Origin of the sequence: Olivibacter domesticus (genome assembly GCF_900109575.1) — a bacterium.
Taxonomy (GTDB): domain Bacteria; phylum Bacteroidota; class Bacteroidia; order Sphingobacteriales; family Sphingobacteriaceae; genus Olivibacter; species Olivibacter domesticus.
The window spans coordinates 115343-173013 of record NZ_FOAF01000010.1 but is presented as its reverse complement, the minus strand read 5'-3'; the positions used below and the strand labels follow the sequence as shown (position 1 = coordinate 173013).

50 protein-coding genes and 1 tRNA gene (2 of these 51 running past the window's edge) are annotated in these 57671 nt (G+C 37.8%); 25 read left to right on the top strand and 26 right to left on the bottom strand.

Going from position 1 to position 57671, the window contains the following annotated elements:
- The 4 genes from BMY50_RS24250 to BMY50_RS24235 all read left to right on the top strand — a co-directional run.
- On the top strand, positions 1-1043 hold the 3' portion of the coding sequence (locus BMY50_RS24250; protein WP_093330602.1) for a RagB/SusD family nutrient uptake outer membrane protein. 475 nt of this gene lie to the left of the window's left edge; only the last 1043 of its 1518 coding nucleotides appear in the window; its start codon lies beyond the left edge, outside the window; its stop codon occupies positions 1041-1043.
- Between the two features lie 365 nt (positions 1044-1408).
- Positions 1409-4483: a SusC/RagA family TonB-linked outer membrane protein gene (locus tag BMY50_RS24245; protein WP_093330599.1), complete on the top strand. Its 3075-nt coding sequence runs from the start codon at positions 1409-1411 to the stop codon at positions 4481-4483.
- Between the two features lie 15 nt (positions 4484-4498).
- The gene (locus BMY50_RS24240) at positions 4499-6127 is read left to right on the top strand and encodes a RagB/SusD family nutrient uptake outer membrane protein (RefSeq protein WP_093330595.1); all 1629 of its coding nucleotides are present in this window, start codon (positions 4499-4501) and stop codon (positions 6125-6127) included.
- A 110-nt stretch (positions 6128-6237) separates the two neighbouring features.
- Positions 6238-7551: a gluconate:H+ symporter gene (locus BMY50_RS24235; protein ID WP_093330592.1), complete on the top strand. Its 1314-nt coding sequence runs from the start codon at positions 6238-6240 to the stop codon at positions 7549-7551.
- A 6-nt stretch (positions 7552-7557) separates the two neighbouring features.
- Here the strand turns inward: BMY50_RS24235 and BMY50_RS24230 are convergent, their stop codons facing one another.
- The 4 genes from BMY50_RS24230 to BMY50_RS24215 all read right to left on the bottom strand — a co-directional run bounded on the left by BMY50_RS24230 (position 7558) and on the right by BMY50_RS24215 (position 10499).
- Positions 7558-9015, bottom strand: coding sequence for a DUF294 nucleotidyltransferase-like domain-containing protein (locus tag BMY50_RS24230; RefSeq protein ID WP_238383875.1), 1458 nt, complete (start codon positions 9013-9015; stop codon positions 7558-7560).
- 46 nt (positions 9016-9061) lie between these two features.
- Positions 9062-9769 carry a 3'-5' exonuclease gene (locus tag BMY50_RS24225; protein WP_093330585.1) on the bottom strand — a complete coding sequence of 236 codons (708 nt, stop codon included), beginning with the start codon at positions 9767-9769 and terminating at the stop codon, positions 9062-9064.
- Between the two features lie 122 nt (positions 9770-9891).
- Positions 9892-10092 (bottom strand): YwbE family protein, encoded by a 201-nt coding sequence (locus tag BMY50_RS24220; protein ID WP_093330582.1) that lies wholly within the window; start codon positions 10090-10092, stop codon positions 9892-9894.
- A 35-nt stretch (positions 10093-10127) separates the two neighbouring features.
- Positions 10128-10499, bottom strand: coding sequence for a response regulator transcription factor (locus BMY50_RS24215; protein WP_093330578.1), 372 nt, complete (start codon positions 10497-10499; stop codon positions 10128-10130).
- A gap of 528 nt (positions 10500-11027) precedes the next feature.
- On the opposite strand from BMY50_RS24215, the gene BMY50_RS24210 reads away from it, so the two are divergent.
- Together BMY50_RS24210 and BMY50_RS24205 are read left to right on the top strand one after the other, a co-directional pair.
- Positions 11028-12575, top strand: a complete 1548-nt coding sequence (locus BMY50_RS24210; protein WP_093330574.1) for a PAS domain-containing sensor histidine kinase — start codon at positions 11028-11030, stop codon at positions 12573-12575.
- Positions 12550-12906, top strand: coding sequence for a response regulator (locus BMY50_RS24205; protein ID WP_093330571.1), 357 nt, complete (start codon positions 12550-12552; stop codon positions 12904-12906). Before BMY50_RS24210 ends, BMY50_RS24205 begins: the two co-directional genes overlap by 26 nt.
- 7 nt (positions 12907-12913) lie before the next feature.
- On the opposite strand, the gene BMY50_RS24200 is transcribed toward BMY50_RS24205, so the two are convergent.
- The 9 genes from BMY50_RS24200 to BMY50_RS24160 all read right to left on the bottom strand — a co-directional run bounded on the left by BMY50_RS24200 (position 12914) and on the right by BMY50_RS24160 (position 24939).
- Complete coding sequence (locus BMY50_RS24200; RefSeq protein ID WP_093330568.1) at positions 12914-13897, bottom strand: glycosyltransferase; 984 nt, start codon at positions 13895-13897, stop codon at positions 12914-12916.
- 31 nt (positions 13898-13928) lie between these two features.
- Positions 13929-14879, bottom strand: coding sequence for a glycosyltransferase family 2 protein (locus BMY50_RS24195; RefSeq protein ID WP_093330565.1), 951 nt, complete (start codon positions 14877-14879; stop codon positions 13929-13931).
- A gap of 34 nt (positions 14880-14913) precedes the next feature.
- Positions 14914-15489, bottom strand: a complete 576-nt coding sequence (locus tag BMY50_RS24190; protein WP_093330561.1) for a DUF4199 domain-containing protein — start codon at positions 15487-15489, stop codon at positions 14914-14916.
- Positions 15490-15494: 5 nt separating this feature from the next.
- Positions 15495-16166: a hypothetical protein gene (locus BMY50_RS24185; RefSeq protein WP_093330558.1), complete on the bottom strand. Its 672-nt coding sequence runs from the start codon at positions 16164-16166 to the stop codon at positions 15495-15497.
- Between the two features lie 11 nt (positions 16167-16177).
- Positions 16178-17443: a dihydroorotase gene (locus tag BMY50_RS24180; protein ID WP_093330554.1), complete on the bottom strand. Its 1266-nt coding sequence runs from the start codon at positions 17441-17443 to the stop codon at positions 16178-16180.
- A gap of 273 nt (positions 17444-17716) precedes the next feature.
- On the bottom strand, positions 17717-18991 hold the full coding sequence (locus tag BMY50_RS24175) for a glucose-1-phosphate adenylyltransferase (RefSeq protein ID WP_093330550.1): 1275 nt from the start codon (positions 18989-18991) through the stop codon (positions 17717-17719).
- A gap of 5 nt (positions 18992-18996) precedes the next feature.
- A complete protein-coding gene (locus BMY50_RS24170; RefSeq protein WP_238383874.1) occupies positions 18997-20442 on the bottom strand; it encodes a glycogen synthase in 1446 nt (481 codons plus the stop codon).
- Positions 20443-20464: 22 nt separating this feature from the next.
- A complete protein-coding gene (gene glgB, locus BMY50_RS24165; RefSeq protein ID WP_093330546.1) occupies positions 20465-22384 on the bottom strand; it encodes a 1,4-alpha-glucan branching protein GlgB in 1920 nt (639 codons plus the stop codon).
- Positions 22385-22491: 107 nt separating this feature from the next.
- The gene (locus BMY50_RS24160) at positions 22492-24939 is read right to left on the bottom strand and encodes a glycoside hydrolase family 31 protein (RefSeq protein ID WP_093330543.1); all 2448 of its coding nucleotides are present in this window, start codon (positions 24937-24939) and stop codon (positions 22492-22494) included.
- A gap of 412 nt (positions 24940-25351) precedes the next feature.
- Between BMY50_RS24160 and hisG the strand changes: the two genes are divergently transcribed.
- From hisG to BMY50_RS24115, 9 genes are all read left to right on the top strand, one after another.
- Positions 25352-26203, top strand: a complete 852-nt coding sequence (gene hisG / locus BMY50_RS24155) for an ATP phosphoribosyltransferase (protein WP_093330539.1) — start codon at positions 25352-25354, stop codon at positions 26201-26203.
- 129 nt (positions 26204-26332) lie between these two features.
- Positions 26333-27637 carry a histidinol dehydrogenase gene (gene hisD / locus BMY50_RS24150; protein ID WP_093330536.1) on the top strand — a complete coding sequence of 435 codons (1305 nt, stop codon included), beginning with the start codon at positions 26333-26335 and terminating at the stop codon, positions 27635-27637.
- Between the two features lie 64 nt (positions 27638-27701).
- A complete protein-coding gene (hisC, locus tag BMY50_RS24145; protein WP_093330533.1) occupies positions 27702-28757 on the top strand; it encodes a histidinol-phosphate transaminase in 1056 nt (351 codons plus the stop codon).
- Positions 28758-28876: 119 nt separating this feature from the next.
- A complete protein-coding gene (gene hisB / locus BMY50_RS24140; RefSeq protein WP_093330529.1) occupies positions 28877-30022 on the top strand; it encodes a bifunctional histidinol-phosphatase/imidazoleglycerol-phosphate dehydratase HisB in 1146 nt (381 codons plus the stop codon).
- Between the two features lie 123 nt (positions 30023-30145).
- On the top strand, positions 30146-30736 hold the full coding sequence (gene hisH / locus BMY50_RS24135) for an imidazole glycerol phosphate synthase subunit HisH (RefSeq protein WP_093330526.1): 591 nt from the start codon (positions 30146-30148) through the stop codon (positions 30734-30736).
- Between the two features lie 15 nt (positions 30737-30751).
- Complete coding sequence (locus BMY50_RS24130) at positions 30752-31501, top strand: 1-(5-phosphoribosyl)-5-[(5-phosphoribosylamino)methylideneamino]imidazole-4-carboxamide isomerase (RefSeq protein ID WP_093330521.1); 750 nt, start codon at positions 30752-30754, stop codon at positions 31499-31501.
- The gene (gene hisF / locus BMY50_RS24125) at positions 31471-32271 is read left to right on the top strand and encodes an imidazole glycerol phosphate synthase subunit HisF (protein ID WP_093330518.1); all 801 of its coding nucleotides are present in this window, start codon (positions 31471-31473) and stop codon (positions 32269-32271) included. Before BMY50_RS24130 ends, hisF begins: the two co-directional genes overlap by 31 nt.
- Before the next feature lie 33 nt (positions 32272-32304).
- On the top strand, positions 32305-32892 hold the full coding sequence (gene hisIE, locus BMY50_RS24120; protein WP_093330513.1) for a bifunctional phosphoribosyl-AMP cyclohydrolase/phosphoribosyl-ATP diphosphatase HisIE: 588 nt from the start codon (positions 32305-32307) through the stop codon (positions 32890-32892).
- 6 nt (positions 32893-32898) lie between these two features.
- A complete protein-coding gene (locus BMY50_RS24115) occupies positions 32899-33816 on the top strand; it encodes a WD40 repeat domain-containing protein (protein ID WP_093330509.1) in 918 nt (305 codons plus the stop codon).
- A 60-nt stretch (positions 33817-33876) separates the two neighbouring features.
- Here BMY50_RS24115 and BMY50_RS24110 read toward each other — a convergent pair whose 3' ends face one another.
- The 7 genes from BMY50_RS24110 to BMY50_RS24080 all read right to left on the bottom strand — a co-directional run bounded on the left by BMY50_RS24110 (position 33877) and on the right by BMY50_RS24080 (position 39544).
- Positions 33877-34596, bottom strand: a complete 720-nt coding sequence (locus BMY50_RS24110) for a peptidase associated/transthyretin-like domain-containing protein (RefSeq protein WP_093330504.1) — start codon at positions 34594-34596, stop codon at positions 33877-33879.
- Positions 34597-34707: 111 nt separating this feature from the next.
- The gene (locus BMY50_RS24105; protein ID WP_093330500.1) at positions 34708-36663 is read right to left on the bottom strand and encodes a M1 family metallopeptidase; all 1956 of its coding nucleotides are present in this window, start codon (positions 36661-36663) and stop codon (positions 34708-34710) included.
- 106 nt (positions 36664-36769) lie between these two features.
- The gene (locus BMY50_RS24100) at positions 36770-37114 is read right to left on the bottom strand and encodes a Spx/MgsR family RNA polymerase-binding regulatory protein (RefSeq protein WP_093330496.1); all 345 of its coding nucleotides are present in this window, start codon (positions 37112-37114) and stop codon (positions 36770-36772) included.
- Between the two features lie 10 nt (positions 37115-37124).
- Complete coding sequence (pth, locus tag BMY50_RS24095) at positions 37125-37685, bottom strand: aminoacyl-tRNA hydrolase (protein ID WP_093330491.1); 561 nt, start codon at positions 37683-37685, stop codon at positions 37125-37127.
- Between the two features lie 128 nt (positions 37686-37813).
- Complete coding sequence (locus tag BMY50_RS24090; protein WP_093330487.1) at positions 37814-38401, bottom strand: 50S ribosomal protein L25/general stress protein Ctc; 588 nt, start codon at positions 38399-38401, stop codon at positions 37814-37816.
- A gap of 51 nt (positions 38402-38452) precedes the next feature.
- On the bottom strand, positions 38453-39409 hold the full coding sequence (locus tag BMY50_RS24085; RefSeq protein WP_093330483.1) for a ribose-phosphate pyrophosphokinase: 957 nt from the start codon (positions 39407-39409) through the stop codon (positions 38453-38455).
- Positions 39410-39473: 64 nt separating this feature from the next.
- Positions 39474-39544 (bottom strand) — tRNA-Gln (locus BMY50_RS24080).
- A 424-nt stretch (positions 39545-39968) separates the two neighbouring features.
- Between BMY50_RS24080 and BMY50_RS24075 the strand changes: the two genes are divergently transcribed.
- Entirely contained in the window at positions 39969-43004 is a 3036-nt protein-coding gene (locus BMY50_RS24075; RefSeq protein ID WP_093330478.1) for a DUF2723 domain-containing protein, read from the top strand.
- Positions 43005-43080: 76 nt separating this feature from the next.
- On the opposite strand, the gene BMY50_RS24070 is transcribed toward BMY50_RS24075, so the two are convergent.
- Both BMY50_RS24070 and BMY50_RS24065 read right to left on the bottom strand, forming a co-directional pair.
- Positions 43081-44280, bottom strand: coding sequence for a C1 family peptidase (locus BMY50_RS24070; protein WP_093330473.1), 1200 nt, complete (start codon positions 44278-44280; stop codon positions 43081-43083).
- A gap of 155 nt (positions 44281-44435) precedes the next feature.
- Positions 44436-44954, bottom strand: coding sequence for a hypothetical protein (locus tag BMY50_RS24065; RefSeq protein ID WP_093330469.1), 519 nt, complete (start codon positions 44952-44954; stop codon positions 44436-44438).
- Positions 44955-45183: 229 nt separating this feature from the next.
- Here BMY50_RS24065 and BMY50_RS24060 point away from each other — a divergent pair, with 229 nt between their 5' ends.
- The 4 genes from BMY50_RS24060 to BMY50_RS24045 all read left to right on the top strand — a co-directional run bounded on the left by BMY50_RS24060 (position 45184) and on the right by BMY50_RS24045 (position 47720).
- On the top strand, positions 45184-45519 hold the full coding sequence (locus BMY50_RS24060; RefSeq protein ID WP_238383873.1) for a hypothetical protein: 336 nt from the start codon (positions 45184-45186) through the stop codon (positions 45517-45519).
- Positions 45520-45526: 7 nt separating this feature from the next.
- Positions 45527-46429, top strand: coding sequence for a lysylphosphatidylglycerol synthase transmembrane domain-containing protein (locus BMY50_RS24055; protein ID WP_093330460.1), 903 nt, complete (start codon positions 45527-45529; stop codon positions 46427-46429).
- A gap of 63 nt (positions 46430-46492) precedes the next feature.
- The gene (locus BMY50_RS24050) at positions 46493-47197 is read left to right on the top strand and encodes an SDR family oxidoreductase (protein WP_202907932.1); all 705 of its coding nucleotides are present in this window, start codon (positions 46493-46495) and stop codon (positions 47195-47197) included.
- Between the two features lie 10 nt (positions 47198-47207).
- Positions 47208-47720 (top strand): hypothetical protein, encoded by a 513-nt coding sequence (locus BMY50_RS24045; RefSeq protein ID WP_093330453.1) that lies wholly within the window; start codon positions 47208-47210, stop codon positions 47718-47720.
- 39 nt (positions 47721-47759) lie between these two features.
- Here BMY50_RS24045 and BMY50_RS24040 read toward each other — a convergent pair whose 3' ends face one another.
- Positions 47760-48116 (bottom strand): single-stranded DNA-binding protein, encoded by a 357-nt coding sequence (locus tag BMY50_RS24040; protein ID WP_093330449.1) that lies wholly within the window; start codon positions 48114-48116, stop codon positions 47760-47762.
- A 206-nt stretch (positions 48117-48322) separates the two neighbouring features.
- Here BMY50_RS24040 and BMY50_RS24035 point away from each other — a divergent pair, with 206 nt between their 5' ends.
- The 5 genes from BMY50_RS24035 to BMY50_RS24010 all read left to right on the top strand — a co-directional run bounded on the left by BMY50_RS24035 (position 48323) and on the right by BMY50_RS24010 (position 54445).
- Positions 48323-48790 (top strand): pyrophosphohydrolase domain-containing protein, encoded by a 468-nt coding sequence (locus BMY50_RS24035; protein WP_093330446.1) that lies wholly within the window; start codon positions 48323-48325, stop codon positions 48788-48790.
- A 118-nt stretch (positions 48791-48908) separates the two neighbouring features.
- A complete protein-coding gene (locus tag BMY50_RS24030; protein ID WP_093330443.1) occupies positions 48909-49406 on the top strand; it encodes an OsmC family protein in 498 nt (165 codons plus the stop codon).
- Positions 49407-49717: 311 nt separating this feature from the next.
- Positions 49718-50092 carry a GreA/GreB family elongation factor gene (locus BMY50_RS24025; protein ID WP_093330439.1) on the top strand — a complete coding sequence of 125 codons (375 nt, stop codon included), beginning with the start codon at positions 49718-49720 and terminating at the stop codon, positions 50090-50092.
- A gap of 576 nt (positions 50093-50668) precedes the next feature.
- The gene (locus BMY50_RS24015; RefSeq protein ID WP_093330431.1) at positions 50669-52759 is read left to right on the top strand and encodes a TonB-dependent receptor; all 2091 of its coding nucleotides are present in this window, start codon (positions 50669-50671) and stop codon (positions 52757-52759) included.
- 219 nt (positions 52760-52978) lie between these two features.
- Positions 52979-54445, top strand: coding sequence for a sulfatase (locus BMY50_RS24010; RefSeq protein ID WP_093330428.1), 1467 nt, complete (start codon positions 52979-52981; stop codon positions 54443-54445).
- On the opposite strand, the gene BMY50_RS24005 is transcribed toward BMY50_RS24010, so the two are convergent.
- From BMY50_RS24005 to BMY50_RS23995, 3 genes are all read right to left on the bottom strand, one after another.
- A complete protein-coding gene (locus BMY50_RS24005) occupies positions 54440-55678 on the bottom strand; it encodes an MFS transporter (RefSeq protein WP_093330425.1) in 1239 nt (412 codons plus the stop codon). The two genes, BMY50_RS24010 and BMY50_RS24005, sit on opposite strands and share 6 nt — an antisense overlap.
- A 104-nt stretch (positions 55679-55782) precedes the next feature.
- Positions 55783-56901 carry a galactose oxidase gene (locus BMY50_RS24000; protein ID WP_139202329.1) on the bottom strand — a complete coding sequence of 373 codons (1119 nt, stop codon included), beginning with the start codon at positions 56899-56901 and terminating at the stop codon, positions 55783-55785.
- A protein-coding gene (locus BMY50_RS23995) for a dihydrodipicolinate synthase family protein (protein ID WP_093330419.1) crosses the window boundary here: on the bottom strand, positions 56898-57671 show its 3' portion. It continues 159 nt past the right edge of the window; the window shows 774 of its 933 coding nt (coding positions 160-933); its start codon lies off the right edge, out of view — the gene reads right to left on this strand; its stop codon occupies positions 56898-56900. The genes BMY50_RS24000 and BMY50_RS23995 overlap by 4 nt, the downstream gene beginning before the upstream one ends.

Sequence of the window (57671 nt, the reverse complement as noted above, 5' to 3'; positions counted from 1 at the left end):
ATATTCCTTTGCTTACCAAACCAGTTGATCCAACAAATAATGATGAATTAAGACCAACCAGAAGCAGTCAAGAAGCAATCTATGAATTAATAGTGAGCGATTTAACCACTGCAGAAAGTGCAGGCTTACCAAATGTAGATCGTACAGGAAGAGCTTCTTTAGGTGCCGTAAAGTCACTCTTGGCAAATGTATACCTCACAATGGCAGGTTATCCATTAAATAAAGGTGCTGAGTATTATCAATTAGCCGCAACTAAAGCTGCGGAAGTAACCAGCCAAGGCGATGGATGGTATCCGCTATTTGATAATTTAGAATTTCTACATGATCGGCCAAACAAAAACTTGGGCGAATTTATTTTCCAAGTGCAATTTTTGGCAGGTATATCAAATAATAGTACCACCCAAATGATCATCCCTTATAACTCATCTATCTCTAAATATGGTGATGAATATGGAGCTCTTGTGCCTTTACGAGCATTTTACAACAGCTACGAGGCTGGCGATAAACGTAAAGCGGAGAGAGGTTTCTTCTTTACTAGCTCGCCCAACGTTAAATCAGCTTCAGGTGGCACAGTAACTTTTGCACCCGCTCTATACAAATACTGGCTAGAAGCAGCTTCTGGTGCTAATGGCGACTTAAACTCCGATTTAAACTTTACCTTAATTCGTATGCCAGAAGTATATTTAATTCAGGCAGAAGCAGCAAACGAGGCTAATGGCGGCCCTACTCAAGAGGCTTATGCTTCTTTAAACAAGGTGCGTGAGCGTGCTGACCTTCCAGCGCTAAGTGGATTAAGTCAAGCTCAGTTCAGAGAAGCTGTATGGAAAGAAAGGTATCACGAGCTTTGTTATGAAAATAAAGCTTATTTCGATATGCAAAGGACACGCAAAGCCTATAACTTAACTGCAAATAGCTTCGTTGATTTAATAGGCTTTAAAAATGAAAGCAATACTACTTGGACAGAAAAGTATCTATTAATGCCTATACCGCAGCGTGAGTTGCAGGCGAATCCTAACTTGGCGCCTAATAACCCGGGTTGGTAAAACCCTTAAAAAAGCATCCCGTACGGGATGCTTTTTTGCTTTTATACCTCTCTTTTCTTTTGTAGCATATTCGTTACAATAAAACATCTTTATACTTTTCCAGTTTTTAAACAGTTATTAATAACATATAAGTAATCTATTACTACTTATAACAGACAAGACAATTAATAAACGATTGTCCCCAATTACAAATAACTCAAATCTATGATGTACAAAATTAAATTACTGCAAAAAAATCCACCTTAAACTAAACCGCTTTAGCTAAATTCATAATACGGCGTCTACAAAACAACTTCATCTGCAATCCAATAACCAATTATAATCAGATTGCCCGCTGTATATTTCTAACAATATGAATAAACATTATGACCAATTTAAGAAAACAACCAATTAAAAACATGGTTTTCACAAGTGGTTTAGCTCTAGCTTTAACTATCGGAGGACCTTTTTTCGAAGATGCGGCCTTTGCTTCCGCCTATTTTGAAACTTCTCAAACACGTGTCAAAACGGAAAGGCAGAAAAGAATAGCTGGCGTAGTAACCAGCGCAAAGGATCAGGGGCCTTTACCCGGCGTTTCCGTCCTTATTAAAGGAAGTACAAAGGGCGTCACCACAGATGGTAATGGCCGTTTTAATATAGAAGCATCTCCTAATGATGTTTTGGTATTCAGTTATATCGGCCATCTCTCTGCTGAACAACCTGTTGGAGATCGAACGGTAATCAATATTTCACTGCGAGAGGAAAGCAACAACCTCGAAGAAGTAGTGGTAGTTGGTTATGGCACACAAAAACGAAACGAAATCAATTCTGCTGTGTCAAATGTTAAAGCAGAAGATTTTAACGCAGGAGGTTCGCGTTCTCCAATGGACTTAATTCAAGGAAAAGTTGCAGGCTTAAATATTACCCGTACGCAAGGGAACAATCCAAATTCAAGTGCTTCCATTCAGCTAAGAGGAATAAATTCCTTAAAAGGGGGTACAATGCCCTTAGTGGTAATTGATGGGATACCCGGGGGTAATTTAGACCTTATCCAGCAGGATGACATTGAAACATTTTCGGTATTAAAAGATGGCTCCGCTGCTGCTATTTATGGAACCAGAGGAAACGCAGGTGTTATTTTGATCACCACGAAAAAAGGTAAGGCCGGTGATCCAAGATATGATTATTCTACCTATCTGCAACACGAAGCAGTAGATCGTAAACCTGACTATTTATCTGCCACCGACTTTAGGGATTTGATTAACCAAGGAGTTATCAATCAAGACCAGGACCTAGGTGGATCGACCGACTTATATGATGAATTGATAAATAAAGACAATCTAAGTCAATACCATAATTTCGCTGCATCTGGAGGTAGTGAAAAAACAAACTATCGGGCCTCTTTATATTATAATGATGCGCAAGGTATAGCCAAACGGAATGATCGTGAACAGTTTGGTGGACGAATAAATGTAAATCAAAAAGGTTTACAAGACAGATTAAGTCTTCAGTTAAATCTAGCTGCAAATATGAACAAAGCCGACCTCCTTGGCGGTGGCGTGAACGATGATGTGAATGCGGCTGAATATGGGACCACCACCGGATCCGACTTTGAACAAGCAATACAACGCAATCCTACCGCTCCGCTAAGGAATCCCGACGGCACTTTCTTAGAAACACAGGGCTACAACAACTATAATCCAGTAGCCCGGTTGGAAAACCGCATATTTGAAAGAGACCAATCAACTTTTAGCGGAGATGCTACTTTCACACTCGATATCATAGAAGGATTGAAAGCTTCTGCCTTCGGTTCTTATGTTCGCAATCAATATAACGACCGAAGATACCGCTCAGTAAACGACTGGGATCAGCGGCAAGATTCAGAGTACCAAGGAATGGGGTATGCCGCCAAATATAATTTTCTAAGTTGGACGCGAACCTTTGAATCCACTATTGATTATACGAAAGTTATTGCCGATGATCATTCTATCAATGCTACTGCAGGGTACAGTTATCAATATTCAACCATAGAAAAATTCAATGTCAATAACAATGGGTTCACCACAGATGCCACTTTAGATTGGGATCTTGGTGGTGGCAGTGCCATAAATAATACCCTACTTCCACGTCCTGGAATGGGGAGTTTTAAAGATGACAATACTTTGGTTGCATTTTTTGGCCGTGTTAACTATTCTTATCTTGGAAAATATTCTGCCCAGGTTATCCTTCGTCATGAAGGGTCTTCTCGCTTTGGTGCAAATCATAAATGGGGTAACTTCCCTGCCGCCTCGCTGGGATGGACATTAAGTGAGGAAGAATTTATTAAAAATATTCCTGTTATTAATAATTTAAAATTGCGTGCCGGCTACGGTGTTACCGGAAATCAAGATATTGCTAACTATCAATCGTTGCTAACGTTGGGTACGGGAGGCGTTTATCCTCAAAACTCCGTTTATTACCAAACATTCGGACCTTCTAGAAACGCAAACCCCGATCTTCGATGGGAAAAAAAGACGGAATGGAATTTCGGTTTAGACTTTGCTCTCCTAGAAAGTAGAATTTCTGGATCAATTGATGTTTATAATCGTCTTACTAAAGATCTTCTGTACGACTACAATGCGCAGCAGCCTGGTTTTATTAGAGACAAAATATTAACAAATGTTGGCTCTATCAGTAACAAGGGGGTAGAAATTCTATTAAGCGGTTCTCCCATCAAAACCGAACAATTTAACTGGACCATCGATCTTACAGGTAGCATCCAAAATAATAGATTAGACAAATTATCCAGTGATGTCTTTCAAGCTAATTTCTTGGAATTTGGTGGATTGCCCTCTCCTGGCAACTTGGGAAATGCGATCCGACTTGAAGAAGGTGGAAAAGTAGGAAACTTTTACGGAAAGCGATTCGCTGGATTTACAGATGACGGTAAATGGTTGTTTTATAAAGCAGATGGCTCTACAGGTACTGCAAGTGAAATAAATGCAAATGATCTCACCATCATTGGTAACGGTGTACCCAAATACAACCTCGCCTTAAGCAATAGATTCACCTATAAAAATTTCGATTTGACGATATTCCTGAGAGGTAAATTTGGGTTTGATATCCTAAATACAAAGGAGATGTATTTCGGTAATAAAAAATGGTTGCCGAATAACATCTTCAAAAGTGCTATAACAACCCACAATCAGCTAGACGATGACCCTCAATACTCCGATTATTATATAGAAAAAGGTGATTTCGTTAAGATTGATAACATTACATTGGGGTACAATTTTAAACTCAACACCAAATATATACGGAACCTTCGTGTTTATGCTACCGGTCGTAACATTGCAACTTTTACAGGTTATGACGGCATTGACCCTGAACTACAAGATACTGGTTTTACAACAGGTATTGATGGCAGAGGTTTTTATCCACGTACACGTTCTTGGACACTTGGTTTGAATATTGGATTCTAAACAAAAAATAAACAGATGAAAAGGCTCATTAAAAAATCACTATATATAAGCTTTTTAAGTACTTGCTTAATTGGCATTCAATCGTGTACAAAGCTTGATGAAAACCCTTATAGTGAAATAAGGGAAGATCAGTTTTTGAATAATCGAAGAGAGGTGTTGCAAGAAGCGCTGCGCCCCTTCACACATATGCAAGCATGGCTCGGTCTGAACTCATCAGATGGCTATTATTATCACAACGAGCTCTCCGCTGATCAATTAGCTTGGCCACAAAAAGGGCGGCATGGTTATGACGCAGGAGACCATTTCAGACAACATTACCATACTTGGACAGATAATGAAAGTAGAATGCGACAGTGCTGGATACTTATGTGGACGGGCGTGGGTTATGTGAATAATGCTATCAAGAATATAGAAACGGTAAATGCTACAGAAATTGGGATGGAACAGGAGGAGCTCACGGCAATCATTGCCGAGCTAAAAGTTCTGCGCGCTTACCATTATATGAAAATTATGGATTTATGGGGAAATGTACCTGTATGGACAGAAATTGAAGCGGATATAACTAATCCTGAGACTAAATCTAGAGCAGAGGTTTTCGAATTTGTAAAAACTGAATTGGAAACTTATGTGCCTCAATTATTTCCTCTCTCCAGTGAATTAATAGGAAGAGTATCAAAAACTGCTGGTTATGCCATGCTGGCCGAATTATATTTAAATGCGGAAAAATGGACCGGAACACCTATGTGGGACGAATGTATTGGGGCTTGCGATAAAATCATAAACGGTGAAGCGGGTGGTTTAAATGGGGGGCCTAAGCTTGCTTCTGATCTCTTGGAAACATTTAGTAATAGAAACCAGCAAGCTACGGAAAATCTCTTCCAGTTTGCCTACAGCAGAAAAGGAGGGTTTTCCATGGCTTTAGACATGCACATGGGGTATGATTATATGAAGGAGGTGTTAAAGGTAGGGTATGGTGGTTGGAACGCCACGGTAGTAATTCCCACTGCTTTTAATGCCTACGCAGAAAATGACCTTCGTAAAAAAACATGGTTCTTATTTGGTCCACAATATAAATATGGAACAAATACTCCCGTCTTGGGCACCGAAGAGTATAATGGAAAACCTTATGTAATCGTAAATAGCATCAGAAGGGAAAGTGAAGGCGACAAAACGAGTGAAGGTGGAATGGCACAGGGTGAAGAAAATAGCGGAGCTCGTTTCAATAAATATAAAACGGGAACCCTGGATGACGAAAACTATCTTGAGAATCATTTTATTATTTACCGCTTAACAGAAATTTACTTTGATAAAGCAGAAGCTATTATGAGAAAGAGTGGCGGAGTTGCTAATCAGGAGGTGGTAAATCTAATTAACGAAAGTAGGAAACGATCTTTTTCGGCTGAGGACTGGCCTGCTGCCCAATATAATACCGCAACGCTTACCTTAGATGAATTATTAGCAGAACGGGGTAGAGAGTTCATTTTTGAAGGAAAAAGAAGAACGGATTTAATTCGATTTGGAAAATTCACTACTACCTCCTGGTGGGATCATCAAGCATCAAACGATCCTAACAAGGAACTTTTTGCAATTCCAAATACCCAAATGGCTATTAACCCTAATCTAAAACAAAATCCAGGATATTAAACAATTAAGTAAAAGCGGGTGGATCTTGAAGATCCACCCGCTTTTCTCTTCAGTTTTTTTATTGTAACTTGTGCAGTTGAACGTTAAATAACTCGATTAAATAGAACCAGATGACCCTAATTCTTATAACTTTATCCATTGTTGCACTTATACTTCTCATTAATACCTTTAAAGTTCATCCTTTCCCTGCTTTTTTGCTCGTTTCGGTATTAGCTGCTATCTTATTAGGATTGCCCGTATCTAAAATTGCCCCTTCATTGGAAAAAGGGATAGGAGATATTCTTTCTTCTTTGCTGATACTGATAACTTTTGGTGCTATGTTTGGTAAGATCATCGCCATAAGTGGTGCAGCTCAACAAATTGCAACAACAATGATGCAACTGGTAGGCCAAAAAAGAATTCAGTGGGCCATGATGATTGTTGGATTTATTGTAGGTATACCTTTGTTTTATGGTGTAGGGTTTGTGTTAATGGTACCTCTTATTTTCTCAGTAGTGTACAAATATAAATTACCTGCCGTCTTCATAGGACTTCCTATGTTGGCAGCACTATCTGTCACACATGGTTTTTTACCACCACACCCCTCCCCCTCTGCCTTGGTTATTCAATTTAATGCAAATATGGGCTTAACTCTTCTCTATGGGTTTGCTATAGCAGTCCCCGCTATTATTGTTGCCGGACCTGTATTTGCTCAATTCTTAAAAAAAATCCCTTCACAGCCCTTAGAAACTTTTGTATCTGAAGATTTGCCTGAAGAAAAATTGCCCGGGAAGTTTAACAGTTTCTTTACTGCCCTTTTGCCAGTTATCTTACTCGTATTAACAACATTCCTTAATTGGCGGATACCTGTAACTTCTCCCCTACATCAAAGCATGGTATTTTTGGGATCTCCTTCTATCGTGCTCATGATTGTTTTCTTTTATGCTTTATTTTCTTTAGGCATCTTACAAAAGATCAGCATGGAAGAATTAATGATTAATTGTTCGCAAGCTGTTAAAGATGTAGCGTCCATTATTTTGATTATCGCAGGCTCAGGGGCTCTTAAACAAATCTTTACAGATACCGGTGTAAGTGAAGATATAGCAACCTCACTTCAAACATTGCCCATCCCACCACTAGCATTGGGTTGGTTTATAGCTGCAATTATTAGAGCCGCCGTGGGTTCAGCAACGGTAGCAGGTCTAACAACGGGCAGCATGATTTTACCACTGATAGCATCTACCGGAACTGACCCAAATTTGATGGTACTGGCCGTAGGAGCAGGAAGTCTCGCTTTCTCACATGTAAATGATTCCGGTTTCTGGATGTTTAAGGAATACTTCAACTTAAGTGTAAAAAACACGGTGTTGACTTGGTCAGTAATGGAATCGTTAGTAGCGGTTGTAGGCCTAATAGGTGTATTAATCCTTAATTTATTTATATAAATATTGTTATCCCAATAGATTATTAGTAAATTTAATACGTATACCTGCTTGGAAATCTTCTATCGTCTTAAAAATTTCCTTCAGCGTTACACGCTCAATCCTCGTAATATTTTCTATGTCTATATAGTTATTAGGTGCTGTATGATCAACAAGTATCTGAATGGCTTGGTTTTTTAAGCGCATACTCATGAGGTAGTAATATGAAAGATTCAATTCTTGATACTGTTTTTCAGAAAAAACTCCCATGTCGTAAAGTGCCTTCATACGTTCGCCTGTATTCTCCAAAAACACCCTGTTTCTTAAGGCATAAACCCGCACGAGATCAACCACTGGAGTCATGGTTTTTTTGATATCAAAAACCTCTCTCCCAGCTACTGTAATCGTCTTTATTGGTTTAAAAAATGTAAGCGGGGGAACATACTGTAACGCGTTCTTCGCTAGATAAACGAAAAATTTCTCCAATGGCTGCTGTAGTTCTTTATCCAAAAATTCGCGCAATTCATCCATGATACTCTTTTCTCCATAGATAAAGCGACAATCGAAAAAAGTTGAAAACTTGATAGCAGTTTCGGGTAATGCCTCTTCCATCCATTTTTTATAGTTGTTCTTCCAATGTGATAAAGAATGGGTCCATTGAGGATTGCTTGCCATAAAACCTCCTGTACAATACGCAAATCCTATCTCATTCAATTTATCAGAAATCTCAGCGGCAAATTCTAAAAACCATTTTCTAATCTCTTCCCTATGCTCATTTGCTTTGTCCTCATAAATGATAGCATTGTCTTGATCTGTCTTTAAGGTCTGTTCTTTACGCCCTTCGCTACCTAAGATCATGAAAACGAATTTTGAGGGGGCCTCACCCTTCTCCTTTAATACTTCTTCTAATACGTTCTGTGTAATGGTATCAGCTATAACTGTAATTAATTGATTAATAATTTCAGCCTGTATTCCTTTATTTACTAATTGGTTTACAATATAGGGAACCGCCGACCACTTTTCCTTTAATTCACTAGTTGTTCGAGCAAGCTTAACAGATTGAATGAATACTAGGGGCGATTGCGCTAGCTCACTCATCAGCTTATTACGACTAACAAAGCCTACATAATCCCCGTCTTCTTCAACCAGGAGATAACGTGACTTGGTTTGATACATCATCAATAAAGCTTCATATACATAGGTATCTGTATTGATTGAGCGTATTTCACGATCCATAAAAAAATGGATGGATTTACTTACATCTGCTTGTCTGGCAATAACGTGGTCACGAAGCGTTATATCAGTAACAAAGCCATCTATATTACCGCTCTCACTTGTTATAAAAATGCAGCTCACTTTATTTGCTGCCATCATTTTTGCCGTTTCAAATACCGGAACAGTACCTTTACAAGTAATAAGTTCTCTAAAAGCTAACTCACCAACTTTTTTAGAATACATTTGCTCTGGCATGAGATAGTTCTCGCTCATAAGTATTGAATTTGTACCTTGATGATTCATATAATTTAATAGGACCTTAAGTAATGATCATCATTAGAAAGAATAACAAACCAAAAATAAGAAGTAATTTCACCCATAGATAGATTGAAGAATCATTTTCTAAAGCTAGCTGTCGAGTAAACTTATTTTGTTGTGATGCTATCATTTCTTCTGTAATTTCCTTTCTTTTTTGCAATTCAAAAAAACATAATGAAGTTGCCTCAGCATCCACAATTGCATTGTGGGCATTTCTCATTTCCTGGTGAAATAGTTCGATAAAGAACTCATTCAATCTAAGATACCTAACCCATGGTTTTTTTGAATACTTCTCACTAGCAAGCATTGTACAAAACAAAGGAAACTGTTTAAAGGAACTGTTTACACCACTTCTAGCAAAATCTGCACTCAATATGTGAACGTCTAACATCACAAAATGTCCAACAATTAAAGGCACATACTTTTGTAAATCATCAGCTAATTTTTGCATTACGAGCTCCCTTGGCACCCCATTCTCTCTTAAGTAATCTTCATTTAATTGATGTACCTGCTGTGCTTGTTGTGTAATTGGAACATCATTATTATTGATATAAAAGTTCTCCCGTTTTAATTCTTTACCTGCTTTATTAAAAATAATCCATGCCACTTGTATTGCAGTAGGCCAATTGTTACTATCTGTGTATGGTTTCGTCCATCTTATTGGTAAACCTGTGGCTTCCGTGTCTATAAAAAGCAGATAGTCTTGCATTGTAGAAAATTACTTTTTTTTTATAAAATGCACAAATGCAATCGACCTTTTAACTGATAAAAAAAGTCTGGCTGAATGTAAATCAGCCAGACTTTTTTTATCAGTCGTAATTTAACACAAGGCTATTCACCCTCTTCCACTTCCACAACCCTTCCTATCTGTCCATCAGTCAATCTTACTTTTATTCCTCTGGAATGATAGGAAGACGAGGTTAAAATATCTTTTACCTCTCCATAGGTTATATGACCGCTTCTTTGATCTTTCTTTAAAATAATACCTACCGTCAGTCCGGCAAAGATATCTTTTCTATATTGTCCTTCCATTAAATGTATTGTTAAATATTAACCGGTAATGTTTCTCAGGCTACTTCGTCTTTGTAAAGATACAGTTGATCAACCATATCAAGAAAACAGGTAAGGTCAAATGGTTTCTTTAAATATGCATCCGCACCACACCTTTCTTTAATTTTAGCTATATCATCAGCCGCTGATACCATTGCCACAGGAATATGGCTGGTATTTGGGTTTTGCTTTAATTCCATACATAAATCACTTCCCCACATCCACAATAGACGTTCGTCTAATAAAACAAGACCGTATTTACCCCTTCTTAACATACTGTGCATATTTCTACCCGTATCAATTTCAACATTATAACCTCCTGGCTTCAGCACATCAACTACCATGGCCGCAAAATCCGCATCATCGTCAACACAAAGAATCTTCTTCATTAATATTTTTATTAAATCTCATTTTCATCAACAAAACACACTGTTTTATAGAAGCTATCCTCTTACTAACGGAAATATCATGTTGATAAGTATACAGTATAAATCAAATATATTACCAAAGTAAAGCAAAAACGAATTTGTAATCAAAAGTCTACACTCAACCCTTTGATTTTTAATCAAAAATCGATTTATCATTTTTTTGTTAATTTTTTGTGTAATTAGAATATCTGACAATCTAAACTGCCATAGTTTGGCAGTTAACCAATTATTTACGTCTTTTTAAATATCATTTAATCTTTATCTCTTGAGAATTCTTATACAATTCCTCGCTAGTTACTTCAAATAAACGCTGTTTTGGATTGAAGTTTGCACTTAAACAGCTAGACAAGGGACTGACCAATTTTTAATACAAGTTGGTCTGGATTTTTCAACTATAAAGCTATGTGGTAAATGCACAAGTCGGTGTTATAATGCAATTTAAGAGATAGCTGTGTCAGCAAAAAGCACTAAAAACAAATTTAGTACCGGATGAAACAGGTCGACAAAAATAAATTTTCGTTTTCCGATCAAGTACTTGGTGAAGAACTAATTTTTTTGCTAACAGCATTAAATATTTCTAAAGCCGGATTAACGATTACAGATTGCTCACAACCTGACGATCCGATAGTGTATTGTAATAAGGCTTTTGAAAATTTAACCGGCTATAGCAGAGAAGAAATAATTGGTCACAACTGTAGATTTTTACAGGGGAACGACGATAACCGACAAGAACGAGAAGTTATAAAAAACACCTTACATGCTGGGGAAGAATGTACAATTGAAATAAGAAACTATAAAAAGAACGGATCTTTATTCTGGAACGAGCTCCATTTAAAACCAATAAAAGATGATTTGGGGAAATTATTATATTATGTTGGCGTACAGAATGATATTACACGACAGAAACTTGCTGATCAACAACTTCGTATAGAACGATTGAAGGTTGAAAAACAAGTCTTAGGACATACCTATAACTTTATTGAAAATAACAACCTCTTAAACACCTTTTTAGAAACAGTAAATGAAAGTATTTTAATTTTAAGTCGAGATTTAAAAATATTAAAAGTAAACACCTCTTTCTTAAAAACATTTCATATTGCTGAAGATGAAGTATTAAACCAGTATTTATTTGAAATCGACCATTGTAGATGGGATTTAATGAATTTAAGAAGCCTTTTAGATCAACACCATGTAAACGACTCAATATTAGAAGATGTAGTAACAAGGGTTGGCAAGAAGATGCTAAAGGTAAAAATAAGCCAGATCTTTCTTGAAAAGGAATTAAATATCATACTGGCGATTGAAGATATCACGGAGTTAAAAGAAATTGATCGGCGAAAGGATGATTTTTTGAATGTAGCAAGCCACGAGTTAAAAACACCATTAACAACCATTATGGCATGTATACAATTAACCCAAAGAATGATTCCTAAAGAAGCGGACGACAAGTTAAAAGACACATTAACTAAAGCGAAGGAGCATATAGATAAACTCGAACATTTAATTAGTGATTTGTTAGATGTCTCCAAAATTAAAACCGGCAAGATCGAACTTTCTAAGGGAGCATTTAATTTAGATGCTATGGTTTTTCATGTTGCAGACCAATTACGTAAGGCACATAGCAATTATACAATAAATATAAGTGGTTATGCCAGTAACTACTACGTCGGCGACAAGCAGCGCCTAGAACAAGTAGTTTTACATCTATTGAAAAATTCGATCAAGTATACTCCCAGTGGTGGAAATATTAATATACACTTATCTCGATTAAGCGATTTTATAAAAGTTTCCATTACAGACTATGGTTTAGGGGTGGATTATCAACATCAAAAAAAAATATTTGAGAATTTTTTCCGCGTCGACGAAGTACAAAAACAATACCCTGGAATTGGTATAGGTTTGTATATAAGTGATCAGATCGTTAAAAATCATGGGGGAACATTATGGGTTGAAAGTGCTGCTGGAGAAGGTGCCACTTTTAGTTTTACACTACCTTTAAAATTCAAAAACGATGATAAAGAAAATACTGATTTGTGATGATGATGAAGGGATTTTGGATATTACTGGATTATTATTGGAAAGTTACGGCTATCAGGTCACGCTCGAGCCAGATAGCTCTTTACTCATACCAAGAATACGATCAGAAAAACCTGATCTATTAATTATAGATATTTGGATGCCCATTTTAATGGGAGACGAAATCGTCCGAATTTTAAAAAAAGACGAAGAAACCGCAGGAATTCCTGTTATCATGTTTTCGGCTAGCAGGGAGAGTAAACGCATAGCTTCAGAAGTTGGTGCGGACGACTATATAGCTAAACCATTTAATATTGAAGACTTAACCAATAAAATAAGAGCACTTGAATAAGCTCCTATTAGTTGATAACTTTTCTCCAAAAATCTTGCATAAACCCAACACCATAAGCTGTTAATTGAATAAATGCAGCTATGACACCTAAAAAAGCAACTTTTATTGTCTTTGTTTTATACCATCCATGAAAAAATAAAAGGAAAATATAAAGTCCTAAAACGAAATTGCACCACTGAGTAACTACCGGAAACCGTACTAAAAAAAATGATTCCAATAGATTTAGAGCAATAGTTATAGCAAGAAATATTGTAAAAAAAGCTGGAAAAAAATGCACTAATTTCAGTTCTGTAGGAAAATGTTTATAGATATTAATTCGAGCTCTTCCAAAGAAATGCAATTGCCGGTAGAATTGGATAAAATCGGTTCTTCGCTTATGATATACAATTGCATTTGGGATTAGGCCAATTTTAAACCCCGCTTTATGAATCCGTATGCTGTACTCTATATCTTCACCCAATCGCGTAAGCTTATACCCCCCTACACTTTGCCACACTTCCCGTGAAACTCCCATATTAAAACTACGCGGATGAAACTGTCCAATGTGTTGTGTATTGCCCCGTATGCCTCCTGTCGTTAAGGGCGAAGTCATAGAATAGCTTATAGCCTTCTGAACGGGTGTGAAAGACTCATGTGCAGCGTCAGGACCTCCATATGCATCTAATGAATGTGCTGTTAAGTATTGATCTACCTTTGTGAGATAATCAAACGGAATTAAGCAATCTGAGTCAAAAACAACAAAATAGTCACCTTTGGCACGCTCAAAACCAAAATTCCGAGCAAAGCCCTGTCCTTCATTATCTTTTACATAATAGTATAAATTAAGTCTATCCTTATAATTTTCAACAATATTCTTTGCATCTAATGTTGAGCCATCTTCTATTATCAGCACTTCGAAATGCTTATAATCTTGTTGAACCAACGTAAAGAGTAACTCGTCAATTTCCTGTGGTCTGTTATAAAGGGGGACGATAATAGAGAAAAAAAGCATAGTTTATAATACGGTATAGATGCTCAATGGCTTAAATAACTTTCTCAATTTGATAGTTATTTTTGTCACTTGCATTGCGAGATACAAGCTCTGAAATAAATCCTGTTAGAAATAGCTGAGAACCTACAATAATCGCTACCAGTGCAATATAAAACAGGGGTTGATCAGTCACATTACGATAAGCTGAACCATGTGCGATACTTATTAATTTATCCAAAATAAGCCAAACTATGATAATAAACCCGCCAAAAAAGCTAAGCACGCCCATACTTCCAAAAAAATGCATGGGTCTCTTACTAAATTTACCAACAAAAAAGATGGAAAGTAAATCCAGAAAACCGTTTACAAATCGACTGAAACCAAATTTTGTAGTTCCGTATTTACGTGGATAATGTTTTACTACTTGTTCATCGATGCGTGTAAACCCCGCCCATTTAGCTAATACGGGAATATAGCGATGCATTTCACCATATACTTCTATATTTTTGATGACATCTTTTCGGTAAGCCTTCAGTCCGCAATTAAAATCATGCAGGTTTTTGATACCAGACATTTTACGTGTTGCCGCATTAAATAGCTTAGTAGGCAATGTCTTCGTTAACGGGTCATGTCGTTTTTGTTTATAACCGGAGATTAAATCGAGTTTTTCCTCCTTAATCCGATTATGTAACACCGGTATTTCATCAGGGCTATCTTGTAAATCAGCGTCCATTGTAATGACAACTTCTCCGGAAGCCGCAGCAAACCCAACATTAAGGGCTGCAGATTTACCATAATTCCTCCTAAACTTTATTGCATATATCTCAGGGTAGGTTTCTTTAAGCACTTCTATAAGTTGCCAAGAACCATCTGTACTACCATCATCAACCATTATCACTTCATAAGTAAAGTGGTGTTCATTTGCTACTCGACGAATCCACGCCAGCAATTCAGGCAAAGATTCAACCTCATTATATAATGGCACTACAACGGATATATCCATATAAAACAGTATACGTAAATTTATAGATCGTTAATTAACCAATTTCGTTATTTTCAATTCTATTAAATATAGGTCGTTCTCTTTTAGATATTAAAGCAAAAATCATAGCCAACACAAATGCTACAATAATATATACAGCAAATCCTTTAAGTGTGTCTAGCGGTGTTGAATTTGCAGCAGCTTCTATTTGTTCATCGAGTTTAGCCATTTGCTCGTCAATCTGCTCGGCTCCAACTCCGGCATTTTCCATAAACTCAATCGTATTATTTTGCATATTCCGCATGTATTGTTCCCGCATATCCGGTTCAATAAATTTCTCGAAAATGAACCCGCTAGCGGTTGAAATTACAGATGCAACAAGCAGCATCATAAAAATTCCTGTTACCGCTTGCCTAAAGCTCCAGTATCCGCCAACTTTTCTCCTCAATATGAAAGCAAACCAAATAGCCACTATAAGTGGTAATAGAAAACTGGTGATAACCGAGCCCGCTGTTATCGTCCAAAATGATTTGCTACTAACATAATAATACATAGGTAGTATCGTTAACACGACTACAAGTAAGCCTAAATATATCCCTAGTACTGCACCTTCTTTTCTTAATTTTTCCATTGCTTTCAATTTTGGTTATAAGCGATAGCTAAGGTATAAACCGCGGCATCAAAACCTGGATTACTGCTATTTTTTATAAATTGGTCGAATTGTTGGGATGACGGGTCTTTTTCGGCAAAAAAGCTCATTATAGGATAGAATAATTCTGCTAATTCTTGTTCTTCATCTAATTTATTTGCGACTTTCTGAATCTCTTGGTAATCACTATCAATTAGAATCTGGTTTGCTATCATGGGCTCATAAATGCGATACTCATCTTGAAACTCATCTTCGTCAACTAGAAGAAATTCTTTCAAAAAATCATCCAACTCGGGTTCAACTTCATCGTCGGTACATTCTCTTAAGTATAGTAAAAGGTTTAAGAGTTCTGTTCCACGATCAATCGTCTGTTCTTCAATTTCCTCCCACTCTTCCGATTCGAGATAATCTTCCTCTAATTTTTCAACATCAGCAGCAAAAAAATTCATAAGCAGTAAGTCGAACACCACTTCTCTGAGATCTTCATATTGCGGATAGTCATCAAAGCATTGATCTAATAAATCGACCTTTTGCATATAATTTTCATCACTTTCAAAGGCTGCAATAAGATCTAACAAAAAATTTGAATTAGATTTTTCGATTATTTTTTCGAAAGCCTGAACGGAAGCTTTTAAGGCATCCTCTACGCGTTTATCCATATTGTGCTGTTTTACACTACGTAAATCTTTTTATTATTAACTACAAGATTAACCTTCCCTGTTAATGTAGTATTGTAAAATGGGCTATTTACTGAAAGCGAATTATTTGTATTTAAATCAAATGTCCAACTTTCAGTTGGATTAAACAAAACTAAGTTTGCATTATCACCAATTTGTAGCGTAGGTAAAGCAAGTCGCAATATTTTGCGGGGATTAATGGCCAACTTTTGAACAATCAATTCAAGCGATAATCCAGCCTTTAACAATAGAGGAAACACTGTTTGTAACGAAATAATACCATTTTTTGCTATCTCAAATTCCACTTTTTTAAATTCTATTTCATGTGGTGTATGCTGAGATACAATTGCATCTATGGTACCGTCTTGTAAACCTTCTTTCAATGCCTCGATATCGTCAAGGGTTCGTAATGGAGGATTTACTTTATAATTACTATCAAATTCAGCAACCAGTTCATCTGTAAGTACAAGATGATGAGCAGCAACGTCGCAAGTAACCTTCAGTCCTTTTCTTTTTGCCCGTCTAATCAGCTCGACACTTCCTCTCGTACTAATGGTACTAAAATGTATAGGAGCGTCATTATAGTCGGCAAGATATAGATCGCGCGTTACCATAAGTTCTTCGGCTAAATTGGGGTTCCCCTTCATTCCTAAATAAGTACTCATAATCCCTTCATTCATCTTGGCATTATTAGCAATAGATGAATCTTCCGCGTACGATAAAACTAAACCGCCAAATCCTTTACTATATAGTAACGCTCTACTCATTAGTCCTGCTTGCTGCACACTTTTGTTTCCGTTCGAAAAAGCGACAGCACCTGCCAATTTCATATCATATAGCTCCGCCAAATCATTTCCTGCCCGATCTTTACTTATAGCTCCAACAGGGTATACAGAAACTAAATTATCTTTTGATAAATTAACCACCAAGGCTATTTCACCCTTACTATGCAGTGCCGGATTTGTATTAGGCTGGACAGCAACTCCCGTAAACCCTCCTGCTACCGCTGCAGCACAGCCGCTTGACAGCGTTTCTTTAGATTCCAAACCAGGTTCACCAAAATTAGCATTCATATCAAAAAAACCAGGAGCTAAATATTGGTTCTTACCATCAATAACAGTTACTTGTTCATAAGTTTTCTCCCCATGTAAGGATATATCCTTAATAATACCATTATCAATCCATACATCAACAATCTGCCCATGCTTATCATGATCAGGAAATATTAATGTTGCTGACTTTATCAATATATTATTCATGTAAAAAGAAGTGGTTTTGATTATTTAAATAGCATACAAGGCAGTTTCTCTTCCAAAAACTGGTAGCAAAAACAAAAAATAGAAAAAATTGTCTAAAGATAACCGTTTGGGTTATGTAATGTTTAAAAGAATGAAGTACGGTATAATGAACTTCCATTAAAAAACAAAAGTACAAAATACTCATTAATGCTAACGAATATTTTGTACTTAAAGTCTAAGAAAACTATCTACATGTAGCCAACACAATATCCAGCATAAACGCCATAAGGTTCCTTATTCGCCTATAATGGTTCCATCGGGAAGATTTGCACGCTTTTTTATGACGATGATTCCATCCTTTACCATATAGGTATCAAACTCTCCATCAGGCAAGTGTCTTCCTCCTCTTATCTGTACATTATTACCAATCGAACAACTCTTATCCAAAATAGCAGTATCGATATAACAGTTTTCTCCTACCCCCACAATTGGTTTGTTATTGCGTTTTGCATCTTCCAATTCCTCTAGATTCTGATAAAAATCACTCCCCATCATATAGGTATTTTTGATCACTGTACCCTTTCCAATCCGAGAACGTACACCAATTACTGAGCGCTCAATTTGTGCAGCTGCAATGATACAACCATCTGCTACTATCGCATTATTTAAAGTTGTAGAAGCCATTTTTGAGGGCGGTAGCATTCTCGGCCGGGTAAAAATACTCTGATTATCAAAAAGATTAAAAGCAGGTATCTCATCTGTTAAGCCAATATTAGCTTCAAAGAAGGAATCTATATTACCGATATCAGTCCAATATCCATCATACTGGTAGCTGACAACCTTTTGCCCATCTTTTATTGCATCAGGTATTAATTCTTTTCCAAAATCCAAGCCCGGATTCATGGTTAACAGATCATTAAGAACACCTTTGCTAAACACATAGATACCCATTGATGCTAAATACTCTCTACCAGCGGCCTTCATTTCATCACTCACTTCCGAGTTCCAGTCAACTAATAATTCGGTCTTAGGCTTTTCTGTGAAAGAAAGAATATTCCCTTCTTCATCCGATTTAAGAATTCCAAAAGAAGTAGCGTCCTTTGCATTTACAGGAATAGTTGCTATTGTGATCTCTGCCTTTTTACCAATATGATATTCAATCATTTCTTGAAAATCAATTTGATAAAGCTGGTCGCCGGAAAGAATTAAAATAAAATCATATTCATGATTTGCCATATATCTCAGTGAATGCCTAACCGCATCTGCTGTTCCCTGAAACCATTTATCACCCTCCATCGTTTGTTCTGCCGCAATGATATCAACGAATCCCTTACTGAAAACACTAAAATTATACGTGTTTTTTATATGTGTATTTAAAGACGCAGAATTATACTGCGTTAAAACAAATATCCTATTGTAGCCCGAATTTAGACAATTCGAAATAGGTATATCAACTAAACGATATTTTCCTGCTATCGGTACAGCAGGCTTAGAGCGTTTATCTGTTAAAGGTGCTAATCGCGTTCCCCTGCCGCCTCCTAGCACAATGGAAATTACCTTAGGAGTCATATCTATCAATCAATTAATTTGTTATATAATTCAGTGTATTTAGCCGAAGATCTTTCCCATGAAAAATCTAGTTTCATCAATTTTTTTTGCAAAAAAGAAAAGGTATTGCTGTTTGTCTTATGCCAAAAATCAAGTGCTCTCTTAATGGCCTCAATCGCATCTTCAACAGTCGCATTTTCAAATAAAATACCATAGCCATCCGCTGTATCAAGATCCTTTACAGTATCTCTCAAGCCCCCAGTTGACCGAACAATAGGAACAGTGCCATAACGCATGGCATATAGTTGGTTCAATCCACAAGGTTCCACCCGAGATGGCATAAACAGATAATCAGCCGAAGCATACACCTGATGAGCAAGCTCCTCATTATAACCAATGTAGAGGGCAAAATGTTCGGAATAATCTTTGGAAATCTGCTCTAAAGTTTGCTCAAGCTTTTTATCTCCTGAGCCTAATATCAAGAAGTTAAACCGACCTTTAAATTCTTCCAACACTCTCAAAAGAGTACCAGGTAATATATCGGCGCCTTTTTCGAATGCAAACCTCCCGATAAACGCAATTAACGGCAGATTTTCATCCAAATGATAGGTTAAACATAAAGTTTTCTTGTTGAGATCTTTTCCTTTCGTGATATTGGTTAAGCTAAAATTTGCAGTTAACATATCATCTGTCTTCGTGTTCCAAACATCCGTATCAATGCCATTAATAATGCCATACGATTTTTCTTTCTCTGCCAAAAACAAACTTTCCAGGCCATTTGCTTCTTGATACAATTCTTGCAAATACCCTTCAGATACAGTGGTGTATGCCCAGCAACATTTTATTAAGGCAGCTAACGGATTAATCAGGCCATTCCAATCAACTAATCCCCATTTCCATGTATCAAAAGAGGGTAACAAGAAGGCATTGTCCCAATCTAACCACCCCTGGTATTGACCGTTATGCACGGTAGCTACTGTCGGTATTCCTTTTAAAAAATCAAACTGCTGTGCATTTTCGATATAAAAGGGAATGAGTCCCGCATGATGATCGTGGCAATGTATGATGTCGGGCCGAATACCAGCGGCGCATAACCAATCTAAGGCAGCATGCTGATAAGCTAAAAATTGCTCATATTCATCAGGATAGGAATATATTTCTGGCCTATCTAGAAGTCCCGGTATTTTTACTAGAAACAGCTCGAATCCTAAGCTATCATTTAGCTCCCTAAGTATACTGTAAGGGCGTGATTCGGCTCCTTGTTGAATGTATCCTTGATATACATCTATAAATGTATGCGCCTTAATAAAAGGCTTCTCGTAATATGGAATAATCACGGAAGCTTTTAATCCCGCTTTCTGCTGATATTTAGGCAATGCTCCAACAACATCGGCCAACCCTCCAACTTTAGCTACCGGATAGCATTCTGCTGCAAAATGAAAAATATGCATTAATTTTTTTTGTTTTCTCATCCCCATACATGATTGGTTAGAATTAAATGTTAGTATTTTGCAATTTTAACACTACTCCCCCAAGAGGAGGTAAGGTCAACTTTGCCGAAAAGTCCTTATTCATCCAATGAAAAACCTCCGAAACAATATTATCTACATGCACACCGCTGCCATAATAAAGCGTATCATCCGTATTAAGCAGTACTTCGTATTCACCTTTGTAGGGTAATCCTACTCTGTAGTAATAGCGAATCACAGGAGTGAGATTTAGAATAACAATTATATCATTTTCCTTATGATTGCCTTTTCGGTAATATACTAATACGGAGTTTTCATGATCTCCTAATTCAACCCATTCAAAACCTTCTGAAGAGAAACTTTTTTCATATAAAGCCGGTTCATTTTTATAAAGCGTATTTATTGCAGCAATAAATTTGAATAAACCTTTATGAGGTGCATAGTTCAATAGATGCCAATCTAATGACCGATTGCTATCCCATTCTGACGTTTGCCCAAACTCTCCTCCCATAAAAAGCAGCTTCGTGCCAGAATGTGTAAACATATAAAGATAGAGTACTCTTAAATTAGCAAACTTTTGCCACTCATCTCCTGGCATTCTATTTATCAACGACCCTTTTCCGTGCACTACCTCATCATGCGAAAGCGGCAGCATAAAGTTCTCATGGAACGCATAAACTGTACTGAACGTAATCTGTTGATGGCTATATTTTCGGTGAATTGGATCTTCTTTGAAATAATTCAATGTATCATGCATCCACCCCATCATCCATTTCATACCAAAACCCAATCCTCCCAAAAATGTTGGCCGGCTTACTCCAGGCCACGCTGTAGATTCTTCGGCAATGGTTTGTACGTCAGGAAAGTTTTTATAAACCACTTCGTTAAACTCTTTAATAAAGCTTACAGCTTCAAGATTTTCCCGTCCACCATATTTATTTGGAACCCATTCCCCCTCTTTACGAGAATAATCAAGGTATAACATGGATGCCACAGCATCTACACGAAGGCCATCGGCATGGTACCGATCTAACCAAAACACCGCGTTACTTATTAAAAATGCCCGCACTTCATTACGCCCGTAATTGAAGATGTAAGAGCTCCAATCAGGGTGATAACCCTGTCTAGGATCGGCATGCTCATATAGGTGAGATCCGTCGAAACGATACAAACCATGGGCATCACTGGGGAAATGTGAAGGTACCCAATCCAATATTACGCCTATTTCATTTAAATGTAATTGCTCTATCAGATACATAAACTCTTGAGGTGGGCCGTATCGTGAAGAAGCTGCAAAATAACCTGTTATTTGATAACCCCAAGATGGATAATAAGGATGTTCCATTAAGGGCATAAATTCTACATGCGTAAACCCGGTTTCCTTAATATAGGGAATTAATTTATCCGCAATTTGTCCGTAACTTAAGATTTCATTTGGTTTATCTGGATCACGAATCCATGAACCTAAATGCAGTTCATAAACGGAAATCGGACGGTCGAGGCCATTATGCAAATATCTTTTTTCCATCCACTCGGTGTCTTTCCATTCGTACCAAGTAGTACCTACTTTTGATGCAGTTTGAGGTGGGACCTCCCATAGCAAAGCAAATGGATCGCCTTTTTCTAAATGTTCTCCATTGGTTGATACGATACTGTATTTATAATGCTGTCCCAATGATATACCGGGTATAAATCCCTCCCAAATACCCGAACCATCCCAACGAATATTTAATTTATGCACGTGAGGATTCCACCCATTAAAATCTCCAATTACTGAAACAGTGGAAGCATTAGGTGCCCAAACAGCAAAGTAAGTTCCGATTCTGTTGTGATCCTCCAGATAATGTGCTCCAAATTTTTCGTATAATTTATAATGTTTACCTGCTTTAAAAAGATTCACATCGAAATCTGTAAACAAGGAGTACACCTCTACCGGATTATGCATAATTCAGTTATTTTTTAAATTAAGTTAAGTTTAGCAATTAGATGATTAGTCTAATTGCCTAATTTCAAGGAGTAAGAAGAAGATCTATTTTGTATCCGTGAACGCCCCTAGTTTACAAGGATATTTCTAAAATCTTTGTTTACTACCACAGTTGGTATATCATTTTCAACAGTAATCGCTATTGAATGATCGTCAGCCATCACTTTATTTATCGAAAACGGAAAACCTATTAAATGAATTTTATAAGTCTCATACCGTTCAGTAAACAACCCATCAACGCTTTGGTTTATAATTAGATTATTTTTATTGCCTTTTACAACAAATTTCTTCTCTAAATAAATTTCCTGCTCATATGCGAATGTATCCCCGTGATCTTCATAAACAAAAGAATTCACCTCTGTGTCAGTATAATAAACTAATAGCTTAAGCACTTCCACCTGTTTTACATCTACATATTGCATTACAGGAAACTCTGGTATTACGGCGCCCGCCCTCACAAAAATTGGCATTTGATCAAGCGGTGTGCTAATATCGTGTTCTTGCCCCCCACTCAACTGTTCGTGACTCCAGTAATTATACCATTGCCCCTTAGGCAGGTATACTCTCTTAGTGAGTTGCCCCGGGTTGACAACGGGCGATACAAGAATTTTATCACCAAAAGAGAACTCTTCCTCTCGAACGATATTACCAAGCTCTTCCTGTTCAATCATGGTAACAGGTCTTAAAATGGGAAAGCCATACTTCGTTTGTTCCCAAAATGCAGCATATATATAAGGCAATAATTTATAACGGAGTTCTATGAATTTTTTGTTAATAGCCTCCAATTCTTCACCAAAACTCCATGGCTCCCGTTCTCGGGTATCACCCGCAGAATGCGCGCGCATGAAGGGAGAAAATACACCAAACTGAATCCACCTTGTAAAGAGTTCGCCATCAGGTTCCCCACTAAAACCTCCGATATCTGTCCCACAGAAAGGCATACCTGACACCGATAATCGCTGCAACTGTAAAACACCTAAACGTAAGTGTTCCCAGGTAGCTACATTATCGCCTGTCCAAACCGAGGCATAGCGCTGTGTACCGGCATAAGCCGATCGTGTGATCGTAAAGGGTCTTTTGCCATGGTTTAGTTTCTTTAAACCATCGTAGGTAGCTCTAACCATCTGCATACCATAAATATTGTGCGCCTTTCGATGTGATCCCCGATAACCATCGTAATTATGCCTTACATCATTCGGAAATGTTCCTCTACCAAATACTGCAGGCTCATTCATATCATTCCAAACGCCGGCAACGCCTACATCAACCAAGCCTTTAAATAAAGTTCCCCACCATTCTCTTGTATCGGGATTGGTAAAATCAGGAAATTGACATCTTCCGGGCCATACGTGTCCTTCCATAAAATAATCATCCCCTCTCCGACAAAAATATTTATTTTCCTTTCCTTCTTTGAAAACCCAATAATTGTCGTCCACCTTAATACCCGGGTCAATAATGACCACTGTTTTAAAACCATTATCTGCCAGCGATTTGATCATCTTTTTTGGATTGGAAAAATAATGTTTATTCCAAGTGAAACATCTATATCCGTCCATATAATCGATATCCAAATAAATAGCATCACAGGGAATATTCCTTTTCCGAAAACCTTCAGCAATTTCAATCACTTTACTTTCCGGATAATAGCTCCACCTACACTGATGAAATCCTAAAGCCCAGAGGGGCGGTAGGTAGTGTGTACCTGTTATACTATGGTAGCGTTTCACAACGTCCATCATATGCGGCCCATGGATATAATAGTATTGTAATTCCCCTCCTTCCGACCAAAAGCTAGTCTGATCATGCACTTCAGAAGCAAAATCAAAGTACGTCTTGAAGGTATTGTCAAAGAAAATACCGTAGGCCTCTCCTCCATTTAACCCGATGTAAAAGGGGATACTTCTATATAAAGGGTCTTGATTAAATGAAAAAGAATAGGTATCCGAATTCCAATTTGTTACCCTTTTCCCTCGTAAATTAAGTTGCGTAGGTTTATCTCCAAGTCCGTAAAAAGACTCACTTTCTGTCGCAACTTTTGTACAATAAACATAGTATCCCCCGAAGTCGGGGTTTTCCTCCCAGTGCATCGGCGAATGATCTCGATTGATGATCTGCCCATCCCTATCTTGGAAAGAAATATGAAAATTTCCTTTATTTACAACACATGTAACCGTATTCGTACTCACACTATAAGTCTCTTCATTCTCTTGGAAAGCATACACCGCTACATGCTGATCCGCATTCGGTACAGCATAAGAAAAATCCTCGAGGAATTGACTATGAGGAGCGAGCCTTACCCGAATAATTTCATCGCTCACAACTTTTACTTCTACCGTTGCCGACCCGTCTGTGAACAAGAAACTATTCTCCTTCTGCATGTAGCTCGTTACTTTCTGAAGATATTTTTTTACAATCTGGGGAAGATCCAGTACTGGGTTATTGACATGCTGTATACCAGCATCTAAAGTATTCTCTTGAATAGCCTCTTCTGTAATTTTATTATTTATATCCGCCATACATTCTCAAACTAGAAGTTTTTATCATGCCAATGTACATTATTTGTATTATGAAAGCAATACTATTAACCATAAATGACAATCTTTGAAACATCTATGGCATCAAGTCTATTTATCCTTTATTTCGTTGCTACAACAAAAACCAGTTTAGCATGAACATTTTTCAATAAAATCATCTTTTTGTTTGCAAAATAAAAACCATATCCTATATTTGTAACGTCTTATTCAAAAAGACAAGTGTCAACAATGATTAAAGTCTTCGCACATCACATACATTTTCATCATCGCCCATGTGGCGATATGTAATTAGTATGTTTCTACGTGAAGCACATCCTCCAGCAAATTTTCTTATTAATCGTATTAATTATTTTAGTAAATACTTGCTAAACTAGAACTTATATAAAAAAACAAGATGTCATCTTTAAAAATTGCCATCCAGAAATCGGGCAGATTAAATGAAAAATCTGTCGAACTTTTAAAAAATTGTGGCTTAACCTTCGAAAATTACAAAAGTTCCCTTATATCCACTGTCTCTAATTTCCCACTGGAAATTCTTTTTCTTAGGGATGATGATATTCCTGAATACGTTCAGGACGGCATTGCAGATATCGGAATCGTAGGAGAAAATGTCATTAATGAAACCGAAGTAGATGTACATTATTTACAACGCTTAGGTTTTGGAAAATGTATGTTGAAAATTGCGGTACCAAACGAGAGCGAACTTAAAAATATTAAGGACCTTGAAGGCAAAGCAATAGCTACATCTTATCCTGTAATTCTGAAAAAATACTTGCAGGAAAACCAGGTAAATGCAACCATTCGTACCATCTCTGGTTCTGTTGAAATCTCACCGGGTTTGGGATTAAGTGATGCCATCTGCGATATCGTATCTACAGGAGGAACGTTAAAGAGTAATGGATTAAAGCCATTTGCTGATGTGCTTGCCTCTGAAGCCATTTTGATCTCTAAAAATGGTATCGAACATAACGGAATCATAAAAGAGCTCATGCAACGCATACAGTCGGTGCTGATGGCAAAAGAGACAAAGTATGTTGTTTTGAATGTTGATCGTACTAATTTAGACACTATCTTATCGTTGTTACCTGGCGTCAAAAGTCCCACCGTTGTACCCTTAGCAGAACACAACTGGGTTGCCGTTCATACCGTTATACAGGAGCGCGATTTTTGGGAGAAAATTAACAAGTTAAAAGCTGCTGGCGCGCAAGGAATTGTTGTAATGCCCGTTGAAAAGGTTATTATATAAAGACGCAAGGTATAAGATACAAGAATCAAGACGCAGATATAACAAAGACAATTGAATATCATTTTAAATGCGAAAATCTTGATACCTGATACTGACATCTTGATACGAGACATTTAATACACTATTAACATGTTAAAAACTTACAGATATAAAGAACTTTCTGGCGAGGATTTAGAAAAGTTGATAACGCGCAATACAGACCCTGCCAATGATATTCAAGAAACGGTAGCGTCTATTATTCAGCAAGTAAAATCTGAAGGAGATAAGGCCCTCATTGAATATGCGGAGAAGTTTGATCGTATAAAATTAAGCAAGTTGTTTTTAGAAGAAGATGAAATAAACACGCTTGCAATGAGTATTGGCAGAGAACAGCAACGGGCACTCGAAATCGCTTTCAATAATATTCATAAATTTCATCAGTACCAGTTAAGAAAAGAGAAGAAAATAGACACTATGCCAGGCGTTACTTGCTGGAGAGAACCAAGGCCGATCGAGCGCGTAGGTTTATATATACCTGGCGGAACGGCCGTTTTGCCTAGCACCTTTCTGATGCTTGGTATCCCTGCTCGTATTGCGGGTTGCAAGGAAATAGTGGTATGCTCCCCGCCACAGGCAAACGGACAGATAAACGGGTACCTTGCCTATTGTGCTTATTTATTGAAAATAAAACGAATTTTTCTTGTAGGTGGGGCGCAGGCTATTGCAGCAATGGCTTATGGTACCGAAAGCGTCACGAAAGTGGATAAAATTTTTGGCCCGGGAAATCAGTATGTCACTAAAGCAAAAACTATTATACAATCTACCACCCAAACAGCCATTGACATGCCCGCTGGCCCGTCTGAAGTGTTGATAATTGCCGACAGCACAAGTAATCCCGACTTCGTCGCTGCTGATTTACTTGCACAAGCCGAACATGGAGTAGATAGTCAAGCAATATTAGTTACTGATAGCCAACAGTTGCTTAGCAATGTAAAAGAGGCCTTAATTAAACAAGTAAACGAGCTTCCACGAAAAGAAATCGCCCTAGCAGCGATCAATAATTCTTACGCAGTTTTATGTGAGGACTTATCGGAAGCCATGTATTTCAGCAATCAATACGCACCTGAACATTTGATTATTTCTACAGACAACTGGCAGGAGTTGACCAATAAAATAATAAATGCAGGGTCGGTATTTTTAGGGCACTTAACACCCGAAAGCGTCGGCGATTATGCTTCAGGAACGAATCATACCTTACCTACCAGTGCCTTCGCAAGATCGTACTCGGGAGTGTCTGTTGATTCTTTCATAAAAAAAATAACTTTCCAGCATATAACAGAAGAAGGGCTGCAACAAATTGGTCATACGGTAGAGACTTTAGCCGCACTTGAAGGCCTTCAAGCGCATAAAAATGCTGTTACGGTGAGAATGAATGGTACTAAAAAAAATCGCTAAGTCTAAGAGGGCTCTCAAATAATTGGGGGCGATACTTAGTAAGCGATAAAAGCTGATTAATAAAATGAATATAAATATCAACAACCTGTTAAGGGAAAATATAAAGAAACTCGTCCCCTACTCGTCCGCACGAGACGAGTTTAAAGGAGAAGCAGCTATACTTTTAGATGCAAATGAAAACGCTTTTGGATCTCCTTTAGCTTCGAATTATAATCGGTACCCTGACCCACTACAACTTAAGCTAAAAAGTAAAATAAGTCAAATAAAAGGTGTTCCAACCAATAGCATCTTTCTGGGTAATGGTAGCGATGAAGCGATTGACATCTTATTTAGAGCATTTTGCAAACCTGGTATTGATAATGTTATCATTGTGCCTCCAACATACGGCATGTATGAAGTCTCGGCGAATATTAACGATATAGCGATAAAGAGGGTGAATCTAACACCAGCTTTTCAGTTAAATTTAGAGGGAATCGCGGAAGCTATAGATGAAAAAACAAAAATAATCTTCATATGCTCGCCTAACAACCCGACCGGAAATTCCATTAATAGAGACGACATAGAGACGGTATTGAGTAATTTTAATGGTTTAGTGATTGTGGATGAGGCCTATATAAATTTTTCTAAGCAGCGATCATTTATACAGGAACTACTTGAATATAACAATTTAGTTGTTTTACAAACCCTTTCCAAAGCATGGGGTTTAGCAGGTTTGCGTATCGGAATGGCATTTGCTTCTCCCGAAATTATCGATATATTCAACAAAATTAAACCCCCTTACAATATTAATGAAGCATCTCAGATATTAGCGTTAGAGGCACTTGAGAATATTGATAAAGTAAACAATTGGATTAAAGAAACCGTCAAGGAACGTGAGTTACTAGACAAGATGCTGCTAGCGCTTCCCTTCGTACAACAGGTATACCCTTCAGATGCCAACTTTTTATTGATGAAAGCAAGCAACCCCAAGGATATCTACAACTATTTGGTTGAATTAGGGATTATTGTACGTGATCGTTCTTCAGTTATCTTATGCGAGAACTGCTTACGGATAACAGTTGGAACACCAGAAGAGAACAAGGAATTGTTAGCCGCTCTTCAGAACTATCAAAAAATTTAAGTGAAGAGGATCATTTTCCAGATAAAACAGCGAGCAAGTAACATTAACAAATTACTCGTAACTTTGCAAAATGATCGTTTTTTTAATCTGATATCCTATTTAGAATTGAATTTAGCTTTATGTTAAAAAAGACTTATAAAAAGCGTTTATTGTTCATCGATCGTGATGGCACCTTAATTCTCGAACCGGCGGACGAACAAATTGACTCCTTTTCAAAATTAAAATTTTATCCCGGAGCCTTACAATACATGCCTAAAATTGCAAAAGAGCTCGACTTTGATTTAGTGTTGGTAAGCAATCAAGATGGCCTTGGAACCGACAGTCATCCAGAAGAAAACTTTTGGCCAGTTCACAATTTTGTCATAGACACCTTTGCTGGCGAGGGAGTACATTTTATAAAAGAACACATAGATCGTACTTTTCCCCATGAAAATGCTGACACCAGAAAACCTGGAATTGGGATGCTTAGTGAATATTTTGACACTGAAAAGTATGATCTCACAAATTCTTATGTGATCGGCGACCGTGTTAATGACGTTCGACTAGCACAAAATCTTGGTGCTAAGGCTATCTGGTTGCGTAATGATGATTCTTTAGGATTAATGGAAAACCTTTCTATAAATGAAGATGTAGTTGCATTGTCAACCACTGAATTTAAGAAAATATATGACTTCTTAAAAGTGGGTACTCGTACGGCTGAGCACCGGAGAGCTACCAATGAAACCGACATCTTTGTTAAGATAAATTTAGATGGGAGTGGCAAGGCTGATATTGAGACGGGAATACCTTTTTTTGATCATATGCTAGATCAGCTTGCCAGACATGGAAACATGGATTTAACGATCCATACAAAAGGAGATTTACATATCGACGAGCACCATACTATTGAAGATACAGCCTTAGCATTGGGAGAAACATTGTTAAAAGCATTGGGCGATAAAAGGGGCATAGAAAGATATGGATTTTGCCTACCGATGGACGATTGTTTGGCACAAGTCGCGATAGATTTTGGAGGTAGGAACTGGTTAGTTTGGGATGCTGAATTTAAAAGAGAAAAAATAGGCGAAATGCCCACAGAGATGTTCATACATTTTTTTAAATCTTTCTCGGATGCATCCAAAAGCAATTTAAACATTAAGGCAGAGGGGCAAAATGAACACCACAAGATTGAAGCGATCTTTAAAGCCTTTGCTAAATCAATAAAAATGGCGGTAAAACGAGATACGGATAATATGCAATTGCCAAGCACTAAGGGGATACTCTAGGAAGTGATAAGTTGTAAGTGATAAGTAATAGGTTGTAAAGTATAGAACCTGCAACGTAAAACTTAGAAACAACAACGTAAAACTTAAAACGTAGAACCTATAACTTAAAACGTACAACATCCTATGATTGGAATTATAAATTACGGAGCTGGAAATATTTTTTCGTTAACCGCTGCTTTAGATCGTATTGGAATAGAATATGCTATGATTAATGAGGAGGGTGACATGGAGAATTACAGCCATATTATTATACCAGGTGTTGGCCATGCCGGCGCGGCCATGCAAAAATTAAAAGCCACGGGCCTCACAAGCAGCATAAAAAAGCTAGAAAAGCCTGTGCTCGGCATTTGTGTTGGCATGCAACTCTTAACGCGTCATTCTGAAGAAGGTGATGCCCATTTACTGAATGTAATGGATATAGAAACACTCCATTTTGCTAATCGCGTAAACTTAAAAGTCCCACACATGGGGTGGAATAAAGTGTCCCCTATGCAGAACAGCAAACTCTTTCAAAACATTGAAAAAGATGCCTACTTTTATTTTGTCCATTCTTATTTTATAGAATATAATCCTACTTTTACACTTGCTTATACTGATTATGGTATAAAATATTCTTCGGCAATACAGTATAATAATTTTTATGGCGTCCAGTTTCATCCGGAAAAATCTGGCAAAGCAGGGGAACAATTATTAAAAAACTTTTGTACAATCTAATTCAAATATAAAATCATGTATATTATTCCAGCAATAGATATATTAGATAAACAGGTAGTCCGCCTTCGAGAAGGAAAATACGACGAGGTGACAACCTATGATATCAATTTAGAGGAAATGATAGAAAAGTATCAATCAAATGGTACGGAATTCGTGCATATCATCGACCTGAATGGAGCTAAGGGTGATTTTACAAATCAACAATACCTATTCAACATCATTCAAAAAACTGACATGAAAGTACAGTATGGTGGTGGCGTACGGAGTATTGAGAAAGTAAAAGAATTAATCGATGCAGGAGTACATCGGGTCATCGTGGGCACACAAGCTATTACTAATCCCGAATTTTTAGATGAGCTAAGTCGTCTATATTGCAATGGCATAAAATGTTCGGATCATATTGTAGTTGCTATTGATGTACTTGATGAAGTAATAAAATATTCAGGATGGATGGAAAGTTCTCCCGTTAAACTCATTGATTATATTGATCGTTGTTTAAATTTAGGGTTCTTTCGATTTTTATGTACGGATATAAATAAAGATGGTAAACTTGGAGGAGCTGGTATTGATCTGTATAAAAAACTGCTAGATCACTCCCCTATCATTAAGCTCATTGCTTCAGGAGGTATAAGTTCTCTAGAAGACATCAAAGCGCTGGATGAACTTCGCATCGAAGCATGTGTTGTTGGAAAAGCGATTTATGAGAATAGAATAAGTATAGAAGAAATAAAAGAATGGAATCTTCGCTCGCTGATCAACTTCTAAATGCAGATATAAATGCTGGTGTCGCCAAGCGAATTATTCCATGTTTGGATGTTAAGGATGGCCGCACAGTAAAAGGTATAAACTTTGTAGATCTAAGAGATGCCGGTGATCCTGTAGAACTTGCATGGCAATATTCAGCGCAAGGAGCAGATGAATTAGTATTTTTAGATATTACTGCTACCCATGAAAAACGCAAGACAACCGTTGAGATGGTAAAAGCAGTAGCAAGGAATGTGAACATACCGTTTACTATTGGTGGTGGAATTCATGAGGTTGCAGATGCTGAAATATTACTTCATTCAGGGGCCGATAAAATATCCATCAACTCTGCTGCGGTAAAAAATCCAGCTCTCATCAACACGTTGGCAAATGCTTTTGGTATTCAATTCGTAGTAGTAGCGGTCGACACGAAGCACATAGATGGAAAAAATTACGTACACTTAAATGGCGGAAGAATAAAAACGGATATCCTTACTGAAGAGTGGATAAAAGAGGCTGAAAGTAGAGGTGCTGGTGAAATCCTGTTAACTTCTATGGATCACGATGGAACAAAAAACGGATTCGATTGCACCTTACTAAAAAAAATCAATCAATCACTGACCATTCCCTTAATTGCATCAGGTGGTGCTGGTAGTAAGCAGCATTTTACAGATGTCTTCTTAGAGGCCAATGTTGACGCGGCACTAGCGGCATCCGTTTTTCATTACGGTGAAATACTGATTCCTGATCTTAAGGATTCACTGCGGGCGAGTGGCATCAAGATTCGATAATAAAACATAAAGCAGAACGATAATTAAACAAGAATGTTAGACTTTAATAAAGGTGCAGGACTTGTACCTGTAATTATCCAAGATCATCAAACGCTCGAAGTACTCATGCTTGGGTATATGAACGAAGAAGCTTGGGAAAAAACCCAGTCTGAAAAAAAAGTAACTTTTTTCTCCCGTTCAAAAAACAGACTTTGGACAAAAGGGGAGGAAAGTGGCAACTATTTAAATGTGGTTAGTATTGACATCGATTGCGATAATGATACTGTTTTAATAAAGGCTTCACCACAAGGCCCCACCTGTCACACCGGCTCCAGGAGCTGTTTTCAAACGGACTATAATCAAAACTTCATTTTCGAGCTCGAACAGATCATTGATGATCGATATATTAATCCTAAAGAAGATTCCTACGTAAACAAGTTGAAGCTAAAAGGAATTAATAAGATAGCTCAAAAAGTGGGTGAAGAAGCTGTAGAAACGGTTATTGCAGCCTTAAAAGAAACAGAAAAAGATTTCGTCAATGAGTCTTCTGATTTATTATTTCATTTGATGGTATTATTAAAGGAAAAAAACATCTCTCTTCAAAGAATAGCCAAAAATCTGGAGGAACGCCATCACAAATAAAAACGGATGAGCAATATCGAAGTTATTAAAAAACATGCTTTAACAGGGCATCAAAATCCCATTTTTGCACTCGAAAGAAATGTAGACTCGACGCTCTTGTTTACTGCTGGTAACGATAAGGGGGTAGTTGAATGGGATTTGATAAAAGGTGAATTTAAACGAGTACTATTGCCTGTAAAAAGCTCTGTTTATTGCCTGCATCGTATAGCAAATAGCTCTTTATTGGCCGTTGGCGAACGGAGCGGCTTGGTTACCATAGTGGATTTTGAAGCTAATAAGGTCGTAGCAAAACTCATACATCACGAAAAACCTGTTTTCGGTATTCAGTCATTTTACTCAAAGCCTGAGTTGATCGTATCTTCCGAAGACGGAACCGTTTCTATATGGAACACACAATCCTTTCAACGGTTGTATAATTTTAGCGTATCGAAAGATACCGTACGCTGTATTGCGCTTAATAAAGAAGAAAATGTATTTGCATTGGGCTCTAAAGACAGTAAAATAAGAATTTTTGATGCAAAAGAATATTCACTAATACATGAAATTGATGAACATAGTGCAGCGATTACTGCTTTGTGTTTTTCGCCTGATACACATCAACTATTAACTGGTGGACGTGATGCGCAATTAAACATTTTTGATCCGATTGATTATCATTTAGTAAAAAACCTTACCGCGCATATGTTTACCGTATACGGCATTGTCTATAACCCCGAATTGCCCATTCTTGCCACTGCCAGCAGAGATAAAAGTATTAAAATATGGCGCGCTGAAGATTATTCCCTACTAAAGAATATAAGCCTTGAGAAGGGTTATCCTGTGCATCGCTTATCAATTAATAATATTTTATGGAGCAGTCGTAACACGTTGATTACCGTAAGCGACGATAAAACGGTGATGGTTTGGGAGATCAATATCACCTAAGCCAATCGTCCCTACCTATGGTGGTGTATCCTTTTTTACACCTCACATTCAAGGAGTAAACTATTTGCTAATCTTTATTTTCTCTTTTGCTGATTGACTCAATTTCTTAAATGCATTATAAGAGTCCATTATATATAAACGCATACGTTCATCATCCGCTTCTTTAACAAAAGCTACTTTTGGCCGATATTTTGCCATAAACAAAGAAAGGTCCTGTCCTTGCAAGGGTGTTAAGCTGGTAACAAGTACTTCAGTAAATTTAGCATCAATGATACGGTTATTACTTTCTTCGTCTAACATCCGGTATTGTCTTCGCGCTTCCCTTGCCTCCCTTCCGAATATTTTAGAAGGAGAAAGACCAATCCCTCCTCCTGACACCGTATTTGCAAATTGTGCTTGCTTTCTCATGCGTTCCTTCTCTTCTGCTAGCTTACTGTTTGTCAGTGCAGTAATATTTACCTCTTTTAATATTCGAGGGTCGTTTATAGACGTTAAATAAACTCTTTTGACGGCAAAGTCAGTCACAACCAAACTATCCGTTCTATATCCAGGATAGGAAAAAGACAAAACGTCATCCTTATTTGCAGAAATGTCGAACGCTCCATTGTTATTGCTTATCACGCTATCCCCCTTGGTTAAATTTTTAACCAAAACCTGTTGAAGCGCTTCGTTACTCTTATACTCCAGCACGAGGCCTTTTAAGCGATCCTGCGCATTGGCAGCAATAGGGTGAGATGCAAATGCTAAAATAACCAAAAAGAAGCAGATAAATCCTTTCATAATATCGTCGTTGATGTCAGTATTATTTAACAAACATAAGTCAAAACTGTTATAAATGCATTAGAAACTTTAAGGCTCTTAATTTTTATTTTGTCATAAATTTAGAACCCATTAATTATTCCAACTATTATTAGATGGATTGATATCAGGGAATATTTTTTCTGGATCAATAACCACCGAGCTTAAGGCCTCTGTTGTTGGAAGGGTGAAGACAAAGGACTTATTTCTCTCCCATATTTCGACGGGCAATTTAATTGTTTCTTTGCCCCCACTCGTCGTTGTCGCTTCCACAATTAAGGGCATAGGCATTTTTTCTAGATTAGCCACCGTAACTATTGCCCCTTTGCTAGGATCCCCGTCTACATATGCCACATTGGTAATGGCTTGGTCTAGTTTCCATGATTGTTGAAACCAAGAACGCCAAAACCAGCTTAAATTTTCGCCTGCAACGTTCTCCATCGTATGAAAGAAATCATAAGGCGTAGGATGCTTATATGCCCAATATTCTATATACTGTTTGAAGGCTCTATCAAAGCGTTCTTCTCCCAAGACCTGCTCACGCAAAATCGTGAGGCCCAATTGTGGTTTCCTGTACGCGAGTGTACCAATGTTCTTCTCTTTCATATTTTGTGGCGATGACATGATCGGCTCCGTGTCGTCCTGAAAATAATCCTGCGCTAAGCGATGTCCATCATATTTCGGGCTCTTGTATTCTCCATTATTAAACTCATTCTTAGAGAGTGAATTTATAAAGCTATTGAATCCTTCATCCATCCATGCATACAAACGTTCATTACTACCCACTATCATTGGAAACCATATATGGCCAAATTCATGATCCGTTACACCCCACAAACCAGCATCTTTTGCTGTACTTTTACAAAATACAATTCCAGGATATTCCATTCCCCCTACAATAGTAGCCACATTTACAGCCACTGGGTAAGGGTAAGAAAACCATTTTTTAGCATAATATTCGATCGATGATTTTGTATATTCAGTTGATCGTTCCCATCCATTATTACCAATGCTTTCAGCAGGATAAGCAGAAATAGCAAGCGATTTCTTACCATCAGGGAGATTTATTCTGGCAGCATCGATCACAAAGCTACTAGAAGCAGCCCAAGCAATATCCCTACTATTATTTAACCGGAACTTCCATGTCAGCTCTTTTTTGCCTTTAGGTCTGGAAGATCCCTTTGTAACTTCTTCGTCCGAACGTATTACAACTGTTTCATCACTACTTCTAGCCTGCTCCCAACGCTTTAATTGTTCAGCGGTGTAAACCTCTTCTGGATTTAACAGCTCACCACCACACACCACCACTTGCTTAGCAGGAGCAGTAATAGCTATCTCGAAATTACCGTATTCTAGGTAAAACTCACCAGGCCCCGTGTAAGGCTGCGCGTTCCAACCTAAAATATCGTCATAAACGGCTACTCTCGGATACCACTGCGCTACGGCAAATATATCGCCATTTTTTGTCGGCAATACACCTGTCCTATCAGCACCATAGCCGGGTATCGTATAGTTATACGTTATCTGTATCTCTGTACTACCTCCTGCTGGATTTAATCCTTGCGGTAAAAACACCTGCATCCGGGTATCATCTATTAAATATTTCAGTTCTTTACCGTCAGCAGATTTAACTGACTCTATTGTATAACCACCTTCGAAAGGTACGTCATGTGAACCATACCGGCTTTTTCCAACAGAGATTGTGCGCATACCGCGACTCTTTTTAGAAAAAAGATTTTGATCCAGCTGAATCCACATAAAATCAAGCTTATCAGGACTGTTATTGGTGTAACTCATCCTAACCTCACCCGAAACCTTCTTTTTCTCGTCATCAAGATGGGCTTTGATTTTATAATCCACCTTATTTTGCCAATATTTTGGCCCGGGCATTCCACTAGCGGATCTATATTCACTACCATTATATGGGTAAAATACAGGCGTAAATGCCTCTTCATAACTGTATTTACTTTGAATGGTATTTTGGGCAAAAAGTTGGGATACGCTTGTAAGCGCCACGATTGAAGAAATCAAGAAATAGTTAGTCCGCATGTGCAAAGAATTATGTGCTATTGTTAGTATCGAGCTAATATAGCATATTATGAGCGCTTTTTAAAAGTACAAGGCCCGAAACGTATGTTTCGGGCCTTTGTAACAACTATTTTAGCTTTTCAATATATTCTTTTTCATCGAAACCTACGATTAAACCTTTTGGTGATTCAATAACCGGTCTTTTTATTACACTCGTTTTCGCTTGCATTAAACTATTCGCGGTTTTCTCATCTTTAATAGCAGCTTTCTCATCATCCGACAAACTTCGCCACGTCGTTCCTTTTTTGTTCACCAACGCTTCCCAGCTAACCTCTTTTTCCCAGCTCTTAAGCGTCACTTCATTTACACCAACTTTCGTAAAATCCTGAAAATCATACGAAATCTGATTTTCTTTTAGCCAATCGAGTGCCTTTTTTACTGTGTTGCAATTCTTTATTCCATATATCTTCATAATATATATTTTACTTATTAAAATTCGTCATAGTTAATTCCAAGCTTGTTGATACAAAACTTTTTATAGCTTCTGTTGAATGCTTAATAAGACCTGGTAATTCCATTTGCTCAGTCTTATCGAAAGCACCCAGAACATAATCAATTTGCCTCCCTTTTGGGTAATCATCACCAATGCCAAACCTCAACCGAGGATATTGCTGTCCACCACATAGTGCTTCAATACTTTTTAAACCATTATGCCCTGCTGCACTCCCTTTAGGTTTTATACGAATACTTCCAAAAGGTATAGCAAGGTCGTCCACAATTACCAACGTATTTTGAAGCGGTATTTTTAGTTCATGTATCCAAAAGTTCACTGCCTTGCCGCTTAAATTCATATAGGTAGTTGGTTTAATCACATGCAATGTTCTTCCTTTATATTTAAACTCTGAATAAAAGGCATATTTTAAAGTAGAATAGTTAGCACCAAACTCTTTCACAAGTTCATCTGCAACCATAAAACCTATGTTATGGCGTGTATCGGCATACTCTTGCCCTATATTACCCAATCCTACAATAAGATATTTCATTTAATCGAATATTTAAATTTAACACCGAAAGATATTCTCAACAAAAATGGGTTTTTAATCCGCATCCTACAACAAAAAAAGCATCCGATGATTTATGTCGGATGCTTTCTTTATAAAAAAATTGAGATCTATTTTTTCCCAGCTTTCGCAGCTTCTTGCTCAGCTTGTTTCAATGCACGTGACATCACAACGGATACAATTGTATCATCTCCATTGTTAAGCACAGCCGCATTTTTAATTTTGATCGCATCAACACGAACCGATTTACCTACCTCTAGTGACTCTAAGCTCACTTCAATTGTTTGAGGTAGATCATTAGGTAAGGCCTTTACGCGAAGTTTACGTAACTTTTGGATTAATTTACCACCCATTTTTACACCTGGTGAAGTACCTGTTAATTCAATAGGTATATTCACAGACACCTCTTTCTTATCATTAAGTGCTAAGAAATCGATGTGAATAATCTGATCCGTTAAAGGATGAAACTGCGATTCCTGAACGATCGCTTGGAATTTTTTTCCACCTAAATCAAGGTCAACGAAATGAACATCTGGCGTATAAACCAAAGATTTCAAATCAGCTGCGGACACAGAAAAGTGGTATTGTTGATCACCACCGTAAAGAACCGCTGGTACTTTCCCAGCATAGCGTAATTCTTTCGCGTCTCTTTTCCCTACGTTCTCTCTTAGAGAACCGCTAATAGCAATTGATTTCATTTTTATTTTTATTTTAAGCTTGCAAAGATAGAAAAAACTATTTACAAACTACTATCTATTTTGGTCGATAATTTTAAATAAATCGCTTATCGATCCGTGTTCATTTATATTAGTAATGGCGCGTGCAAATAAATCAGCGGTAGATAATACTTTTATTTTACTACTATATCCTTTCAAAGGAATAGTGTCTGTTACAATCAACTCGCTTAATGCTGAATTTTCGATTGTTTCATAAGCTTTCCCGGAAAGGACAGGATGTGTACAAACAGCGCGAACACTAGTAGCCCCCTTTTCCATAATTAGAGAAGCAGCTTTGGAAAGCGTGCCAGCCGTATCACAGATATCGTCTATTAGCACGATATCTTGTCCTTCCACATCTCCAATGATCGACATCGATTCAATTTCATTTGCACGTTTGCGTTGCTTATCACATATAACCACTTCCGCATTAAAGTATTTCGCAAACGTTCTTGCACGATAAGAGCCACCCATATCTGGAGATGCAATTGTTAAATTAGGAAGATTAAGCGATTTGATATGCGGAACAAAAATACTGGCGCCATCCAAGTGGTCAACGGGAATATCAAAAAAACCCTGAATTTGCGCAGCATGTAAATCCATCGTCATAATGCGATGTGCACCAGCCGCTGTCAGTAGATTCGCTATCATTTTGGCACCAATGGCAACACGAGGTTTATCTTTGCGATCTTGACGAGCAAAACCAAAGTAAGGTACTACAGCTGTGATATAATGAGCTGAAGCTCGTTTTGCAGCATCAATCATCAACAGTAATTCAAATAAATTATCTGTTGGTTGAAAGGTAGATTGGACTAAAAACACATCACTTCCACGAATGGATTCATTGTAGAAGGGCTGAAATTCGCCATCGCTAAAACGAGATAACGTCATTTCACCCAGTGCTTTCCCATAAGATTTTGAGATTTTGTTTGCCAGTTCCTTGCTACCAGATCCGGCAAATAATTTAACGGTGTTAAATTGCAGAGGCATGAGTGCGGGTTTGGTGTTTAAAAAAATCGGGCCGTTCCTAAACGACCCGAGTCTCTTTTTTTTGTTGCCCGACCAGGATTCGAACCTAGACAAACTGAACCAAAATCAGTTGTACTACCTTTATACTATCGGGCAATCATTTCGTTTATCAGCCATCTGCCGTAAACGGAGTGCAAATATAAAGCGATATTCTAAATACACAAAATATTTTCTTCATTTTTTTTTGTTTTTATAGCACTTTATTGAATATCAATAAGTTTTTTTAGGGATTTATGCTTCGCCGCCTTTTTAGCTGTCTTTGTCTTTCGATCGCCCGTTAACTAACATTTCAAAATCAGCGGTTAAATTGAAAAATTGCCTTTTACATTTTGATACTTCTGTCTTGATACGTCTATTGACAACCGCAATTTAAATTTTAACATCGCTTCTTTCTATAATATCAATACTAATACTTATTTTCGGCACGTAATTATATAATACAGCTAATGAACCTGACATGATCAATCCGTCTGTAGACGGGGAAGCAGGAGGGAATAAATACTCTAAATAATTATTACGAATGAATTATAACAAAACAAACAATTTACTTGGATGGATTACTTTTTTCGTTTCCACCTTAGTTTATGTGTTAACACTTGAACCAACAGCTAGTTACTGGGATTGCGGGGAATTTATTGCAGCTGCATATAAAATGCAGATCGTTCATCAGCCCGGCGCACCGCTCTTCTTAATGCTACAAAATATCTTTAGCAATTTAGCCTTTGGCAATAAAGAATCCCTCGCTTACTGGATGAATTTCGGATCTGCTGTTTCAAGCGGGCTTACTATTATGTTTTTGTTTTGGACGATTACGGCATTAGCACGTAAAGTACTTTGGAAAAATAACACAGAAATAACACAGAGTAGCTTAATACAAATTATGGGTGCTGGACTTGTGGGAGCCCTTGCTTATGCTGTCTCTGATACTTTTTGGTTTTCAGCAGTTGAATCAGAAGTATACGCCATGTCTTCGCTCTGCACCGCCATTGTCTTTTGGGCTATCTTAAAATGGGAAGCTCACGTTGATGAACCCCGTTCAGATAAATGGTTGTTATTTATAGCTTATATAATGGGGCTTTCCATAGGAGTTCACCTTCTAAATTTATTGACGATACCTGCCTTAGCACTGGTTGTTTATTTTAAACGCACAAAAAGCCCAACAAACGGAGGAGTATTCAAAACACTCCTCATCGGTATCGTAATAGTCGCCTTTGTTCTATGGGGCATTATCCAATACCTTATTAAATTTGCAGCTTATTTTGACCTTTTCTTTGTCAATAGCTTAAGTCTGGGCTTTGGAAGTGGCGTTCTGTGCTTTATGATATTGGTAGTTGGTGGTTTAACATATGGTATATTCTATTCCATAAAACATGTTAAACCTCATTTAAATATCATCTTATTATCTATCTGTTTTATTATTTTTGGATATGGCTCTTTCGCTATGATTTTAGTTCGAGCCAAAGCGGATCCAACATTAAACAATAGTGATCCAGACAATGCTTTCTCTTTCTTAAGTTACCTGAATCGCGAACAATATGGTGAAGAACCTTTAGTTAAAGGGCCCTATTTTACGTCAAAAGTAACTGACAGAAAAGAGGGTGGAAACACCTATATTAAAGGGGAAGAAAAGTATGAAAATATAGGAAAAAAATACAATTATATATATGATCGGGAAACTGTTTTCCCTCGCATCTATAGCAGCGATGCTGGTCGTGGGCACCCACAATTTTATCGCAGCTGGTTAAATATGGGTGAAAGTGAAGAACCAACATTTGGCAATAATCTAAATTTTTTCTTTACTTATCAGATAGGTCATATGTATGCCCGGTACTTTTTCTGGAATTTTGTAGGGCGTCAAAATGATCAAAAAGGAGACGGAAGTTTTACGGAAGGGAACTGGATTACAGGTATAAAACCGATTGACCAAGCGCGTCTTGGAGGACAGGATGCATTACCTGACTCAGTAAAAACCGACCCTTCTAATAATAAATTTTATGGCTTACCGCTCATATTGGGGCTGATAGGTGCGCTTTGGCACTTTAAGCGGAACCAAAAGGATGCTGGTATTGTTGGTTTATTGTTTTTCTTTACAGGCTTAGCTATTGTACTTTATCTAAACCAAACACCTCTTCAACCGCGCGAGCGTGACTACGCCTATGCAGGTTCTTTTTATGCTTTTGCCATTTGGATAGGCTTGGGAGTAGCCGGTATTGCAGATATACTACAGAAGAAAACAAATCCGAAAACTGCTGGTCTCATTGCTACGGTAGTTGGATTATTAGCAGCACCGATTTTAATGGCCAAAGACGGCTGGGACGACCATGACCGATCTACTAAATATGTAGCGCGCGATCTTGCCAAGAATTACTTGGAATCTTGTGCTCCCAACGCCATACTTTTTACTTACGGCGATAATGATACCTACCCTTTATGGTATGTACAAGAGGTTGAGAATTTCCGCCCAGATGTGCGAATTGTAAATTTAAGCCTTCTAAGTGCTGACTGGTATGTCCGTCAAATGAAGGATAAAGTAAATGAATCTGCTCCCCTACCTATTACGATGAAGGATAGTCAATTTAAACAAGGGACACGTGACGGATTATCTTTTCTCGATCGGGGATTTAAAGAACCAATAGAATTAAGTAGTATATTAGACGTTTTGCTTTCAGATAACCCGAATGATCAGGTTGAATACCAGGATGGAAGTCGTTCTAATTATTTATTCACTAAAAACTTTAAACTTACCGTTAATCGGGAAGAAGTGCTAAAAAACAAAGTAGTTCCCGCTAAATGGGATGGTAATATCGTGGATACAATGGTCTGGAACTACAATAAGGACTACGTTTCTAAGGCAGAACTTGCTATGTTTGATATTTTAGTGCACAATAACTGGAAAAGGCCGATATATTTTGCTACAACAGTTCCTAACAGCAATTACATGGGCTTAGATAACTATCTTATCAATGAAGGTTTTGCACTGAAGTTAATGCCCATTAAATTCAACAAAACGGAAGAGGAAATGCGTATGGGAGAATCTGTAAATACAGAGGCTCTTTATAATAACACCATGAATAAATTCGTTTGGGGTGATCTAGCACATGCTCGTTACCTGGATCATGAATCTTATGGCATGCTTTCACTCATTGTTAACAATTTTAGTACTTTAAGCCAATCTTTGTATGAAGAAGGGAAGAAAGAAGAAGCAAAAAAAGCCCTAGCTAGGTGTTTGGAAGTCATCCCTCAGCGTATTTATTCTTTGGGTGAATCAAGAGTATTGTACTTTTTATGTAAGCAACTATATCAGGCAGGCTTAACAGACAAAGCTAATGCGTTATTAGAACGGAATGCAACCTACGTAGATGGACTGCTAAAGTATTACATTGCCATTGCTAAGACAAAACCTAATTTAGAGATGCAAAACATACAGATGGGCACCCAAGTTATTTACAGTTCTGGTGAGCTCGCAAAGGAATATAAACAAGAAAAGCAAGCGAAAGCTATGGAAAAATCGTTAAATGAAATTGAAACAATGTTTTCAGGGACACAAGGTAAATAACCATTCGTTATGCAAGAAATAAAAAAAGAGATTTCACTTTCGTGAAATCTCTTTTTTTATGCGCGATATCATAAAATTAAATACCTAGCTTGCGCTTAATTTCTTTTGGTATCCCCCCTTTATGCAACATGAAAGCGGTTGTTTTAAATTGAACAAAGGCTTTAGTAACATATAAATATCCCTCGTAGTCATTAGATGCCCCCCAGGAATTTTTCACTATATAGTATTCTTTATCATTTTGGTCTTTAGCAAGTCCCACAATATGCATACCGTGATCATCTGTCGTGCCATAATCGTCAAATGCTTGCTGACGGAGGTCCTCCGTAATTGTCATTTCTTGCTTAGGTCCATTAAACATATTTCCTTTTTCCACTTCGCTCATTCTTTCAAACGGTTTTTCTGGCACATAAGCTACTCCATTTTTCCAGCTAAAACCTTTCTCACTAACATCAGTTGCCCATCCAACCGTATAACCATTTTTTAAGGCATGATCTATAATATCTGTGATATCTGTCATGGCGACATTATAAACTTGATCGAACGACCAATTGTCTGGAATTAGTAAGGTAAACTTACTGTAATATGGATGGTCCTTGAAAGAGGATATTTCAACATAATCATCGGCATTTAAGCCTACCACCTCTTTTGCAAAAGATTGTGGTGTATAATTTTTACCCTTGTAGCTGAATGTTTCAGGCACTTTTCCTAAATAAGTATCAATAGCGCCCGTGTAAGCGTTTAACCAGTTAGGCGTTAGTTTTCCATTTGGGTTTTTCACAACCGCTGCGAGTATTGCATCTGTTATGGCACTCATTTCTGCCAATTTATTTCCCTCGGTACCATAATTGAGTCCAGTATAGGCTTCTCTTGGCATTGCACCGTATTTTTGGTACATATTAATAACATCATGCAACTGCCCCCCTTCTCCTAAACTCAAACCACCATGCAAGCGAACGTAATTTTTACCTTTTTCAACGTAGACATTTCTTGCGGTAAAAAGTTGCGAAATCTCAACAGTTTCCCTTCCGTTCCGTATCATCTCCGATTCAAGAAAAGAGTTCCCCGAATAGCTCCAGCAAGTCCCTGATGAACCTTGATTCTTTACCGAAGTATTTTGTAAGTTTATGATTTCAGTAAACTTAAAACCAAATTTACTGCTATCACTTCGGTTATTTTGTAAGGAGTTAACCAGATTATCCTGTGCAAAAACAGAGCTGCCACCCCCAACAAGGAAAGCAGCTGCTACAACCAGCGCTTTTGTGTTTAATTTTAGCATTTAGTATATTTTTTTAATTATTTTATGGGGCGTAAAAGTAGGACTTTAATGTACAAGGCACAAGAAAACGTTTTTCATACAATTCTTATAAACGAAAAATGCCTTGTAACTGAATACGTTACAAGGCATTGTAAAATGTTTAAAATACAGTGATCTTATCTTTTACTAAACTTAAATTCCAGGAATGAATCATTACCTCCATCCACATTAACGGGCATGTTCAAAGTTAATGTTTGCTCATCTGCATAAGCAAGATCTAAACGATAGCCTTCTGTAATGTTTTTCGCCTTTTCTCCCGGATATAATTTTTTAAACTGAAATTGAGATTCGCCCCCATTTTCAGGTTTGTAAATCGACCAAAAGATATCTCTCGTTGCACCAGGGGCACATAATTCTCCATTTGCAGAGAAAGTAATAGATCCTTTCCCATTTGCTATCAAGTTCCATGTGCTACCAATAAAACAATCAATCGGTGCCTCGTCAAAAATTCTTTTCACATTCGCACCTGAAGGAAAATTTTTCTTTTCTACGCTATTTAATACCCATTGGCCTTTAACACCACCTTTCCATTGCCCAGATGTAGGAGAAGAAGTTGTTTGTCTGGAAGACGAACAAGCATTAAAGAATAACATTAATGCAATAACCAATGTTGAAAGTTTAAGAGTTGTTTTCATTTGTAATTTATTTACTTTTTATTCTATCGATGAGATTTTTATTATAATAGATGTGTGTATTCATCGTTTACTGTTAATACAATAAAATTGTACATTTGTTCTTCTAAAAAAGCATCAACAATAAAAGATATAACAAATATAATATAAGGAAGTATCATTTAAAATATTCAAGAAGAAATTTAATGTGACGAAAAAAACCTTATAATTATCGAAAATAAAACATACACGGATGAAAATAGTATCCAAAAATCATACCACAAGTAAATTTGTTTCTAAATTACTCGTTAGACTTTTCATACTTTTATTGGCTGCAGCGATCGTTCCCATGTTTGCAGATAAGCAAATCGCAGCAAAAATGGAAGCAACCTATGTATATATTGAAAACAAATGGGTGTTCATATTTCCACTAATACTGTTTTTAAGCTTCTTAACGCTGTTGATCCTAACGGGCAGAACTAAACATGAGAAGACCGACTTAAATTGGATGCTTGCACTGAATACACTTCTTCTTATCATCTACGTCATCATGCTTTTCGTTCGTTTAGCCCCTGTGATATACAAGTAATTTACGAATGACCAAACAAAAATTTTGGAGTATATCCAAATTGATCTTAAAGCTCGCCGTCACGGCATTCGCACTCTATCTAGTATTTACTAAAGTTAGCCTGAGCGATTTAAAAGAAGTTTTCACCCAATCGAATCCCTTGTTTCTCTTATTAGGGTTTACAAGTTTCTTCATTTCGATAGCAATATCCGCTTGGCGGCTAAACACTTTTTTTAAGGGTATAGACCTATATCTTTCTGAAACATATAACTTTAAACTATACTTACTGGGTATGTTTTATAATATATCATTACCCGGTGGAATTGGGGGCGATGGCTACAAGATATATTTTCTACGAAAAAAATTCCAAATAAAAGGACGTAAATTATTATCCTGTATTTTTTTTGATCGTTTAAGCGGTATGTGGGCACTATGCCTCATCACCGCAGCATTAGTCATTTTCATACCGAAATTAAATATTCCAAATTGGGCACCTATTTTTTGCGTGATTGTGGGCTCGATCGCGTATTATTTTGTTATGAAACGATTCTTTTCCGATTATGCCTCTCAATTTATTTTTAAACATTTTAAAGCTTTGGGGGTCCAATCTTTACAGGTTATTTGTGCGATCTGTATTTTATATGGATTAGATTTTGAAGGAAAATTTTCACCTTACTTGTTATTATTTCTACTTTCACAGATTATAGCTGTAATCCCTTTATCTATTGGCGGTTTAGGCGCACGCGAAGTCGTCTTTATATACGGATCTGATTATTTCAATTTGGACCCGCATAGAGCCGTCCTCATCAGTCTAATTTCTTATTTTATATCTGCTATTATCTCACTAATGGGATCATATTTCACTTTTCATCCTAAAGCACTTGGTGAAGAAAAGCTTCCAGGCGCAAGCGACATAGATCTGGAAGAATAATACAGATAGAATAAAAACATTTAAGCAAGTGATGTGTAATCAAAGAATATAAATATTAGGATTATGAATATCGTAATAACAGGAGCAAGTAGTGGCGTTGGTTTCGAAGCCGTATTAACATTAATATTGCAAAATAATCATCATGTGGTAGCTTTGGCTAGATCTCATGATAAATTAAAAAGGCTTTATGAAATAGCTAAAGGACTTAATCCCGATTGTAATCTATATCCGGCAAGATTCGACATTGTGCATGATGATTATGAAACCGGTCTTCTACCTTTTATAAATGAGAAAATAGGTCATGTGGATATATTAATCAACAACGCCGGTATTCTGATTAATAAACCCTTCATGGAAATAACAACAATCGATTTTGCTGAAATGTTACAGACGAACGTATTAGGGCACGTTAAAATGATTAAGCAGCTGGTTCCTATTATGCCTAATGGCAGCCATATTGTGAATATCGGGAGCATGGGAGGATTCCAAGGAAGCGTTAAGTTTCCTGGATTAGCTGCATATTCGGCAAGCAAGGCCGCGCTACATGCACTTACTGAATGTTTAGCACTCGAATTAGCCGATAAAAAAATTAATGTTAACTGCTTAGCTCTTGGTTCTGCGCAAACAGAAATGCTCGAAAAAGCGTTCCCTAATTATGAATCGCCAATTGCGGCCTTCGAAATGGGTAAGTATATAGCTGACTTTGCCCTAACAGGACATAAATTTTTCAATGGAAAGGTGCTGCCAGTAGCAGTTACAACCCCTTAAAAAGTAAATCATGAACAAGACACGTAAATTCCTTTTTCTATTGATTGCTTCCCTGTCTCTTTTTTGGAATTGTCAAAACCAAACAAAGGAAGAAAAGAAAGCGGAGCCAGAACAGATTGAAGGAAGCGAAAAACAAGTTTTAGAGGAAACTAAAACACTTTCATTACCTTTTGTTGCAGTCGTTGACAACGAAACTACTCAAATAGAAATACAGGAAAACCCGCAAAAGAGCAAAGTACCTCTAAATAAAGAGGAATTAGCGGAAGCCCTAAATATTAAGTATCCAGAGATTTATCTAAAGGTTGATAAAATCAGCCATGACACATTATCGGTAAACATACCAAATGCAACCTATTTGACGCAACAAGCTGGAACGACAGGAGCAATGACCTATTTAGCCGAAGCGACTTATGCGTTTACAGATCTGCCTAAAATAAAAGTGGTTCGCTTTAATTTTAAAGAAGGGGATCATGCGGTCCCCGGACCATATACCCGTAACAGTTTCAACAAAAAAAACTTATAAAATAGAGGGTTGCCAATAAATTGGCAACCCTAAACCATACTACTCTACTGTTTCCGCTTTAACAGGTCTATTTACCTTATAAACTTCATTCACAATAATTTCCGTAATGTAACGCGTCATTCCTTCTCGATTTACATAAGTCCTATTAATGAGTTTTCCTTCTATTGACACCTCACTTCCTTTCTCTAGGCTCTTTTCGGCGAAAACTGCTTGTTTGCCCCATAATACTAAATTATGCCATTGTGTATCAGTTAACCATTCTCCTGCCTGATTTTTATATCGTTCATTAACGGCAATAGCAACTCTCGCTAAGCTCTTGTTATCCCCAAACCTTTTGATATCAGGTTTATTTCCCAAAAATCCTGTTAACCTTACGCTGTTTTTTAGTGTGCTCATAACTACAAATATTAATTGTTTAACAAATCAAAAATTATATTACAAATGTCAACACTAGTTAAAAAATAGTCGTATGTTAAACGGATATAACCGTTTATATCCGTTTTTAATCGGGTATAATACATATTTTAATAAAATTCACAATCCCTTCTTTTAGCTAAATTGCATATAAGGTCAATTTTATCTAAGTTTGAGAAAAAAATAATATGCAAGATCCTATCACATTAACATCTGTTGCCGAATTCCATAAAACTTTCAAACATCCAATATTAACAGCTCCTACAATACCTAGCGAACAGCGATGCAAACTAAGAGTGTCTCTCATTGCGGAAGAATTAAAAGAGCTGGAAGAAGCGATAAACAATCAAGACATTGTTGAAGTAGCTGACGCACTTTGTGATATACAGTATGTGCTTTCCGGCGCAATACTTGAATTTGGACTGGCCGACAAATTCAAAGAACTATTTGATGAAGTTCAACGATCCAATATGAGTAAAGCGTGTAAAACGATAGAAGAAGCGGAAGCAACTGTAAAACATTATAATAATAAAGGGGTTGAGTGCTATTACGAACAAGAAAGTGATCTTTATTTAGTATATAGAACAGCCGATCGGAAAACGTTAAAATCGGTCACTTATTCTCCGGCAGATCTAAAACGAATTATACAAGAGTAAAATGCAACATAAGTACTTTCTTTCGTTATAAAATTTGTATTAACAATAAACAGCGCAATGTTGTCTTTTCTATCGAAAAGGCCAGTATAGATGAATCTATCAGCACAATACCAACATAATGAAGAAAGAGCATCATTACCTTTTAACGACCAAATGGACGGGAAATCTGGGTGAAGGAACCAAAGATTACACCGCTTATGAAAGAAGTTTTGATATTGAAATAAATAATAAAGCCAACATTCGCGGCTCTTCTGACCCCGCCTTTCGTGGTGATTTGACTAAACATAATCCTGAAGAACTCTTATTAGCATCTCTCTCGAGCTGCCATATGTTATGGTATCTACATTTTTGTGCTACTGCTAAAATTATTGTTACTGAATATAGCGATTCTGCTACTGGTGTAATGGTAGAAACAGCGAATGGAAGTGGGCAATTTGTGAAAGTAATATTAAAACCTCTTGTCGTAGTTGCGGAAGCAGCTATGATCTCACAAGCCCTTGCACTGCACCAAAAAGCAAGTAAATATTGTTTTATTGCCAATTCTATGAATTTCCCCATTACACACCAACCTAGCTGTAAGACCAGTTCTGCATCTTTACCTGATATAAAATTGTAAGTAACACAATTTTAACTACTTTTGTATTAATGGAAAGGCAAAACACTAGCGTAAAGCGTGTACCAAATGAATACAACATTTATTTGGTCAAGGTTTTGTTTTGCCAAAAATATGCAGGCACCTATTATTTGAAGGATAATCAGATCACTTCGCTGAAAGAATTCCTAACATAAACCCCGAGCTTAAACTTTAACATCTCAAAGTTCGGGGATACCACTTCCGGCTATTGAAAATATTGGATAGGTTATTATTTAACCTATGCAATTTCCTATATAAACATTTTATTTCAAACAATATAATTTATAGACAACATGAATCATCTTGAAAATCAAGTAGTGTTAAGTGAAGAAGATTTTGACTTACTTACCAAGTATGTAAAGCCAACTGACAATAAGGAAAATGAAATGTCATTAGCTTATGAGTTAGGAAGAGCAACGGTGCTAAAGAAGCTTGATGTTCCTAAGGATAGGGTCAGGATTGACGCTCGTATTAAAATACAAGATGTCGATAGCACGCTCATCACCGCCCTTACATTAGTGGCTCCTGAAAATGCCAATATTAAAGAGCAGAAGATCTCTGTTATTACACCCATTGGTTCTGCCTTAATTGGTTTCAAAAAAGGAGATCGTGTGGAATGGAAAATGCCATCTGGCATAAAGAGATATGTTATTTTAGAAGTTGATTAATATGTTTACGGCAGGTAATACCTTTATATCTGCCGTACTCTTTGTTCAGTTTGTTCATTCTAAGAAGTCGATTTGCCTTAATTGGTATTATTTTCTATTTTGGTTTAATTCAAACCTTCCACTATTGAAAGACCGAGATGATGACCCGTTATTGCCTAGCATGTAAAATACAGCTTATTGGCCGTTCTGATAAAAAGTTCTGCAATGATGCTTGCAGAAGTTTTTACAATAACCAGTTAAATATCAAATCCTTAAGCCATATACGCCAAATTAATAGCATTCTTAAAAAGAACAGGAACCTTATGGTAATGTTAAATCCCGGTGGAAAAACCAAAGTTAGCAGAGAGAAACTTGAAAAACTTGGATTTAATTTTAAATATTACACCCACATTTATGAAACCCTAAAAGGTATTCGGTACTTCTATTGTTACGACTATGGCTATCTTCCAATAAATGACAGGGAAATTCTTTTAATTATTCAAAACAAGTAATAATTTCATTCAGTAACATTTCTTATTCAATCCAAAAATCCATCTGCAATTTATTACCTTAGCCCTTCATTATTGACTTAAACACATGAGACTAATTCTTCTTGTAACAATATGCTATTTATTTATTTCAACAATTATCATCAACCGATTAAAAGGACAAGAATTAAAGCAGGATACCTTATATGAATTGCCCTCCGCCTCTGTGCGGGCTTATTTAAATACACAGCCTTATTTGGAGTTGACTAGCTCTGTTGGCTTAGTGACAAACGATTTACTTAAATTACAACAAGGGAATACGCTACTTCCCGCGTTAAACACTATTCCCGGCGTACGGATGGAAGAACGTTCACCCGGCAGTTACCGATTGTCAATTCGTGGAAGCTTATTGCGTTCTCCCTTCGGTGTTCGTAATATAAAAATATACCTGGATGAAATTCCTCTTACCGATGCGGGGGGAAATACTTACTTAAATGCGCTTGATCCTTCCGCCATACATAACCTTACCATATTAAAGGGGCCAGACGGGAGTTTATTCGGTGCAAATTCTGGTGGTGTAGTACTTATTACACCACAAGGAGCACAAAATGACACAAGTTCTCATGGCATGATAGGTGTGAGTGCCGGATCATATGGATTATACCAACAGCAAATAAGCAGCAACATACGGGTCAGTCCAACCTATTCATTTGGTTTAAATTATGCTTACCAGCGCTCAGATGGATATAGAGAAAACACAGCCAATAAACGTCATTATCTTCAGACAGTGCAACGTTTTAAGTATAGTCAGGGAAATGAGATACGGTTTCTGGGATTGTATTCCACAATGGGTTACAGAACACCTGGAGGGCTTACAGAAGCGCAGTACCTAGAAAATCCAAAACAAGCCAGGCCTGCAGCCGGACCAAATCCCGGCGCTTCCGAACAACAAGCTGCCATCTATAATAATACCTTATTAGGGGGTTTAGTGCATGAAGCAAAACTCAACAATCATTTTAAACATGTAATTTCTGTTTTTGGTTCTTATACAGATTTCAAAAATCCTTTTATTACGAATTATGAAAAACGATATGAACAAAATATAGGGTTCAGATCTTACCTTAATTATGAGCATAATGAAAATCAGCATTTTGCCTGGGGAGCTAATGCTGGTATAGAATGGCAGCAAAATAAAGCAGATATTTTGAACTATGATAATATTAAGGGCAATACGGGAAATGAACAGGCTGGCGATGCCTTAAAAAATCATCAACATTTCTATTTTATGAGGTTATCTGCAAATATTATTAAACGCATAAATATAGAAACCGCACTTAGCTTAAACTACTATAACTATTCGTATAAAAATTTATTCCCTGAATCGAGCTTAGCTTATCAAAAAATCTCATTCAATCCGGCATGGATGCCTCGATTTGCAATCTCCTATTTGGTTACTCCTAACTTCAGCTGGAGGGGGTCTGTTGGAAAGGGTTTCTCTCCTGCCACATCTGCTGAGGTAAGACCTTCTGATAATGTTATTAACACCGCTTTGCAACCTGAAACGGGGTGGAATAAAGAAACGGGTTTTAGGTGGCAAAGCAATAATAATCGTTTTCAAATAGATGCATCTGTATTCGCTTATCGTATGCAGAATGCAATTGTAAGGTTAAGCAATGAGGATGGTGCTGAATTTTTCACTAACGCGGGTGGTGTTAAGCAAAGCGGCGTAGAAGCTGCTGCAAGTGCCTGGGTTATTCAGCCACAAAACAATTTCTTTATTCGCGGTTTACAGTTAGCTACAAATGTTACCTGGAGTCATTTCCGATTTAGTGATTACGTAGATAATGGAAATAATTACTCCGGGAATAAACTTACAGGTGTCCCTGAGAAGGTAATAGTTAGTAGCGCTCATTTTTTACTACCAAATGGATTTAGCCTATATGCGCAACATAATTACACTTCTTCTATTCCATTGAATGATGTAAACAACCTGTTTGCATCCAGTTATCACCTTGTACAGACAAAAATCAGGTGGGATACTAAATTGTACCAGCAATATCGGCTCTCCTTATATGCAGGTATTGATAATTTATTAAATAAGCGCTATAGTCTAGGCAATGATATTAACGCATTTGGTGGACGTTATTTTAATGCGGCTATGCCACGGAACTATTATTTAGGGTTGAATATATCAATTTAAATTCTCTTTTTTGTTCTCTATTAATCTGATCAACGGACTAACTGAAGTACCTTATTTCATTTGAATTATAAGTGAAATAAAATTTGTTTTGATTTGGCATATATATCGTATATTTGATAATATGTTCTACATAAGAAACATAAAAATTTAGAACACACACCTAATTTATGCTTTTCACTTCGATATGACAGAAGTATAAATAATATAATAGTAGATTGTATGAAGTTCGAAATTAAGAAAATAGTTGCTGTTTCTATTGCTATGTTGCTATTGGGTACAGCCAAAAATCTTTATGCACAAACATTAACAAGCGATTCTGCTACGAGGCGAACCAATATCCTGTTTATAGCTGTTGATGATTTGAGAAATCAATTGGGATGCTATGGTGACTCCGTAGTGATAACCCCAAATATAGATCGCTTGGCAAAACAAGGTATTGTTTTTAACAATGCCTATTGTCAGCAGTCCGTGTGCGGGCCTTCACGTGCTTCCTTATTAACGGGACGCAGGCCTGACGTAACCCGGGTTTGGGACTTAAAAACTCATTTCCGCAAAGCGATTCCAAACGTGATTACCCTACCGCAATATTTTAAACAAAATGGTTATCAATCTTGGTGTGTTGGCAAAATTTACCATGATCCCGCAGCCCTACAGGACCGTATTTCGTGGTCGGCTCCTGAGATTATGGCAGTAACCGGTGCCGTTGGGCATAAGTATGTACTTGAAAAAAACAGTAAAGTCAACGGTAAAGCGGCAGCCGTTGAATGTGTGGATGCTCCAGACAGCGCGTACGTAGATGGAATGGTTGCTAACGCTGCAATAAATGTGCTTCGGAAGATTAAAGACAAGCCCTTCTTCCTGGCGGTAGGATTTCGTAGACCTCATTTACCTTTTACAGCCCCAAAAAAATATTGGGATTACTACGATCAGAATAAAATACCTATGCCTGAACAGGCAACACTACCACAAGACGCACCAGAAGTTGCAGTACACTCTTCTGTCGAACTTCGAGGATACACCGATGTTCCAGATAGCGGCCCCATACCTTCAGAAAAAATCCGTGAGCTACGTCATGGTTACTATGCCAGTATTACCTATACCGATACGCAGATAGGTAAACTGCTAGATGAACTAAAAAAACAAGGCCTGATGGATAACACCGTAATTGTGCTTTGGGGAGACAATGGTTATCATTTGGGTGAATTAGACCTTTGGTGTAAAACCACCAATTACGAATCGGATACGCACATACCACTGATTATCGCTGCTCCAAATAATAAAAACAACGGTGTTCACACCGATGGTCTGGTAGAACTGGTAGACTTATACCCCACCCTTGCTAACCTTGCAGGACTGCCTATTCCAAACGATTTAGACGGTACAACTATGGTTCCATTGATGAAAGATACTAAACTAGCTTGGAAGAGGGCGGTCTTCAGCCAATTCCCACGCCCATGGATGTACAAAGACCAACCCGAGGTAATGGGATATTCAGTACGAACAAAAGATTTTCGTTATACGGAATGGCGTAACTTTAAGGATGGTAAAGTCCAATCAACGGAACTTTATAATTATCAAAAAAGTCGCCTAGAAAGCAGGAATCTATCGGCTTTAAAGCAATACGATCATGTAAAATCGGAGCTAAAACAATTATTAGATGACGGGTGGCAAAAAGCGGCATTATGATTCTTTTTTTACCTTTATGAGCAATAACGACCAGGTTGCCAATAGCAGTAGACCTGCAGCCACAACATATATCAAAGATAAATTGATGTCTGCATCTTTCAACGCGCCACCTAAGTATACCATCAATCCACCAGCAATGGTGCTCAAGAAGTTCAAAAAACCGTACGCGGTAGCTACATAACGACTATCCACTATTTGACGGATAATGGGCATCAAATTGGCGTCACTGAAACCGCGCGCCATGCCAAAAATAAAGAGCGCGATAATGGCCGTTAGGAAGAGGGAGGTCCACGACATGAGGATCAAAAACGGCACGCCTACAGTAAATCCGATCACAATAACTAATATGCGACTCCTGGGATTCTTCTTAAACCACCGATCGGCCCAAACACCCCCTAAGAGCACACCAATGAACGATCCGATCTGGGGATACAGCGTTGCGGATATCCCTGCATCTCCTAGACCAAGCGCAAATTGGTCCCTTAAAAAGGTAGGCAACCAAGCGTATATCAACCAGTTGGCGATACCAAAAACAACAAAATAAACCAATAATAACCAATACGAACGTCCGCCGACTAGGGATCGTATCGTGGGACCCAATTGAATGGGTTGGACGAGCGTATCTGTTGATTCTTCTGTGCTGTTATTATTTTTCTTCTCCCGATCACCTAACAGCAGCAGCAACACTATAGCGTAGGCACAGCCAAAAAGGCCAAATATATGGAAACCATATCGCCACCCCCAAAGTTCGGCGATATATCCACCTACACCGCCAAGTGCTAGGCCGGCATATAAGCCACTGAAATGTATCCCAGTTGCCAAAGAACGTGTTTTTCCAGTATGGTAGTCGGTAATCAGAGCAAGTCCTGCCGGGATATAGAACGCTTCGCTAACTCCCATGACAATGCGAGCGGCCAACATTTCTTCGAATGATGATACGTAGCCGGTCCAAACCGTAGCAAGCGACCAAACAGCAACACTGAAAATGATCACATTCTTACGGCTATACCGATCGGCAAGAAATCCTCCGAACGGACTAAGTATACCATAAGACCACAAAAAAACAGAAGTTAGCAGTCCGAATTGTGCATCCGTTAGCGAAAATTCGCCCACGATGGGGTCACGCATCGTTGTAATCAATATCCGATCGAGATAATTTAAAAAAGCAACTACCCACAGTAATGCCACCAACATCCAAGGATACCATGTTCTTTTATATAGTGATTGTTTCATCTGTTAATAATTGATTCCATCGGTCAGATGGAGCTTACCATGTTTAACATTACATTTCACTATGTGATAAAAAGGTAATGTTAAACATGAACGGTTCATATCTTCTATTGTTCATTAAAGTTTGCTACCAACACACGGTTGGTCCGTACGCCAGGACGCACTTCGCCCATTGGAATGATAACGCTTCCTTTCCATTTCATGGCCGTAGCCGTAACAGGCGCCCAAACACTGGCAGTGGGATTATCCGCTGCGTCATCCTTTTTATCCGTAAAAACTTCACCCCCAGTTTCCCATTGGTTTGTTGTGGCCTTGTACACCAATATATCTTTCTGAAAACCTGGGTGTTCATCCTTTAGTTCATTATTGCGAAGGGCCAAGCTACCATCATCACCACCAAGTACAACTAATCCTTTGTCAAAAGAAAATGCGGGACCAGGTGCTGCAGCGACTGCATGAGGCAATGATGATATTGTCTCCCATCCTTTTCCGGGAAGATAACGATAAGCATCCCTTAGATATTCTCTGGTAGGTGTCGTGTCTCCTATCTGCTTCTTCAAAGCAACTCCGCTGCACAGATAAAATTTTCCATCCAGTTCACCACATAGGGCCAACATCCGCTCAGATCCTGGCCATGTATCCAATAGCTGCCAACCAGCTGCCATTCGGCGAAGATCCAAGGAGCAAAATATCCTTTCAGCATGCTCTGCAGTCGGTCCCTGCAACCCGCCAGCTAAATACACGACATCGTCTATAATTGCGCCACTCATATTAGCCAGAGGTAATGGCAAAGGCGGCAGAGAATCAATCGCCAATTTTCCATCTACATACTCCAAACTGATCACATCCTCATAGTGACGTTGTTGATCTGCACCACCGAAAATCAATATTTTTTCATTCCAGGTGAGCGATACACCATAACCCAGCGGGCGTGGCAATCGCCCCACTTCCTTCCAGGTGTCCGCACCCAAGTCTAATGCCCATACCTTATCATTCCACTGCTTTATTCCGCCTGACCAAGGCCTTGTTCCTTCGGGAAAATTGGCCCCTCCCGCCGTCAGGAGCTTATCATGGCTTATTCCTCCAAACGCACCGGCAAACCCCACCGGGTCGGGCACTTGCGGGAATTGCGTCCATTCAATATCAATTTCTTTAGTCTTTTCAGTACATGCTTGTCCCATCGTTAATATCATCAATGATAAATAGCTAATTGCAAAAATTTTCATACTTCTTTATTCACTGGTTCAACCTGCTTCAGCGCATCAAAAAAACCGATCTTTTCCAGTCGTGTTTTCAGTACTTCTTTATCCAAAGTTTCGAGGGGTACCAGCGGTAACCGTGTGGGGCCAAGTGATATCCCCATCATCTCCATAATTGCTTTTTGCGCAGGAATGGGCGAAAATTTAGTCATTTCCCGAATCATCTCTACTAATCCAAGTTGTACCCGCTGCGCATCATGAAGCTTGCATTCCTCAAAGAGCTCCATTACCCGAAGATATAGAGGGGCCGCAAAATTATAGGTGCTTCCCACAGCCCCTTTCGCCCCCACAGCTAACGCAGGAAGCAACAGCTCATCGTATCCATAGAGCACATCAAATTTACCACCTTTGTAATTTAGGCAAGCTTGATATTCGTGGATGGTCGACGCCGTATACTTGATTCCTGCAAGATTTGGAATATTCACTTCAGCCAACGTCAAAAAATCAATCATATCGATACCTACACCTGTTAAGGAGGGGATGTGATAGTAATAAAAAGGAATATTCGGCGCAGCTTGAGCAATAGCACCTATGCTATCTACCAGGTTAGTCACCGATTGGGGTTTAAAATAAAAAGCGGCCACCGATGAAATCGCATCGGCTCCAATGGATGCGGCATGCTTAGCCAGCTTACGAGCTTCTTCGATGGAAGCATGACCTACGTGAATCATGATTTTCAATTTCCCTTTTGCGACACCAACATACGCTTCCGCTACCGCCATCCGCTCCTCTATTGT

Bases quoted from the DNA above. Each gene is read 5' to 3' on its own strand.
- BMY50_RS24110 (WP_093330504.1), bottom strand. From the start codon at position 34,596: ATGAAAGGATTTATCTGCTTCTTTTTGGTTATTTTAGCATTTGCATCT.
- hisD (WP_093330536.1), top strand. From the start codon at position 26,333: ATGTTAAAAACTTACAGATATAAAGAACTTTCTGGCGAGGATTTAGAA.
- BMY50_RS24035 (WP_093330446.1), top strand. From the start codon at position 48,323: ATGCAAGATCCTATCACATTAACATCTGTTGCCGAATTCCATAAAACT.
- BMY50_RS24220 (WP_093330582.1), bottom strand. From the start codon at position 10,092: ATGGAAGGACAATATAGAAAAGATATCTTTGCCGGACTGACGGTAGGT.
- hisC (WP_093330533.1), top strand. From the start codon at position 27,702: ATGAATATAAATATCAACAACCTGTTAAGGGAAAATATAAAGAAACTC.
- BMY50_RS24075 (WP_093330478.1), top strand. From the start codon at position 39,969: ATGAATTATAACAAAACAAACAATTTACTTGGATGGATTACTTTTTTC.
- BMY50_RS24050 (WP_202907932.1), top strand. From the start codon at position 46,493: ATGAATATCGTAATAACAGGAGCAAGTAGTGGCGTTGGTTTCGAAGCC.
- hisH (WP_093330526.1), top strand. From the start codon at position 30,146: ATGATTGGAATTATAAATTACGGAGCTGGAAATATTTTTTCGTTAACC.
- pth (WP_093330491.1), bottom strand. From the start codon at position 37,685: ATGAAATATCTTATTGTAGGATTGGGTAATATAGGGCAAGAGTATGCC.
- BMY50_RS24015 (WP_093330431.1), top strand. From the start codon at position 50,669: ATGAGACTAATTCTTCTTGTAACAATATGCTATTTATTTATTTCAACA.
- BMY50_RS24225 (WP_093330585.1), bottom strand. From the start codon at position 9,769: ATGCAAGACTATCTGCTTTTTATAGACACGGAAGCCACAGGTTTACCA.
- BMY50_RS24245 (WP_093330599.1), top strand. From the start codon at position 1,409: ATGACCAATTTAAGAAAACAACCAATTAAAAACATGGTTTTCACAAGT.
- hisB (WP_093330529.1), top strand. From the start codon at position 28,877: ATGTTAAAAAAGACTTATAAAAAGCGTTTATTGTTCATCGATCGTGAT.
- BMY50_RS24025 (WP_093330439.1), top strand. From the start codon at position 49,718: ATGAATCATCTTGAAAATCAAGTAGTGTTAAGTGAAGAAGATTTTGAC.
- BMY50_RS24215 (WP_093330578.1), bottom strand. From the start codon at position 10,499: ATGAAGAAGATTCTTTGTGTTGACGATGATGCGGATTTTGCGGCCATG.
- BMY50_RS24230 (WP_238383875.1), bottom strand. From the start codon at position 9,015: ATGAGCGAGAACTATCTCATGCCAGAGCAAATGTATTCTAAAAAAGTT.
- BMY50_RS24045 (WP_093330453.1), top strand. From the start codon at position 47,208: ATGAACAAGACACGTAAATTCCTTTTTCTATTGATTGCTTCCCTGTCT.
- hisIE (WP_093330513.1), top strand. From the start codon at position 32,305: ATGTTAGACTTTAATAAAGGTGCAGGACTTGTACCTGTAATTATCCAA.
- BMY50_RS24235 (WP_093330592.1), top strand. From the start codon at position 6,238: ATGACCCTAATTCTTATAACTTTATCCATTGTTGCACTTATACTTCTC.
- BMY50_RS24195 (WP_093330565.1), bottom strand. From the start codon at position 14,879: ATGGATATATCCGTTGTAGTGCCATTATATAATGAGGTTGAATCTTTG.
- BMY50_RS24055 (WP_093330460.1), top strand. From the start codon at position 45,527: ATGACCAAACAAAAATTTTGGAGTATATCCAAATTGATCTTAAAGCTC.
- BMY50_RS24240 (WP_093330595.1), top strand. From the start codon at position 4,499: ATGAAAAGGCTCATTAAAAAATCACTATATATAAGCTTTTTAAGTACT.
- BMY50_RS24000 (WP_139202329.1), bottom strand. From the start codon at position 56,901: ATGAAAATTTTTGCAATTAGCTATTTATCATTGATGATATTAACGATG.
- BMY50_RS24115 (WP_093330509.1), top strand. From the start codon at position 32,899: ATGAGCAATATCGAAGTTATTAAAAAACATGCTTTAACAGGGCATCAA.
- BMY50_RS24010 (WP_093330428.1), top strand. From the start codon at position 52,979: ATGAAGTTCGAAATTAAGAAAATAGTTGCTGTTTCTATTGCTATGTTG.
- hisF (WP_093330518.1), top strand. From the start codon at position 31,471: ATGGAATCTTCGCTCGCTGATCAACTTCTAAATGCAGATATAAATGCT.
- BMY50_RS24005 (WP_093330425.1), bottom strand. From the start codon at position 55,678: ATGAAACAATCACTATATAAAAGAACATGGTATCCTTGGATGTTGGTG.
- BMY50_RS24060 (WP_238383873.1), top strand. From the start codon at position 45,184: ATGAAAATAGTATCCAAAAATCATACCACAAGTAAATTTGTTTCTAAA.
- BMY50_RS24160 (WP_093330543.1), bottom strand. From the start codon at position 24,939: ATGGCGGATATAAATAATAAAATTACAGAAGAGGCTATTCAAGAGAAT.
- BMY50_RS24090 (WP_093330487.1), bottom strand. From the start codon at position 38,401: ATGAAATCAATTGCTATTAGCGGTTCTCTAAGAGAGAACGTAGGGAAA.
- BMY50_RS24065 (WP_093330469.1), bottom strand. From the start codon at position 44,954: ATGAAAACAACTCTTAAACTTTCAACATTGGTTATTGCATTAATGTTA.
- BMY50_RS24205 (WP_093330571.1), top strand. From the start codon at position 12,550: ATGATAAAGAAAATACTGATTTGTGATGATGATGAAGGGATTTTGGAT.
- BMY50_RS24200 (WP_093330568.1), bottom strand. From the start codon at position 13,897: ATGCTTTTTTTCTCTATTATCGTCCCCCTTTATAACAGACCACAGGAA.
- BMY50_RS24170 (WP_238383874.1), bottom strand. From the start codon at position 20,442: ATGAGAAAACAAAAAAAATTAATGCATATTTTTCATTTTGCAGCAGAA.
- BMY50_RS24185 (WP_093330558.1), bottom strand. From the start codon at position 16,166: ATGGATAAACGCGTAGAGGATGCCTTAAAAGCTTCCGTTCAGGCTTTC.
- BMY50_RS24175 (WP_093330550.1), bottom strand. From the start codon at position 18,991: ATGACTCCTAAGGTAATTTCCATTGTGCTAGGAGGCGGCAGGGGAACG.
- BMY50_RS24085 (WP_093330483.1), bottom strand. From the start codon at position 39,409: ATGCCTCTGCAATTTAACACCGTTAAATTATTTGCCGGATCTGGTAGC.
- BMY50_RS24210 (WP_093330574.1), top strand. From the start codon at position 11,028: ATGAAACAGGTCGACAAAAATAAATTTTCGTTTTCCGATCAAGTACTT.
- hisG (WP_093330539.1), top strand. From the start codon at position 25,352: ATGTCATCTTTAAAAATTGCCATCCAGAAATCGGGCAGATTAAATGAA.
- BMY50_RS24100 (WP_093330496.1), bottom strand. From the start codon at position 37,114: ATGAAGATATATGGAATAAAGAATTGCAACACAGTAAAAAAGGCACTC.
- BMY50_RS24040 (WP_093330449.1), bottom strand. From the start codon at position 48,116: ATGAGCACACTAAAAAACAGCGTAAGGTTAACAGGATTTTTGGGAAAT.
- BMY50_RS24190 (WP_093330561.1), bottom strand. From the start codon at position 15,489: ATGGAAAAATTAAGAAAAGAAGGTGCAGTACTAGGGATATATTTAGGC.
- BMY50_RS24030 (WP_093330443.1), top strand. From the start codon at position 48,909: ATGAAGAAAGAGCATCATTACCTTTTAACGACCAAATGGACGGGAAAT.
- BMY50_RS24070 (WP_093330473.1), bottom strand. From the start codon at position 44,280: ATGCTAAAATTAAACACAAAAGCGCTGGTTGTAGCAGCTGCTTTCCTT.
- BMY50_RS24105 (WP_093330500.1), bottom strand. From the start codon at position 36,663: ATGCGGACTAACTATTTCTTGATTTCTTCAATCGTGGCGCTTACAAGC.
- glgB (WP_093330546.1), bottom strand. From the start codon at position 22,384: ATGCATAATCCGGTAGAGGTGTACTCCTTGTTTACAGATTTCGATGTG.
- BMY50_RS24180 (WP_093330554.1), bottom strand. From the start codon at position 17,443: ATGAATAATATATTGATAAAGTCAGCAACATTAATATTTCCTGATCAT.
- BMY50_RS24130 (WP_093330521.1), top strand. From the start codon at position 30,752: ATGTATATTATTCCAGCAATAGATATATTAGATAAACAGGTAGTCCGC.